Source organism: Ruminococcus sp. 1001136sp1 (assembly GCF_039841815.1).
Lineage (GTDB): Bacteria > Bacillota > Clostridia > Lachnospirales > Lachnospiraceae > Blautia_A > Blautia_A faecis.
This window is the reverse complement of record NZ_JBDPGY010000017.1, coordinates 1-57105: the sequence shown is the minus strand read 5'-3', so window position 1 is coordinate 57105 and position 57105 is coordinate 1. Positions and strand designations below refer to the sequence as shown.

At 41.7% G+C, this 57105-nt stretch carries 59 protein-coding genes, 6 pseudogenes and 1 riboswitch; of the genes and pseudogenes, 46 read left to right on the top strand and 19 right to left on the bottom strand.

Translation table 11 applies throughout. The features are described from left to right. Positions 1-221 precede the first annotated feature (221 nt). The 4 genes and pseudogenes from ABHC48_RS15300 to ABHC48_RS15285 all read left to right on the top strand — a co-directional run. Positions 222-422 (top strand): annotated as a pseudogene (locus ABHC48_RS15300) (ABC transporter substrate-binding protein); the annotation flags it as partial. A 580-nt stretch (positions 423-1002) separates the two neighbouring features. Beyond that, positions 1003-2100 (top strand): YibE/F family protein, encoded by a 1098-nt coding sequence (locus ABHC48_RS15295; RefSeq protein ID WP_148462497.1) that lies wholly within the window; start codon positions 1003-1005, stop codon positions 2098-2100. Then, positions 2100-2879 carry a YibE/F family protein gene (locus ABHC48_RS15290; protein WP_173715631.1) on the top strand — a complete coding sequence of 260 codons (780 nt, stop codon included), beginning with the start codon at positions 2100-2102 and terminating at the stop codon, positions 2877-2879. Before ABHC48_RS15295 ends, ABHC48_RS15290 begins: the two co-directional genes overlap by 1 nt. 352 nt (positions 2880-3231) lie before the next feature. Further along, positions 3232-5040, top strand: coding sequence for a Na/Pi cotransporter family protein (locus ABHC48_RS15285; RefSeq protein ID WP_118580913.1), 1809 nt, complete (start codon positions 3232-3234; stop codon positions 5038-5040). A 319-nt stretch (positions 5041-5359) separates the two neighbouring features. Here the strand turns inward: ABHC48_RS15285 and ABHC48_RS15280 are convergent, their stop codons facing one another. Continuing rightward, complete coding sequence (locus tag ABHC48_RS15280; RefSeq protein WP_118580910.1) at positions 5360-5638, bottom strand: helix-turn-helix transcriptional regulator; 279 nt, start codon at positions 5636-5638, stop codon at positions 5360-5362. Positions 5639-5743: 105 nt separating this feature from the next. Between ABHC48_RS15280 and ABHC48_RS15275 the strand changes: the two genes are divergently transcribed. After that, positions 5744-5959 (top strand): hypothetical protein, encoded by a 216-nt coding sequence (locus ABHC48_RS15275; RefSeq protein WP_118580907.1) that lies wholly within the window; start codon positions 5744-5746, stop codon positions 5957-5959. Positions 5960-6196: 237 nt separating this feature from the next. Here the strand turns inward: ABHC48_RS15275 and gpmI are convergent, their stop codons facing one another. Together gpmI and ABHC48_RS15265 are read right to left on the bottom strand one after the other, a co-directional pair. Continuing rightward, complete coding sequence (gene gpmI / locus ABHC48_RS15270; protein ID WP_195700122.1) at positions 6197-7738, bottom strand: 2,3-bisphosphoglycerate-independent phosphoglycerate mutase; 1542 nt, start codon at positions 7736-7738, stop codon at positions 6197-6199. 264 nt (positions 7739-8002) lie between these two features. After that, positions 8003-9304 (bottom strand): homoserine dehydrogenase, encoded by a 1302-nt coding sequence (locus ABHC48_RS15265; protein ID WP_195700121.1) that lies wholly within the window; start codon positions 9302-9304, stop codon positions 8003-8005. 412 nt (positions 9305-9716) lie between these two features. On the opposite strand from ABHC48_RS15265, the gene ABHC48_RS15260 reads away from it, so the two are divergent. From ABHC48_RS15260 to ABHC48_RS15250, 3 genes are all read left to right on the top strand, one after another. Continuing rightward, complete coding sequence (locus tag ABHC48_RS15260; protein ID WP_195700120.1) at positions 9717-11057, top strand: MATE family efflux transporter; 1341 nt, start codon at positions 9717-9719, stop codon at positions 11055-11057. Positions 11058-11260: 203 nt separating this feature from the next. Further along, complete coding sequence (locus tag ABHC48_RS15255) at positions 11261-13291, top strand: L,D-transpeptidase family protein (protein ID WP_226855287.1); 2031 nt, start codon at positions 11261-11263, stop codon at positions 13289-13291. A 132-nt stretch (positions 13292-13423) separates the two neighbouring features. Then, a complete protein-coding gene (locus ABHC48_RS15250) occupies positions 13424-13720 on the top strand; it encodes a DUF3784 domain-containing protein (protein WP_226855285.1) in 297 nt (98 codons plus the stop codon). Between the two features lie 211 nt (positions 13721-13931). Here the strand turns inward: ABHC48_RS15250 and ABHC48_RS15245 are convergent, their stop codons facing one another. Continuing rightward, positions 13932-14546, bottom strand: a complete 615-nt coding sequence (locus ABHC48_RS15245; protein ID WP_187565783.1) for an HAD family hydrolase — start codon at positions 14544-14546, stop codon at positions 13932-13934. A 309-nt stretch (positions 14547-14855) separates the two neighbouring features. Between ABHC48_RS15245 and sfsA the strand changes: the two genes are divergently transcribed. From sfsA to ABHC48_RS15230, 3 genes are all read left to right on the top strand, one after another. Then, a complete protein-coding gene (gene sfsA / locus ABHC48_RS15240) occupies positions 14856-15548 on the top strand; it encodes a DNA/RNA nuclease SfsA (RefSeq protein WP_195700119.1) in 693 nt (230 codons plus the stop codon). Beyond that, positions 15545-16585, top strand: a complete 1041-nt coding sequence (mutY, locus tag ABHC48_RS15235) for an A/G-specific adenine glycosylase (protein ID WP_195700118.1) — start codon at positions 15545-15547, stop codon at positions 16583-16585. The genes sfsA and mutY overlap by 4 nt, the downstream gene beginning before the upstream one ends. 111 nt (positions 16586-16696) lie before the next feature. After that, positions 16697-17713 carry a glycosyltransferase family 2 protein gene (locus tag ABHC48_RS15230; RefSeq protein WP_195700117.1) on the top strand — a complete coding sequence of 339 codons (1017 nt, stop codon included), beginning with the start codon at positions 16697-16699 and terminating at the stop codon, positions 17711-17713. Between the two features lie 155 nt (positions 17714-17868). Here the strand turns inward: ABHC48_RS15230 and ABHC48_RS15225 are convergent, their stop codons facing one another. Together ABHC48_RS15225 and ABHC48_RS15220 are read right to left on the bottom strand one after the other, a co-directional pair. Further along, entirely contained in the window at positions 17869-18558 is a 690-nt protein-coding gene (locus tag ABHC48_RS15225) for a phosphatase PAP2 family protein (protein ID WP_195700116.1), read from the bottom strand. Positions 18559-18627: 69 nt separating this feature from the next. Next, the gene (locus ABHC48_RS15220; RefSeq protein WP_118583854.1) at positions 18628-19560 is read right to left on the bottom strand and encodes a diacylglycerol kinase family protein; all 933 of its coding nucleotides are present in this window, start codon (positions 19558-19560) and stop codon (positions 18628-18630) included. Between the two features lie 305 nt (positions 19561-19865). On the opposite strand from ABHC48_RS15220, the gene ABHC48_RS15215 reads away from it, so the two are divergent. The 10 genes and pseudogenes from ABHC48_RS15215 to ABHC48_RS15170 form a co-directional block, all read left to right on the top strand. Next, complete coding sequence (locus ABHC48_RS15215; protein WP_195700115.1) at positions 19866-22064, top strand: DNA topoisomerase 3; 2199 nt, start codon at positions 19866-19868, stop codon at positions 22062-22064. 215 nt (positions 22065-22279) lie between these two features. Then, positions 22280-22951, top strand: a complete 672-nt coding sequence (locus ABHC48_RS15210) for a YkgJ family cysteine cluster protein (RefSeq protein ID WP_195700114.1) — start codon at positions 22280-22282, stop codon at positions 22949-22951. 451 nt (positions 22952-23402) lie between these two features. After that, positions 23403-24887 (top strand): AAA family ATPase, encoded by a 1485-nt coding sequence (locus ABHC48_RS15205; RefSeq protein WP_195700113.1) that lies wholly within the window; start codon positions 23403-23405, stop codon positions 24885-24887. Positions 24888-24971: 84 nt separating this feature from the next. Beyond that, on the top strand, positions 24972-25478 hold the full coding sequence (locus ABHC48_RS15200) for an NUDIX domain-containing protein (protein ID WP_148462486.1): 507 nt from the start codon (positions 24972-24974) through the stop codon (positions 25476-25478). Positions 25479-25682: 204 nt separating this feature from the next. Then, positions 25683-25789: riboswitch (TPP riboswitch) on the top strand. Between the two features lie 146 nt (positions 25790-25935). Further along, positions 25936-26229 carry a thiamine-binding protein gene (locus ABHC48_RS15195; protein ID WP_195700112.1) on the top strand — a complete coding sequence of 98 codons (294 nt, stop codon included), beginning with the start codon at positions 25936-25938 and terminating at the stop codon, positions 26227-26229. Continuing rightward, a complete protein-coding gene (locus ABHC48_RS15190; RefSeq protein ID WP_195700111.1) occupies positions 26201-26983 on the top strand; it encodes an ABC transporter permease in 783 nt (260 codons plus the stop codon). The genes ABHC48_RS15195 and ABHC48_RS15190 overlap by 29 nt, the downstream gene beginning before the upstream one ends. Then, positions 26976-27983 carry an ABC transporter substrate-binding protein gene (locus ABHC48_RS15185; protein WP_195700110.1) on the top strand — a complete coding sequence of 336 codons (1008 nt, stop codon included), beginning with the start codon at positions 26976-26978 and terminating at the stop codon, positions 27981-27983. Before ABHC48_RS15190 ends, ABHC48_RS15185 begins: the two co-directional genes overlap by 8 nt. Positions 27984-28097: 114 nt before the next feature. Continuing rightward, on the top strand, positions 28098-28850 hold the full coding sequence (locus ABHC48_RS15180; protein ID WP_118583868.1) for an ABC transporter ATP-binding protein: 753 nt from the start codon (positions 28098-28100) through the stop codon (positions 28848-28850). 179 nt (positions 28851-29029) lie between these two features. Then, the gene (locus ABHC48_RS15175) at positions 29030-30355 is read left to right on the top strand and encodes a Na+/H+ antiporter NhaC family protein (RefSeq protein WP_195700109.1); all 1326 of its coding nucleotides are present in this window, start codon (positions 29030-29032) and stop codon (positions 30353-30355) included. Positions 30356-30367: 12 nt separating this feature from the next. Continuing rightward, positions 30368-30472 (top strand): annotated as a pseudogene (locus ABHC48_RS15170) (alcohol dehydrogenase); the annotation flags it as partial. Here ABHC48_RS15170 and ABHC48_RS15165 read toward each other — a convergent pair. Continuing rightward, on the bottom strand, positions 30450-30584 hold the full coding sequence (locus ABHC48_RS15165) for a DUF6783 domain-containing protein (RefSeq protein WP_319017289.1): 135 nt from the start codon (positions 30582-30584) through the stop codon (positions 30450-30452). The pseudogene ABHC48_RS15170 and the gene ABHC48_RS15165 sit on opposite strands and share 23 nt — an antisense overlap. Between ABHC48_RS15165 and ABHC48_RS15160 the strand changes: the two genes are divergently transcribed. The 14 genes from ABHC48_RS15160 (at position 30549) to ABHC48_RS15095 (ending at position 44860) form a co-directional block, all read left to right on the top strand. After that, on the top strand, positions 30549-30641 hold the full coding sequence (locus ABHC48_RS15160; protein WP_319017140.1) for a DUF6783 domain-containing protein: 93 nt from the start codon (positions 30549-30551) through the stop codon (positions 30639-30641). The genes ABHC48_RS15165 and ABHC48_RS15160 overlap by 36 nt on opposite strands. Before the next feature lie 102 nt (positions 30642-30743). Further along, the gene (locus tag ABHC48_RS15155) at positions 30744-32096 is read left to right on the top strand and encodes an MFS transporter (RefSeq protein WP_195590335.1); all 1353 of its coding nucleotides are present in this window, start codon (positions 30744-30746) and stop codon (positions 32094-32096) included. A gap of 152 nt (positions 32097-32248) precedes the next feature. Then, a complete protein-coding gene (locus ABHC48_RS15150; protein WP_195700108.1) occupies positions 32249-33244 on the top strand; it encodes an alpha/beta hydrolase in 996 nt (331 codons plus the stop codon). A gap of 317 nt (positions 33245-33561) precedes the next feature. Beyond that, complete coding sequence (locus ABHC48_RS15145; RefSeq protein WP_195700107.1) at positions 33562-34065, top strand: gamma carbonic anhydrase family protein; 504 nt, start codon at positions 33562-33564, stop codon at positions 34063-34065. Positions 34066-34069: 4 nt separating this feature from the next. Further along, a complete protein-coding gene (locus ABHC48_RS15140; protein WP_195700106.1) occupies positions 34070-37054 on the top strand; it encodes a DEAD/DEAH box helicase in 2985 nt (994 codons plus the stop codon). Positions 37055-37067: 13 nt separating this feature from the next. Next, the gene (locus tag ABHC48_RS15135) at positions 37068-37469 is read left to right on the top strand and encodes a (deoxy)nucleoside triphosphate pyrophosphohydrolase (RefSeq protein WP_195700105.1); all 402 of its coding nucleotides are present in this window, start codon (positions 37068-37070) and stop codon (positions 37467-37469) included. A gap of 231 nt (positions 37470-37700) precedes the next feature. After that, positions 37701-38243 (top strand): histidine phosphatase family protein, encoded by a 543-nt coding sequence (locus ABHC48_RS15130; RefSeq protein ID WP_195700104.1) that lies wholly within the window; start codon positions 37701-37703, stop codon positions 38241-38243. A gap of 152 nt (positions 38244-38395) precedes the next feature. Continuing rightward, positions 38396-39901, top strand: coding sequence for a hypothetical protein (locus ABHC48_RS15125; RefSeq protein ID WP_148462466.1), 1506 nt, complete (start codon positions 38396-38398; stop codon positions 39899-39901). Positions 39902-39927: 26 nt separating this feature from the next. Further along, complete coding sequence (locus ABHC48_RS15120) at positions 39928-41040, top strand: heparan-alpha-glucosaminide N-acetyltransferase domain-containing protein (RefSeq protein WP_173735511.1); 1113 nt, start codon at positions 39928-39930, stop codon at positions 41038-41040. Between the two features lie 2 nt (positions 41041-41042). After that, positions 41043-42068, top strand: coding sequence for a transglutaminase domain-containing protein (locus ABHC48_RS15115; RefSeq protein WP_195700103.1), 1026 nt, complete (start codon positions 41043-41045; stop codon positions 42066-42068). A gap of 322 nt (positions 42069-42390) precedes the next feature. Further along, positions 42391-43173 (top strand): ZIP family metal transporter, encoded by a 783-nt coding sequence (locus ABHC48_RS15110; RefSeq protein WP_195380191.1) that lies wholly within the window; start codon positions 42391-42393, stop codon positions 43171-43173. 218 nt (positions 43174-43391) lie between these two features. Then, positions 43392-43772 (top strand): class I SAM-dependent methyltransferase, encoded by a 381-nt coding sequence (locus ABHC48_RS15105; protein WP_226840933.1) that lies wholly within the window; start codon positions 43392-43394, stop codon positions 43770-43772. Beyond that, complete coding sequence (locus ABHC48_RS15100; protein ID WP_195700102.1) at positions 43762-44463, top strand: transglutaminase family protein; 702 nt, start codon at positions 43762-43764, stop codon at positions 44461-44463. The genes ABHC48_RS15105 and ABHC48_RS15100 overlap by 11 nt, the downstream gene beginning before the upstream one ends. A 40-nt stretch (positions 44464-44503) precedes the next feature. After that, positions 44504-44860 carry a hypothetical protein gene (locus tag ABHC48_RS15095; RefSeq protein WP_204453886.1) on the top strand — a complete coding sequence of 119 codons (357 nt, stop codon included), beginning with the start codon at positions 44504-44506 and terminating at the stop codon, positions 44858-44860. A 279-nt stretch (positions 44861-45139) separates the two neighbouring features. On the opposite strand, the gene ABHC48_RS15090 is transcribed toward ABHC48_RS15095, so the two are convergent. From ABHC48_RS15090 to ABHC48_RS15065, 6 genes are read right to left on the bottom strand one after another with little or no spacing between them, the layout of a single operon-like run. Next, positions 45140-46504 carry a HAMP domain-containing sensor histidine kinase gene (locus tag ABHC48_RS15090; RefSeq protein WP_195700101.1) on the bottom strand — a complete coding sequence of 455 codons (1365 nt, stop codon included), beginning with the start codon at positions 46502-46504 and terminating at the stop codon, positions 45140-45142. Then, positions 46495-47157 (bottom strand): response regulator transcription factor, encoded by a 663-nt coding sequence (locus ABHC48_RS15085; RefSeq protein WP_173716263.1) that lies wholly within the window; start codon positions 47155-47157, stop codon positions 46495-46497. Before ABHC48_RS15085 ends, ABHC48_RS15090 begins: the two co-directional genes overlap by 10 nt. A gap of 38 nt (positions 47158-47195) precedes the next feature. Beyond that, complete coding sequence (locus ABHC48_RS15080) at positions 47196-47573, bottom strand: NisI/SpaI family lantibiotic immunity lipoprotein (RefSeq protein ID WP_025580194.1); 378 nt, start codon at positions 47571-47573, stop codon at positions 47196-47198. Further along, positions 47566-48309, bottom strand: coding sequence for a lantibiotic immunity ABC transporter MutG family permease subunit (locus ABHC48_RS15075; protein ID WP_025580193.1), 744 nt, complete (start codon positions 48307-48309; stop codon positions 47566-47568). The genes ABHC48_RS15080 and ABHC48_RS15075 overlap by 8 nt, the downstream gene beginning before the upstream one ends. Positions 48310-48311: 2 nt before the next feature. Further along, positions 48312-49058, bottom strand: a complete 747-nt coding sequence (locus ABHC48_RS15070) for a lantibiotic immunity ABC transporter MutE/EpiE family permease subunit (protein ID WP_195700100.1) — start codon at positions 49056-49058, stop codon at positions 48312-48314. Then, entirely contained in the window at positions 49059-49763 is a 705-nt protein-coding gene (locus ABHC48_RS15065) for a lantibiotic protection ABC transporter ATP-binding protein (RefSeq protein WP_025580190.1), read from the bottom strand. Positions 49764-50094: 331 nt separating this feature from the next. Between ABHC48_RS15065 and ABHC48_RS15060 the strand changes: the two genes are divergently transcribed. Beyond that, entirely contained in the window at positions 50095-50331 is a 237-nt protein-coding gene (locus ABHC48_RS15060) for a helix-turn-helix domain-containing protein (protein WP_118064609.1), read from the top strand. 254 nt (positions 50332-50585) lie between these two features. On the opposite strand, the pseudogene ABHC48_RS15055 reads toward ABHC48_RS15060, so the two are convergent. Both ABHC48_RS15055 and ABHC48_RS15050 read right to left on the bottom strand, forming a co-directional pair. Further along, positions 50586-50708, bottom strand: a pseudogene (locus ABHC48_RS15055) (transposon-transfer assisting family protein); the annotation flags it as partial. A gap of 6 nt (positions 50709-50714) precedes the next feature. Beyond that, positions 50715-50855 (bottom strand): hypothetical protein, encoded by a 141-nt coding sequence (locus ABHC48_RS15050; protein WP_021651320.1) that lies wholly within the window; start codon positions 50853-50855, stop codon positions 50715-50717. A 356-nt stretch (positions 50856-51211) separates the two neighbouring features. On the opposite strand from ABHC48_RS15050, the gene ABHC48_RS15045 reads away from it, so the two are divergent. The 5 genes and pseudogenes from ABHC48_RS15045 (at position 51212) to ABHC48_RS15025 (ending at position 53952) form a co-directional block, all read left to right on the top strand. Further along, complete coding sequence (locus ABHC48_RS15045; protein WP_195700099.1) at positions 51212-51976, top strand: carboxymuconolactone decarboxylase family protein; 765 nt, start codon at positions 51212-51214, stop codon at positions 51974-51976. A gap of 16 nt (positions 51977-51992) precedes the next feature. Further along, positions 51993-52172, top strand: a complete 180-nt coding sequence (locus tag ABHC48_RS15040; protein ID WP_334285714.1) for an aldo/keto reductase — start codon at positions 51993-51995, stop codon at positions 52170-52172. A gap of 52 nt (positions 52173-52224) precedes the next feature. Further along, positions 52225-52323: pseudogene (locus tag ABHC48_RS15035) on the top strand (TnpV protein); the annotation flags it as partial. Positions 52324-52664: 341 nt separating this feature from the next. Then, entirely contained in the window at positions 52665-53555 is an 891-nt protein-coding gene (locus tag ABHC48_RS15030) for a Fic family protein (RefSeq protein ID WP_187566383.1), read from the top strand. Between the two features lie 64 nt (positions 53556-53619). Next, entirely contained in the window at positions 53620-53952 is a 333-nt protein-coding gene (locus tag ABHC48_RS15025; protein WP_233456069.1) for a DUF262 domain-containing protein, read from the top strand. 16 nt (positions 53953-53968) lie between these two features. Here the strand turns inward: ABHC48_RS15025 and ABHC48_RS15020 are convergent, their stop codons facing one another. The 3 genes from ABHC48_RS15020 to ABHC48_RS15010 form a co-directional block, all read right to left on the bottom strand. Continuing rightward, positions 53969-54115: a hypothetical protein gene (locus ABHC48_RS15020; RefSeq protein WP_243271427.1), complete on the bottom strand. Its 147-nt coding sequence runs from the start codon at positions 54113-54115 to the stop codon at positions 53969-53971. Further along, complete coding sequence (locus ABHC48_RS15015; RefSeq protein WP_005426514.1) at positions 54102-54275, bottom strand: hypothetical protein; 174 nt, start codon at positions 54273-54275, stop codon at positions 54102-54104. The genes ABHC48_RS15020 and ABHC48_RS15015 overlap by 14 nt, the downstream gene beginning before the upstream one ends. A gap of 143 nt (positions 54276-54418) precedes the next feature. Further along, the gene (locus ABHC48_RS15010; protein WP_226837646.1) at positions 54419-54661 is read right to left on the bottom strand and encodes a helix-turn-helix transcriptional regulator; all 243 of its coding nucleotides are present in this window, start codon (positions 54659-54661) and stop codon (positions 54419-54421) included. A 241-nt stretch (positions 54662-54902) separates the two neighbouring features. Between ABHC48_RS15010 and ABHC48_RS15005 the strand changes: the two genes are divergently transcribed. From ABHC48_RS15005 to ABHC48_RS14995, 3 genes are all read left to right on the top strand, one after another. Beyond that, on the top strand, positions 54903-55049 hold the full coding sequence (locus ABHC48_RS15005) for a hypothetical protein (RefSeq protein WP_334285713.1): 147 nt from the start codon (positions 54903-54905) through the stop codon (positions 55047-55049). Continuing rightward, complete coding sequence (locus ABHC48_RS15000) at positions 55036-55308, top strand: helix-turn-helix domain-containing protein (protein ID WP_173716270.1); 273 nt, start codon at positions 55036-55038, stop codon at positions 55306-55308. Before ABHC48_RS15005 ends, ABHC48_RS15000 begins: the two co-directional genes overlap by 14 nt. Positions 55309-55732: 424 nt before the next feature. Beyond that, positions 55733-55954 (top strand): excisionase, encoded by a 222-nt coding sequence (locus ABHC48_RS14995; protein WP_021650362.1) that lies wholly within the window; start codon positions 55733-55735, stop codon positions 55952-55954. A gap of 61 nt (positions 55955-56015) precedes the next feature. Here ABHC48_RS14995 and ABHC48_RS14990 read toward each other — a convergent pair. Next, positions 56016-56120: pseudogene (locus ABHC48_RS14990) on the bottom strand (DUF6783 domain-containing protein); the annotation flags it as partial. On the opposite strand from ABHC48_RS14990, the pseudogene ABHC48_RS14985 reads away from it, so the two are divergent. Together ABHC48_RS14985 and ABHC48_RS14980 are read left to right on the top strand one after the other, a co-directional pair. Beyond that, positions 56097-56201, top strand: a pseudogene (locus ABHC48_RS14985) (DUF6783 domain-containing protein); the annotation flags it as partial. The pseudogenes ABHC48_RS14990 and ABHC48_RS14985 overlap by 24 nt on opposite strands. A gap of 423 nt (positions 56202-56624) precedes the next feature. After that, positions 56625-57008, top strand: coding sequence for a TnpV protein (locus tag ABHC48_RS14980; RefSeq protein WP_025579824.1), 384 nt, complete (start codon positions 56625-56627; stop codon positions 57006-57008). Positions 57009-57105: the final 97 nt, after the last annotated feature.

Below are 57105 nucleotides of genomic sequence, written 5' to 3'. Positions count from 1 at the left end.
TATTCCTTTCATATGTGCTTTTTTCTATTGTATCTTTTTATTTCGCCTAAGTCAATTATGCTCCAGAAATGCAAATAATTTGCAAATATTATTGACGGCCGGTATTCTATGCGTTATTTTAATAAACGCAAATGGTTTGCGCTTATTTTAAGCGGATGAGATAATATGCTTTTGAAATTTTATTTTCAGGCACATCAGGTTTGTGCAGAAAGGATTTTATTATGAGAAAAAAATTATTAACTAGAACAGCACTTGCAGCTACAATAGCACTTGGCATTGGTTCTTTTAATCTGGCATATGCAGCAGAAACTGAGGATACTTCTTCTGGAAAAAAACTAAATGTTATGGCAAGCTTTTATCCTATGTATGATTTTGCAACAAAGGTTGGAGGGGATAAGATTGAGGTTACCAATATGGTACCTGCCTTCTGATTTGACGCAGGATGCATGGATAAATGAAACAGGTACATATCACTATGACAAACATAAAGGGATGGAAATTACTGTCACTGATATAGAAGACGCAGAGCCGTCAGAAGAGGAATATGTTTATCCTGCTTATTAAACAGAGATAGCTTGATTCAAGAAAACTATTTATAAGGTATATATTTTGCTCCATCAGAATGTTTGAAACAGAGCTTTGGGGCCTTTTATCTATCATTTATTAACTCCGGAAATAGAAAATAATTTTGTGTAAATGCAAACTATTTGTATTATAGATGCTGGCGCGGGACAGAAAAAAATGCCGTTACTGTTCACTACGTTCACAGTAACGCGATTCGCGATGCACAGAAATCATGCTTTGCATGATTTCGCGCCGCAACTCTCGGGGTTTCTGTGAACTTTGTTCACAAAAAACACCTCGCGGAACGTTACCAGTGAACAGTATCAAAATGCCAACAATATTTGCAAATAATCTGCAATTTACATTGACCAACATCGAATAAAAGCGTACAATGCGATATTGGCAGAAATATTAATCTGGAAGGAGAAAATAAATTCAATGAAATTTTGTCTATCTCATAAAAAATATCTTTTAGCAGGCATTTATATTATCTGTGTTATATTTACCTGTTTTAATGCCAGATTCTATCACACTCCTCTGGCAAAAATATGTTCTGTATCAGAAATGGAAACCATGAGCAGAGAAGGAACCAGAGGTGCAGAAGAACACTATTATACTCAGAAAATTACAGCCCGGATATTGAACGGTGCATATAAAGGTAAAGAAATTACACTTTCTAACGAATACACTTCTTCACAGGTTCAGACGCAGAAATACCATAAAGGAGATACGGTACTTCTGAATGGGTCAAAAGACAGACCTGGAAAAACTATACGTTCTGTAAAACGTGACATCTATCTGGTCGTACTGGTGGGTGGTCTGATTATTCTTCTGATCTATATTACGAGAAAACAGGGGGGTTATACGATCGTATCAGTGATACTGAATACATTGATTTTTGCGTACGGATTTCAACTTTTGGGAGATGGAAAGAATATTCTGAGAATATGTAATGTAATTGCACTTCTTTTTTCGTTGACTACATTGATCTGTCTGAATGGAATTCACAGGAAAACATGGGCTGCTGTTCTTTCGACTTTATGTGTTCTTTTCCTGATTATGATGCTGTTTGATTTTTCTATTCACAGGTATGGAGATTTAGATTATTCTAATCTGGAATACCTTGGAAGCATGAGTAATTCAGCCGACATATTCTGGACAGATATTATGCTGACAGGGCTTGGAGCGATTATGGATGTAACAGTCACTATAAGTGCAGCAACTGGTGAAATTGTTCGCAAAAATCCATCAGTTTCTATAAGAAAGCTGATACATTCGGGAAGGGAAATCGGATATGATATTATGGGAACCATGATAAATGTACTGCTATTTGTTCTTGTAAGTGGCATGATTCCAATGTTTATTCTTAAAATGAATAATGAGATCAGATTTATAACGCTTGTCAGATATCACATTCCATATGATATCTGTCGCTTTCTGATAGAAAGTATTGGAATAGTGTTGGCAATACCAGTATCTGTTTTAATTGCTTCGATTATTATGAAAATACCATCACTGAAAAGGAGTGGAAAATAATGATTCTTTTTCTTACATTAGTGCTGCTTTTTTTGATGATTACAATTGGAGGAGAACGTGGAGCTGTTTCAATCATGGCACTGGCAGGTAATATTATTATTCTGTTTTTTTCGGTTATATTGATGTCAGCTGGTTTTCCCGCACTGCTTCTGATACTGGCGGCAGGAGCAGGTGTCTGTTATAATTCTCTGTTTTATCAGAATGGAAATAATGTCAAAACGCGAGCTGCCTTTCTGGCTACACTGTTTGTAATGCTGATTCTGTTTATTCCGATTTTTGCTATTACGTGGAGAACAGGAAGCTATGGCTTAAATGAACTTCAGATTTCAGAAGAGGATTTTATGTACTATTACAACACAGATATCAGTATTAATATGCTTCATGTGGCTGTTTTTGTAAGTGTTTTCAGCACTCTGGGAGCTGTCATTGATACTGCACTGTCTGTGACGTCATCTGTGTATGAAGTCTGGACTCATAAAAACAGTCTGGTAGAGAAAGAACTTACTTCAACAGGGTATCAGGTGGGAAAAGAAATTATAGGCACAACAGTAAACACGTTGCTTTTTGCATATCTTGGAGGGAGTATTTTATTGTTTTCCTATGTGCAGACACAAAAATATAGTCTGGAAATCATTCTCAATTCCAGATTCCTCTTTCAGGATGTTGCGATTATGCTATTTGGTGCTATTGCCTGTCTTGTTGCAGTTCCAGTATCAATTAAATGCATTATCTGGCAGATCAGATATATTAATCCAGATAAAAAGCAATTAAACGCTTAAATTACATGGTAATCAGAAGATGGGAATTTCATATATAGTGATGTCACTGATAAGAGAGATGCCGGTTGTGTGTAAGATTCTTGCATAATGGTATCTACTTATCGTCAGTAAGCTGAATAGAAATAAAAATTACCATATATTTCGTCAGATTATACAGAAAAATGGAAATTTTGAACCGCAAAAAATTACAATTTGAAATTAATCAAATATTGTAATCAGCCTATGATTATGGCATAATGATTAAGGATATGTAAAAATTGAGAAAAATCCACGTTAACAAAAGAAAATACTTTGAAAAGAAAGGTCGCCTCTGCAGAATTGGCAGAGGGAAACGACAACAGAGGATTAGAACATGGCAATTTTTTCAATGGTTTTATCTTTGCTGTGCGGAGTATCATTTTTCCTTTTTGGAATGTCGCTGATGGGAGACGGACTGAAATCCGTTGCTGGTAATAAGCTGGAAGCATTCCTTTACAAAATGACCAATACCCCGCTGAAGGGAGTAGCACTTGGAACAGGTGTTACCAGTGTAATCCAGTCATCATCCGCCACCACCGTTATGGTAATCGGTTTTGTAAACTCCGGTATGATGAAGCTGAAACAGGCAATTGGTATTATCATGGGTGCAAATATCGGAACCAGTATTACAGGATGGATTCTGTGTCTGTCTTATATCCAGGGCTCCGGTGGAATTGCAAGTATTCTTTCTACAGCCACTATTTCAGCAGTAGTTGCTGTAATCGGTATCATGCTTCGTATGGTCTGTAAGAGATCTGTATACCGAAATATTGGAAACATTATGCTGGGCTTTGCTATTCTGATGAATGGTATGCAGATGATGAGTGGAGCAGTTTCTCCTCTTCGTGAAAGTCCTGTATTTATTGATATGCTGACAATGTTTTCCAACCCAATTGCAGGTATTCTGGTAGGTATTGCATTTACCGCAGTGCTTCAGAGTGCATCTGCAACAGTTGGTGTGCTGCAGGCTCTTTCCGTAACCGGAATCCTCACCTTTGCAAGTGCATTTCCAATTGTTCTTGGTATCGGTGTTGGTGCTGCATGTCCGGTACTGATCTCTGCAGTTGGAGCGAATAAGAACGGTAAGAGAACAGCTCTTGTATATTTGCTGAATGACTTATTCGGTCTGATCCTGTGGTCCATTGTATTCTATACCTTGAATGCGTTCATTCATTTTGGATTTTTGGATATGATCATGACTCCGGTATCCATCGCATTTTTGAACACCATTTTCCGTGTGGCTACCGTTGTGGTGCTTTTCCCGTTTATTTCCAAGCTGGAGAAACTGGTTTGCTATCTGGTTAAGGACAGCGCAGAGGAGCTGGAGGACGAGGCAGACTTCGATCTTCTGGAAGAGCGTCTGTTAAATTATCCTGCACTTGCAATCGGACAGTGTCATCGTGCTATGAATGGTATGGCCAAGAAGCTTCGTAAGAATGTAAACAGAGCTATGAACCTTCTGAATGATTATCAGCAGGATAAATATGACAAGGTACAGCGTAAGGAAGACCTGATCGACAAATATGAGAGCCGTCTTGGAGAGTATCTGATCCAGCTCACCAAACGTGAGATGAACACCGCCCAGACGCGCCAGACCTCCCTTTATCTGCACACTATCAATGACTTTGAGAGAATTGGCGATCACGCTTCCTACATCGCACATATGTCCAACGAAATGCATGACAACCACACGAATTTCTCTCAGACAGCATGGGATGAGCTGAATGTAGTCATGGATGCAGTCCGTGAGGAAATCAATGTGACCTGCAATGCATTTATGAACGATGACAGAGAAGCCGCACAGCGTGTTGCACCACTTGGCGTGGTAATCACCAGACTTTGTGATGAACTGAAGATGCGCCATGCAGAGCGCCTCAGCCAGGGCAAATGCGGACTGGAAGAGGGAACTGTGTTCAGCGATATTCTGAACAGCTTTGGACGTATTGCTTCCCACTGTGCAAGTGCCATGACAGCACTTATGAAAAGTGGGGAAGAGACAACCGATATCCACATTCACAACTCCAGGATTTATCCTACAGACAGTCTGGAATATTACACTTATTTTAAGGAATACAGACAGAAGTATGATATTGGCACAGAAGTGGAGCATAAGCTGAGTATGGAGCCGGAAGAGGTTGAATAAATAATTTTTAAGATAAAAACACCGTCAGATGAAAATTCGCAGATAAAATGCGAAAGTCACCTGGCGGTGTTTTTTATGCAGCAGGGTTCTTTATGGAAAAATTAATACCCTGGATTAACTAAAAAACAATATAAGAAAGAACAAAATGCTCTAAAAATAATTCCAGACTCTCTCCACTCAGCCGAAACAAAGAATTAGGCATCCGTGCAAAAAAATAAAAATGTAAGTATTTTTATTCTTTTTCAAAAAAACGTGTTTATCAGAGCTGAGACACGTATAGTTTATGTATGGTTTATACTGTGGGAGTCTGAAGCACCAGTTATTTCGATGGAGTGTGAACAGGATGTGATGCGGCTGCCTCTTTTTGGGCTGTTTTCGCATCCTCAATGATATCAGGGTTATTGGGTACGTATTCTACTATATCATCCAGATCACAGTTAAGAACAGTGCATATTCGGTCTAATGAAAAGATTTCTACATTTTCATTGTCCCGAAGTCTGCGCAATAACCTTTTTTCGATTCCACACTCATTAATGAGATAGTACTGTGAAATATGGCGTTTTTTCAATGTCTCCCAGAATCTGTCGTATTTTATCATCACTCAAATTCCTGTCCATTTTGTTCTTGCCATATCTCTATTATGGGTTTAAAATGAAAAACATAACAGGGTGATTATAGTCACCCTATCTGGGAGGACTAAGATATGCGAAAAGGATTAAAAATAGCAGGTTCCACTGTATTTGCAGCTGCATTGTCTTCGTGTCTGTTTTACTGTATGGTAGCAGGGGCGAAATCTGGCGCTGTGGTATATGTGGTCATGGCTGCACTGTTGTCTGTTATTATTTCGGTAACTCTGTGTGCAGGGTTTCATTATATCCGCCATCTTCAGAAGCTTTTGAAGGAGCTCAGTGAGAAGTAGTTTTTATATAAGAAGTAGTAAACAGTGGAAGTACGATTTAGATCGTGTTGTTGTATAAGGGAAACAATAATTCAGAAAGAGCTGGCGACAATAGGTATCAGGAATAATAGAACAGCTGTGATGGATGGAAAATCTGTCAGAGCTGTTCTTTTTGTGCCATAATAAAAAAGGACATAATAAAAAAGGCGCTGGCATTTAAGCCAGCACCCTTTAAAGCAACAGAGCTGTATAAGCGGATTATTTCTCCACCAGAAGTGATTTACCAGTCATCTCAGCTGGCTGCTCCATGCCCATAAGCTGGATCAGAGTCGGGATGATGTCTGCCAGGCAGCCGTTCTCACGAAGAGTATATTTCGGGTCTGCATTAACCAGAATGAACGGTACCGGATTGGTGGTATGAGCAGTATATGGCTCGCCTGTCTCATAGTCTACAAGCTGCTCTGCGTTACCGTGGTCAGCACAGATGAACATCTGTCCGTCAACCTCCTTCAGAGCCTCTACAGCCTTTCCTACGCACTCATCAACAGCTTCAACAGCTTTGATAGCAGCAGCTTCAACACCTGTATGACCAACCATATCCGGGTTGGCGAAGTTGATGATGATCACATCATATTTCTCGGATTTGATTGCTGCAACAAGCTTCTCGCATACTTCCGGAGCGCTCATCTCTGGCTGCAGGTCATAAGTCGGAACCTTCGGGGACTTCACAAGGATTCTGTCCTCGCCCTTGTTTGGCTCCTCAACGCCACCGTTGAAGAAGAAGGTTACGTGAGCATATTTCTCAGTCTCGGCGATACGTGCCTGAGTCATGTTGTGAGCTGCCAAGTACTCGCCGAATGTGTTGTGAAGCTGAACCTTGTGGAATGCAACCAGCTTATTTCCGATGGTGTCATCGTAATCTGTGAAGCATACATATGTGAGGGCAAGGCGTTTCTCTCTTGCGAAACCTGTAAATTCGTCATCGCAGAATGCTCTTGTGATCTCACGTGCACGGTCAGGACGGAAGTTGAAAAATACAACAGAATCTTTATCAGAAACAACGGCAACTGGTTTGCCATCTTTCTCAATGACTGTTGGAAGAACGAATTCGTCTGTCTTGCCGTCGTCATAGGATGCCTGTACAGCCTCAGCTGCGTCGGTTCCCTTAACACCCTCGCCCTTGGTAAGTGCGTTGTAAGCAAGCTCAACACGATCCCAGCGGTTGTCACGGTCCATTGCGTAATAACGTCCGGAAACAACACCAATCTCACCTACGCCAAGCTCATCCATCTTCGCCTGGAGCTGCTGGATATATCCTTTTCCGGAAGCCGGAGGGGTGTCACGGCCGTCCAGGAAGCAGTGTACATAAACTTTATTAAGTCCCTCTTTCTTAGCCATTTCAAGAAGACCAAAAAGGTGAGTAATGTGGCTGTGAACACCACCATCAGAAAGAAGACCCATGAAGTGGATCGCGGAATCATTTTCTTTGGCATTCTTCATAGCTGCAAGAAGTGCTTCATTTTTGAAGAAGTCTCCGTCCTGAATCTCTTTGGTGATTCTGGTAAGCTCCTGGTATACGATACGGCCTGCACCCATATTCATATGACCAACCTCGGAGTTACCCATCTGACCGTCCGGAAGACCTACAGCCAGTCCGCTTGCATTACCTTTTACAAAAGGATATTCAGCCATCAGCTTGTCCATGACAGGTGTGTTCGCTTCGTATACAGCGTTTGCGTCATGTCTTTCATTCAGGCCATATCCGTCAAGAATCATTAAAACCGTTGGTTTTTTGCTCATAATGTGCTCCTTTATATGATAAAATTTCCCTTTTGTTGTTCCTTATATATAGTATCAAAAATCTGGGATTTTTCAATCACAATTTTTTTTATTTCTGGAAACTATTTTTAGCAGTATTTACTATGGGAGTTCTGATGAGGAAGAATTCTGCCTTGGCAGGCTTTTTATATAACAGCTTATTACATAAAAAAGGCACGAACGAATCGTGCCTTTGACTGTATGCTTAAGATAAACATATGTACAATATAAATTTGATTTTTCTAATTACTTCCTATAAACTCGGATAGTCTTTGAAATACGCTTTACCGAAGACTTATTGGAAAGCTCCTGTACCGCTGTCTTAAAGTCACCCTCACGAACCTTGGAAGTGATCACAACAACCTCTGCAAGATGGTCGTCCTGATTCTGGCTGTCTTTCTGGATGATCTGGGCAATGCTTACGTGAGATTTGGCGAAAACCTCTGTCATTTCAGCAAGTACACCGCAGCGGTCTTCTACATGAAGGCGAAGGAAGTAACGGTTGTAGGTATCTTCCATTTTTTTCACAGGAAGCTGTTTATAGCAGGTACATCCGATACGGCCGCAGCAGCCTGCTTCCATATTGCGCACAATATCAAAAATATCTCCAACTACGGCGCTTGCAGTAGGAAACTCACCTGCACCCCGTCCGAAGAACATGGCATCCTCTACAGCATCTCCATGAACAAAGACTGCATTATAGGAATCATTAACGGTTGCAAGAGGATGATCATTTGGAATCAGCATCGGGCAGACGTAAGCTTCTACACCGGACTCAGTATTGCGGGCAACACCAAGAAGCTTGATGGCACAGCCCATCTCTTTTGCATAGCGGATGTCCTTGGCGGAAATTTTTGTGATTCCCTCGATATAAACATCATCAAATACCACTCTGGAATTAAAAGCAACGCTGGCGAGAATAGCCACCTTGCGTCCTGCATCAAGTCCATCAATATCCGCAGTAGGATCCGCTTCTGCATAGCCAAGCTCTGTGGCAAGTGCCAGTGCATCTTTAAATTCCATATTCTCCTGGGACATTTTTGTGAGGATGAAGTTGGTAGTACCGTTTACAATACCCATAACCTCGCTCATGTGGTTGCCTGCCAGGCACTGCTTCAAAGGACGGATAATAGGGATTCCGCCTGCTACAGCTGCTTCAAAGAGAAAATCCACATGGGAAGCTCTGGCTGTGTCCATAAGTTCTTTTCCGTGGACGGCAATCAGATCTTTGTTTGCTGTTACTACGTGCTTGCCTGCGTGAAGAGCATCCAGAATATAGGTTCTGGCAGGTTCGATTCCGCCGATCAGTTCGATTATAATGTCAATGGAAGGATCTGCTTTAATATCCTCCCAGCTATTGGTAAGGACAGCCGGATCATCTACCTTGCCAGCTGCCTTTTCCAGGTTGCGGACAAGTATTTTGCGTATTTTAACCTTGCAGCCGATCTTGGCTGTCATTTCTTCTTCCTGGTTCTTCAGAACCTTGTAAACACCGGTTCCAACTGTTCCAAGCCCAAGCAGGGCTGCGTTTATAACTTTTTCTCCCATGGGGAACTCCCTTCTTAAAAATAGTAGTGCTGCCGTTTGCTCGTGGTTCCCGTTCATAGTCTGGCAGCAGATATAAACGTAAGCGCGAAAAAGACAGATGTCTTTCACACGTTAACATTTCGTTATGTGGTTCTTATAGTATGGCAGAAAATGGTTTTTGTCAAGCGCTTAAATAATGTAATTGTTCAGTACCTTCACAGTGTGTTACTGTTCTCTCCGTGACCAGTAACACGCTTTGCATAATTTCGCGTTGCAATTTTCGGGCTTTCTGTGAACTTTGTTCACAAAAAAACGTGCGAAACAGTACCTGCGGAATAGTTGCAAAATAATAAAAATAGGGGCTTGAAAGTAGAAAAAATATCGCCTATAATCCTCCTAAAACGATATTTTTTCTTGTGGAGGAAAACAGAATATGCAGACAGATATGACTGTGGGAAAGCCCATGAAAATGCTGTTGAATTTTACTATTCCTGTATTTCTGGGAAATGTTTTTCAACAGCTGTACAGTATGGCAGATGCAGTTATTGTTGGAAAGTTTGTTGGAACCAAGGGGCTGGCAGCGGTAGGCGCCACTGGGACCATTACGTTCCTTATTATTGGATTTCTGATGGGGCTGACTACAGGATTTACGGTTCTTACTTCTCAGAAGTTCGGAGCCGGCAGAATGGATGAGATGCGTAAGACGGTTGGAAATGCAGCGATTCTTTCAGTGGTCATCGCAGTTGTTATGACAGCTGTAAGTATGCTTGGAATGCATAGGTTGCTTGTGTTTATGCATACGCCAGAGGATATCTTTGATGGAGCATACGGCTACATTATGATCATCTGTGCGGGGATTTTTACCCAGGTGCTCTATAATCTGGTGTCAAGTATTCTGAGGGCACTGGGAAATAGTAAGACGCCGCTTTATTTCCTGATCTTGGCGGCCGTGCTTAACATTGTGCTTGATCTTGTATTTATTATCTTTTTCCACTGGGGTGCACCGGGAGCTGCCTGGGCTACCGTCGTCTCTCAGGGCGTGTCCGGGTTGCTTTGCCTGATTTACATCTGGAAGGCAGTGCCGGAGCTTAAGATGAAGAGAGAGGACTGGCATTTTGACAAATATATTGCAGGGAAACAGATCAGCGTGGGAATTCCCATGGGTCTTCAGTTTTCCATCACAGCGATCGGCACCATGATGGTGCAGAGCTCCCTGAATATCCTGGGCTCCTATGCAGTGGCTGCATTTACAGCCGGTTCCAAGATTGAGAGTATTTTTACCCAGGCCTTTGTAGCAATTGGAACTGCCATGTCTACATACAATGCGCAGAATATCGGAGCACGTAAACTGGATCGTGTTCGAAAAGGATTTCGCTCTGCAGATGTGATCGGCTGTACATATGGGGTACTCGTAGGTTTTATTCTCTTTTTCGTAGGAAAATATTTTGCCTATCTGTTTATTTCTGATAACGCAGAGGTGGTAATTCCTATGGTGGAAACGTATCTGCAATGCGTTGGGATATTTATGATTCCCCTGTATGTAGTCAATTCCTACAGAAATGGATTCCAGGGAATGGGATACGGACTTCTGCCTATGCTTTCCGGTGTTGCAGAACTGGTTGGAAGAGGCATCATGGCAATTGTCGCTTCCAATAAAAAGAGCTATACCATGGCATGTATGGCAAGTCCTTTTGCATGGATCATAGCAACTGTCCTTCTTATTGGACTTTACTTCTATGTAATGAAGGATATGAAAAAGAAGTTGTGCCTGTAAAAACGAAAAACAGGGATTACAAAGCAAAAGGAAAAATTTAATAGAATAAGTGTATCAGATGGTTTTATGAAAGGGATTCTTTTGAAGGAAATATACATTTTAAGATACAAAATGGAAAATATATGTTATAATGAAACAAGGTTTCGCTATTAGATGGAGAAGCCTTGTTCAAACAGTGTTTTTATCAGAGGAGAGTTTTATACATGAGTAAGGACAATAAGCATACTCAGGGAAGCCCGGGAGACTTTGAAGATAAAATAGATTCGGCTATGGCAGGTCTTGAAGCAGATCTGGACGAGGAATTCCACGGCGCAGACTTTTATGATGAAGATGACCAGGAGAGCGATTTTGATTCCTGGGAAGGTGAAGACGATTCCGATGCAGAAGAACTGGCTGAGCAGGATTCTGAAGAGGAGTATCCAGAGGAAGAAGAGTACGACCAGGATGAGGCAGAGCTGAGCACGGAAGAAGAGGACTTCTGGGACGAGGAAGAGACAGAATCTGAAGAAGAGGATTCAGAGGAAGAAGATTCAGAGAGCGAAGATTCAGAGGACGCTGAATCTGCAGATGAACCGGAAACATCTGAAAAAGAGCTTCAGGTGGAAATTATTCCGCCCTATTCAAATAAAGGCAGAAAGCACCGAAGAAAAGATTCTGCCGGTGCGGCAGCACCTAACCAGCCTGAGAAGCAGACTTCTAAGAAATCTGCCAGACCGTCTCCGAAGCCGGCAGCCAGATCTGCCCGTCCGACGAAGATTTCCTATGTTCCTATTACTGATGAGGAACTGGACGAGAAGATCATCCCTGTTCCCAGGAAGAAGCATAAGGGACTTAAAGTTACGGGAATTGTGGCAGCTATTCTTGCGGTGACAGCAGGATGCGCTTATGGAGCAGTGAGTTACTATTATGCAGACAGATTCTTTGAGGGAACCTATATTAACGGAATCAACTGTTCCAATAAGACTGCCTACGAAACAGAGCAGCTGATTGCAAGCAATGTAGAGGATTATTCCATTGAGATTACCGCGAGGAACCAGGAGCCGCAGGCCATCAGCGGAAACCAGATCAATTACCGCTATGTGTCTGATGGAGAAGTTCTGGATCTTTTGAAGCAGCAGAAGCCATATGAATGGGTAAAAGGGTTCATGGAGACCAGAAGCTATACCACCCAGGAGAATGTGACTTTTGATAAGAGTTTGCTTCAGAGTGAAGTAAAGGAATTAAAGTGTGCACAGGCAGAAAACCAGGTTGAGCCGGAGAATGCATATGTGGCGCTTGAGGGAAGCGAGTTTACCATTGTTCCTGAGACTGAGGGCAGCAAGCTGAAGGTGAAGGAAGCCTATAAAGCGCTGGATACCGCCATTTCCGGAAGCCAGACCTCCATTGATCTGGGAAATACGCCGGATGTATATGCAGTGGCAGCAGTGACCAGCGATGATCCTACCCTTCAGGCCACCAGGGATGCTTATAATAATTATACCAAGGCCAGCATTACCTATACATTTGGAGAGCAGACAGTCACTCTTGACGGAAGCACCCTTAAGGAATGGCTGCAGTTTGATGACAAGGGACAGCTGGTGCAGGATGATGCTTCCTTTACCCAGCATATCAAGGATTTTGTGGCACAGCTGGCAAGTGAGCATGATACAGTTGGAACAACACGTTCCTTTAATACGACCAGTGGCCGTACCGTTTCTGTTTATGGCTCTGCATATGGCTGGAAGATCGATCAGGACGCAGAAGCAGCACAGCTGACAGAAGAGATCCGTACAGGCACTCAGACTACACGGGAACCGGTATATTCCATGAGAGCCAATTCTTATGGATACAATGACATTGGAAGTACCTATATCGAGGTAGATTTGAGTAGTCAGCACATGTACTATTACCAGAATGGCAGCATCATCTTTGACTCTGACATTGTTTCCGGAGATATCCGTTATGATGACAGAGCCACACCTCCGGGAATTTTCACCCTGTATTATAAGAAGAGCCCGGATGTGCTTCGTGGAGAGAAGAAGCCGGACGGCACTTACGAGTACGAAACCCAGGTTACCTACTGGATGCCGTTTAACGGCGGAATTGGTTTCCATGACGCTACCTGGCAGGCATATTTCGGTGGTGACCGCTATACCTACGCCGGATCCCATGGATGTATCAATATGCCGCTGGATGCAGCAGCTACTCTGTACAGCATTATTGATACCAATGTGCCGATCGTGTGCTTCTACTAAAAGATCATTTATCTGACTGGAAAATTGCGGGAATGATTTTTCAAACATGCTCTAGCTGAATGAAAAGGCAGCTGCATGTCTTTGAGGCTGCGGATAGCAGAACAACACAAAAGAAGTGGAGAATAAGTTAATATGAATATGGATTCATTTGATATGATACTGACTATAGCAGCTCTTGTAATGGGAGTTATGCTTCTTACCGGTCATGGAGATATTCTTATGAAAGGCGGAAATGCCGCTGAGCGTAAGAAGCTTTACGATGACAAAAAGGTTCAGCTGGTTTCCGGCGTGACTCTGCTCATTTTCGGAATCCTCACCGGTCTGGATATGGTGGTCAAGAGCTATGTGTACGATATCATTTATCTGGCAGCAGTAATTGTTATCTTCATTATCATGGTGGTAGTGATTCGCAAGAAATGTAAGAAATGAGATGAAAAAGAAGCACTTGTATATCTGGAAATTGATATACAGGTGCTTCTTTTGTAATCCGGATATTGAGCTGCACTGGAGCCTGTTTGAAAAATCATTCCCGCAATCTGCTTTTGAATAACTGTGTGTCACATTCTCGTTACTTCAGTGATGAGTCAGGCACACTATTTTTTGAAAAGTAAGGACTGCTAATAAAAATTTGTATAAATAATTAGAATAATTTCAACAAATCCGCCGGCTTCTCAATCACATAATCCGGTGTATCTACCTGTCCGAATCCATAGGAAGCAAATACAAATGGTACCCCTGCCTCCTGACATGCCTGGTAATCTCCGAAGGTGTCTCCTACATAAACAGGTGCTTTCAGCTGATACTTCTTAGCAATAGAACGGATATTAGCTGCCTTGGCTTCCCCGCTGTCTCCAGGACACAGATGACCTGTGAAATATTTTCCCAGCCCTGTTTTCTCAAAAACAAGTTCAATGTATCCAGCCTGGCAGTTGCTTACTACAAAAAGCGGGTAGCGTTTGTTAAGCTCCTTCAAAGTTTCTTCCAGTCCGTCGTAAACAGGTGCGCCCATCGCACGCAGCAGATCATGCTCAGCCTGGCAGCAGATATCGATAACCCGAAGCTGTTCCGCTTTGGTCTGTTCTGGAAGGATTGCCTTCGCAATATCCGGGAGAAGTCTGCCAAACAGCCCTTTCAGCTGCTCAGCCGTCACCCGGACATCAAGATTCTCTTTTTCTAAAGCCTTATTCCACGCCATAGCTACAACGTCGGTGGAGTTCCATATAGTTCCGTCAATATCAAAAATAATACTGTCCATTTGAGCTTTTTAGTCCTTTCTGGTGTGCTTAAAATTCTTAAATTGCTTCTTTTCTCATTCTGTTTTGAAATCTGACGGTTTCTATTCTATATAGGAAAATCAAAAAAATCAATCTCCTAATATGGGATTTTTCAATTTTAACTGGCTTTTTGCAGATTTTATGTTATGATAGGAAAGGTGACTGCTGCTTTTGAACTATTGGTCAGTTTTACATTGCAGTGAAATAGTTACATTATTTCTTAAGACTGTCATTGAAGAAAGCCTTTTTCAGACACGTTTTGGGAGTCAGACAGCAGCACGAGGTGAATTATGAAATACGAAAATATTACAGAAGGCCGTTTCCTGGATCGTCCGAACCGATTTATCGCACATGTGGAGATTGCGGGACAGACAGAGACGGTTCATGTAAAGAACACAGGCAGATGCAGGGAGCTTTTGATTCCTGGTGTTCAGGTTTTTCTGGAAAAGAGCAGTAATCCGGCAAGGAAAACAGCATACGATCTGGTCTGTGTAAATAAAGGCGGACGCCTGATCAATATGGATTCCCAGATTCCCAATAAAGCCGCCCTGGAATGGGTAAGGGCAGGACATCTTTTTCCGGAGAAAGTGCAGGTAACTCCTGAGAAAACTTATGGAAATTCCAGATTCGATCTGTATGCCTGTTCAGATAAGAGAAAGGCTTTTATTGAGGTCAAGGGTGTAACCCTGGAAGCAGACAATATTGCCCGTTTTCCAGATGCTCCTACTGCGAGGGGCGTGAAGCATCTGGAAGAGCTGATCCATTGCATGAGGGAAGGATATGAGGCTTATCTGCTTCTGGTGATCCAGATGAAGGGAATTACAAGATTTGAACCAAACTGGGATACGCACCGGGAATTTGGGGAAACCTTACAGAAAGCGAAAAAGGCAGGGGTGCATATTCTGGCCTATGACTGTCTGGTAGAGCCGGACGGGATGGAAATACAGAATCCAGTGCCTGTGTGTTTGGAGGAAACTAGATGACAGATGAGTTTATACAGCCTCTTCTTGCCTGGTATGATGAGAATAAAAGGATTTTGCCCTGGAGGGATAAGCACAACGCCTATTACACCTGGGTATCCGAGATCATGCTCCAGCAGACCCGCGTGGAAGCTGTAAAGCCCTATTTTGAAAGATTTATCAGGGAACTGCCGGATATCCGGGATCTGGCAGCCTGTCCGGAGGAAAAGCTGTTAAAGCTGTGGGAAGGTCTTGGATACTATAGCCGTGTGCGGAACATGCAGCTGGCAGCCAGGGAAATGGTAGAAAAATATAATGGCAGACTTCCCGAAGACTTTTCCCTTCTTATCTCGTTAAAGGGGATAGGAAGTTACACTGCAGGAGCTATCGCTTCTATAGCGTATGGCATTCCGGTGCCAGCCGTAGATGGAAATGTTTTCCGTGTAGTCACCAGAATGACGGAAGATTCGGAAGACATTACCAGACCTGCATTTCGCAAAAAGACAGAAAGCGCATTGCAAGAAATTATCCCGAAAGACCGTCCAGGTGATTTTAACCAGGCAATGATGGAGCTTGGAGCAGTAGTGTGCGTCCCCAACGGACAGCCCAAATGCGACCTTTGTCCGGTGAGAGGCTTTTGCCAGGCGGGACTTCACGGCACTATGGAAAAGTTTCCGGTGAAAGCACCAAAGAAGCCAAGAGTGGTGGAAGAGCGAACCGTTCTGGTTATTCAGGATGGAAGCTGCACTGCGATCCGCAAGCGGCCGCCGAAAGGCCTCCTTGCCGGATTATACGAGCTTCCAAATACAGAAGGATACCTGAACCGTGAGGAAGCCCTGGAATACGTGAAAGAGCTTGGCGCAGAGCCCTTATATATAGAAGAACTGCCAGATGCCAGGCACATTTTTTCCCACATTGAGTGGCGGATGAAAGCGTACCGGATCCGCGTGTCCTCCCTGGAGCAGACACATGTCCCGGGAATTCTTTTTGCAGATAAAAAAGAATCAGAGAGAAACTACGCCATACCTTCTGCGTTTGGCGCTTATGAAAAATATATGTAACGGTTCTGCTGGCGTTTTTGAGAACATAACTCAAAGAAAAAAAGAAAAATACATCGCAAGGTGCGTAATTTTAAAATACAGAATCGTTACACTACATGAGGAGGAAAATAAATGAAATTACTGAGTATAGCAATTCCATGTTATAATTCTGAAGCTTATATGGAGAACTGCATCAAATCCCTTTTACCAGGCGGAGATGAAGTAGAGATCCTTGTAATTGACGATGGATCCAAGGACAGAACAGCCGAGATCGCAGATGAATACCAGGAGAAATATCCAGGCATTGTCCGCGCCATCCATCAGCCAAACCTTGGCCACGGCGGCGCTGTAAACACCGGCATCCACAATGCCCAGGGTCTCTATTTTAAGGTTGTAGACAGCGATGACTGGGTAAATGAAGAATCCTACAAAGAGATCCTGAAAACTCTGGAAGAGCTGGTAAAAGGCTCCAAAACAGTTGACCTTCTCATCAGTAACTTTGTATACGAGAAACAGGGTGCGACCCGCAAGAAGGTTATGCAGTACCGTCACTGCCTGCCAGTGAACCAGATTTTCACCTGGAATGAAGTAGGCCACATGCCAAAGGGAAAATATCTTCTCATGCACTCCATGATCTACCGTACCCAGCTTCTCCTTGAGTGCAACCTGACCCTGCCGGAGCATACCTTCTATGTAGATAATATTTTCGCCTTTAATCCGCTGCCGTATGTACAGAACATGTACTACCTGGACACCAATTTCTACCGTTACTTTATCGGCCGTGATGACCAGTCCGTAAACGAGACAGTTATGATTCGCAGAATCGACCAGCAGCTCCGTGTAAACAAACTGATGGTAAATTCCTACACAAGCTGCGGCAACATGAATAAACGCACCAGAGCTTACATGATCAGTTATCTGGACATTATTACTACCATTTCCTCCATTATGCTGATCCGCTCCGGCACAAAGGAAGCTCTCGACAAGAAGAAGGAGCTTCTGGAATATATCCGCTCCACGAACCGTGCCCTCTACGGAAAACTTCGCCACAGCCTCATGGGTAACTTCATGAACCTTCCAGGCCGCGGCGGACGTAAGGTGTCTGTAGCTGCATACAAGCTTTGCCAGAAGTTCTACGGATTTAACTGATTAATGATCAGGGCGCTCTGGAGACTGTTTGAAAAATCATTCCTGCAATCTGTACGCCCCACTTTGCAGCATATTTTATCTATATTCGGTTGTCGCCGCTCGTATTTTTGTTAAAAAAAAACGCGCCTTCCCATTTCTGGAAGTGCGCGTTTTTTTTAATAATGTTTCCTGCGATTATTCCGTCCAATTCTCTCTACTGCCATGTCACTTGCTTCTTCTCCTGCCTTCTGCGGATAGAAAAACAGATATCCAAACAGCGCCAGCGTAGCACCACAGCACACATCAATTACGGAATGCTGCTTCAGGAACATAGTAGACATGATAATAAGTAATGTAAGAACCAATGATCCATACCTTACCCCTTTGTGGTCTCTCAGCGCCTCACAATTGGTAAGTGACATATGAACTGCCAGAGAATTAAATACATGAATACTTGGCAGAACATTGGTCGGTGTATCCGTCCGATACAGCCATCTTACCATATCTGTAAACACGTTTTCCCTTGGAAACTCCGATGGTCTTAAGTGCAGTACATTTGGATATGCATAAGACACGATCAGGAAAACAGTCATACCCATCATCATATTGAAAATCAACTGATAATATTCTTTTTTATTCTTGTTCCTGAAGATAAAGTATAAAACTGTGAGAATCTGATACGGAAACCATAATAGATAGGGGACAATAAAATACTCACAAAATGGTATGTAATCATCAAAAACAGTGTCGATCACATGAAATCCCCATACCGGCCTGCACTCCAGATACTCAAAAAAAAGCATATAAACAATGGCATACGCAAGTATGATCAGACCATGCCTGTATTTTTTTATAAATTGTACCAAGTCTTTTTCACTCCTTTTCCAATCTGGGTTACCGGTCTTGTAATTCCGGATCCCCCAAATCGTGAGAGATTATACCACAGGTAAAATGATTTTTAAAGAGCTTTTTTCAATGGAAACTGTTAAATCTTCGCGAATTCCGCCAGATTCCCCGTCAATATGAATGGGAAGAGCGGACGCACTATGTACATGGATATCGCTGCAGGTGAGAATATGTATTCCCCTGATGCCCACATGCTTTCCGAAAAAAGCAGTAGGCAGGCAAAATAAAAGCTTTATCTTACGGATACCTTCCACAAGGATCACGTCCAGAAGCTGGTCGTCAGGCTGAGCATCCGGGCAGAACTTAAAACCGCCGCCTTCATATTTCTGATTCATAACCGCTGTAAAATATACGTGGTCATAGGAAAAAGTATTCTCTCCATCTAGGGTCACTGTCATTTTTCCTGGATTAATAAAAATCAGCTGCTTCAATGCAATGAAAAGATAAATCAGCTTTCCCAGCCCAAGACGATTGAATATCTTCTTTAAGGGCGTTGCCAGAACCTCCTGGCATACGCCGGCGTCATATCCGATTCCCGTGCTGATACCGAATCGGGACTTTTTATTATTGCGGAGCAGGTAAGGAACATCCATTTTGCTGATATGCTCTGCCTTTAGGATATATTCCAGTGATTCCATTGGATCAAAAGGGAGTCTCATGCTTCTGCAGAAATCATTGCCAGAGCCGGTTGGAATGTATCCGAAGACTACCCGGTCAAAATCGGTAATGCCGGTGAGCACCTCGTGAATGGTGCCGTCACCTCCCACTGCAATGATATATACAGGCTCAGATTCAGTGCCAAGAGCACAGGCATCAGAAGCAATCTCTGCAGCATGTCCGGAATATCTTGTAAGGCAGTACTGGAAATCAATTCCCCGAAGCATAAGCTGCTGATGAATTTCATTCCAGATGGAACGTCCCCTGCCAGAGCGGGAATTGGGATTAACAATAAAATAATACATAACTTCTCCTAGGTTTTTAGAACATGTTTGCAAAATCTCCCATAAATTGTGAAGCACATATCAGGGAAAGTATTTGGGGGCATGCTCTGTGGCAAAGAACCTGAAGCCTTGCGATGTAGATTCTCTGTCTTTTATGGTTACATAATAGCATTGGTGGGATCGTTTTACAAATTAATTTTAACAAAATATTCTTAAAAATTTCTGAAGTGTGTTATAATGTAACTATTCCTTAACAATTATGGAGAGGATTTCACTGTTTGCTTAAGCAGACATCATCAAATACGAAAATAATCAGGAGTGTATACATGAAATCACTTGTAATTGCGGAAAAACCGTCCGTCGCCAGAGACATTGCCCGTGTTCTTGGCGCAAACCAGAAAAATGGTGGTATTCTCGAAGGCAAAAACTATGTAGTAACCTGGGCACTTGGACATCTTGTAACCCTGGCTGACCCGGAAGAATATGACAGAAAGTATGAAAAATGGGAAATGGCGACCTTGCCCATGCTCCCCAAGGAGATGAAGCTGGTAGTCATCCGCCAGACAGGCAGGCAATTTTCCGTAGTAAAGACTCAGCTTTTCCGAAAAGATATTGGAGAAATCATTATAGCCACAGATGCAGGACGGGAGGGGGAACTTGTTGCCCGCTGGATTCTGGAAAAAGCAGGCTGCCATAAGCCAATTAAGAGACTGTGGATTTCCTCAGTCACAGATAAAGCAATTAAAGAAGGCTTTGCCAATCTGAAAGACGGGCATGACTATGATAATCTTTACCGTGCAGCTGTTGCAAGGGCAGAAGCAGACTGGCTGGTGGGAATGAATGGTACCAGAGCTCTCACCTGCAAATACAACGCCCAGCTTTCCTGTGGCAGGGTGCAGACCCCCACCCTTGCCATGATCGCAAAGCGCGAAGAAGAAATCCGCAAATTTGTGCCAAAAGAATATTATGGTATTTCTCTGGAGACCCAGGATGTGAAATGGACCTGGAGAGATGAGAAAACAAAGAGCTTCCGTACTTTTTCCAGGGAAAGGGCAGAGCAGATCAAAGGCAGGCTGGAGAACGCTGCTCTTGAAATAACCAATGTAGAGAAAAAAGCAAAAAAGACTATAGCCCCGGGCCTGTACGACCTGACAACTTTGCAGAGGGAAGCCAACCTGAAATATGGTTTTTCTGCAAAAGAGACCCTGAATATTATGCAGCGCCTTTACGAAAACCACAAAGTACTCACATATCCCAGAACCGATTCCCGATACATTGGAAAGGACATTGTTCCTACTATTAAGGAAAGACTGAAGGCCTGCGGAATCGGTCCGTACAGAAAGCTTGCAGGCGCATTTATGAATAAGCCAGTGCAGGTGAATGGAAGCTTTGTGGATGATAAGAAGGTCAGTGACCACCATGCGATCATTCCGACAGAACAGTTTGTTCAGCTGGACCACATGACAAATGAAGAACGGAAGATTTATGATATGGTTGTCCGTCGTTTCCTTGCAGTTCTTTATCCTGCAAGCCAGTATGAGCAGGTGACCATGGAGGCGAAAGCGGCAGGAGAAACTTTTGCAGCCAGCGGCAAAGTGATAAAGAGCATGGGCTGGAAGGAAGTTTACGAAGGCGGAGCAGATGATGATTTGGAAGATGAGGCGGATGATGAGAAAAAACTGAAAGACCAGCGTCTTCCGGAGATGAAAACCGGAACCAGACTAAAGATTTTGAAAACTTCCTTAAATACAGGAAAAACAAAACCGCCAGCAAGATTCACAGAGGCAACTCTTCTTGCAGCTATGGAAAATCCGGTGAAATTTATGGAGACAAGAGATAAAGAAGCGGTGAAAACCCTGGGAGAGACTGGGGGGCTTGGAACCGTTGCCACAAGAGCAGACATTATTGAGAAACTTTTCCATTCCTTTATGATGGAGAAAAAAGGCAATGAGATCCATATTACCTCAAAGGCAAAACAGCTTCTGGAGCTGGTGCCGGAAGACCTGAAAAAGCCTGAGCTCACGGCTGACTGGGAGATGAAGCTTTCCCAGATTGCAAAAGGCAGGATACGTCAGGGGGATTTTCTTCACCAAATCCGTGACTATACCTGTGAAATTGTAGATGAGATCAAGACCGGGGAGGGCACGTTCCGCCACGACAATCTTACCAACAAAGTATGTCCGCAGTGCGGCAAAAAACTTCTGGCTGTCAATGGCAAAAACAGCAAAATGCTGGTATGCCAGGACCGTGAGTGCGGCTACCGTGAAACGATTTCCCGCACTACCAATGCCCGTTGTCCGAAATGCCATAAACGTATGGAAATGTATGTGAAAGGTAAGGAAGAGACGTTTGTCTGCCAGTGTGGTTATAAGGAGAAGCTTTCCGCGTTCCAGGCAAGACGCCAGAAAGAGGGCGCAGGAGTAGGCAAGCGTGATGTGCAGAACTATCTGCGCAGGCAGCAGAAGGAGGCAAATGAGCCGGTGAATAATGCTTTTGCACAGGCATTGTCTGGAATTAAGCTGTAAATACAGAGGATAGATAATACGGAGATGCTGTTGATGGCAGCATGTTATATTACTGTTCACTGGCAATGTTCCGCGAGACGTTTTTTGTGAATATCGTTTACAGAAAAAACGGGAATCTCAGCGGGAAATCATGGGAATGCATGATTTCTGTGCATCGCGAAGTGAACCGTAACCTTGTTTGTCCACAAAAAAATAAAAGAAAGAGGAATTTGCATATGCGCCGAGAAGTATCTTTGGAAGAGATTTCCGACGGAAGACTTTATGAATTAAACGATATGGTAAAGGCAGACTGCCAGGATTGTGCAGGATGTCATGACTGCTGTGAGGGAATGGGGGATTCAGTTGTGCTGGATCCTATGGATGTGTACCGTCTGTGTACGAATCTGGGAAAAACACCACAGGAACTGGTAAGCACAGGGCTGATCCAGTTCGATGCCATGGATGGGAATATTCTGCCTCATCTTTGCATGAGTGGAAAAAGCCAATGCTGTGTTTTCCTGAATGAACAGGGACGGTGCAGCATTCATAACTTCCGTCCTGGGTTCTGCAGACTTTTCCCATTGGGACGTTTCTATGAAAATGGTGGATTTAAGTATTTTCTGCAAACCCATGAATGTAAGAAGACAAGCAGGAGCAAGATCAAGGTAAAGAAATGGATCGACACTCCGGATCTTCGCCAGTATGAAAAGTTTGTAGCTGACTGGCATTATTTTTTGCTGGATGTGCAGGAGGTTCTTTATAATGCCACAGATGCCCAGCTGATCAAAAATCTGAATTTATATGTGGTGAATCGTTTTTATATGAAAACATATGAAGTGGGCAGAGATTTCTATGAGCAGTTTGAAGAAAGACTGACAGAAGGAAAGCAGCTGTTAAGTCTGGCATAAATGAATTGAAAAACTCCCGGAACACTTGAGCCTGTTTGAAAAATCTTACAGAAAGCTTTTTCAGACACGCTCTAGAGCGCCCGGGAGTCTTTTATTTTTAGATTGCAGTATTCCATTAGAAGCTTTGGGAGGGACTATGGTGTCTGCGCACTAAAAATCAGAAATATATATCAAATGTTAAGTGAAAATCAAATTGTTGAAAAGTAGTCCGTATAATAGAATACACGAATTTCTCCATTTTGGCAAGAGATTTTTTGTAAAAAACTAAGAAATGCCAAGATATATAAAAAATAAGATAGTTACTGGTCACAAAGTGAACAATAATACAAGACAATGCTGCATTATGAAACAGGATAACTCATTCTGGACATTAGAGAAAAATGTTGTTATAGTAGGTAAGAGAAATTAGAGAAATATATCCCTTTAAATACACAGGAAAGAGGAAAAAGCTATGCCAGTATTTGATTTCAGCGGTGCTTCTGCAAGCAAAGCGGAGGCAAAGTGTACTTACACAACATTTCACAGCAGCCATACGAAGCCTTCACCGGAGCAGCCGATCATGGTGCTTGACAATAAAGAGAGACAGTGGAAACATCATTCCTGCGGTGTGTTTACCAATCCGGTAAACCGTACTGCTTTTGATTTTAAGGAAGAAGACGGTAACCATACAGCAGATGTGCTGAAAATTGATTCCAGATTTACCAGTCTTTTGAAATGGCTGGGAGACAGTAGGATCAATGTACGTTTGTCTGGTACTAACAGGGAGGACGGATATGCGGTATACCGCATTCGTGAAACTGCTTTTGGCGGCGGCACAAAGCTTTCCGCAGAGGATGGCTTTCTGCAGTTTATGATCGAGAGACTTCTGGAGAGTAATGCACCTGCCGAGGCAGAAGAGGATGAGGAACAGGAGGTAAACGGTGATGAGATGAAGCTTACCAGTATTCAGAGCATTACCGATTTTATGACCTGCGCAGGCAAAACACTGCCGGATAATATCAGACTCTGGACCAGAAGAAATCTGGCAGTGGCAAGATCCAGTGAAGTTTCTCAGGAAGAGCGCCATCATGCACAGAGGGCTCTTTCTATTATGTTGAATATCCAGTGGAAGAACAATTATTTTGAAGCAATCGATCCTGTTGAGGCAAGGAGAATCCTGGATGAAGAGCTTTATGGAATGGAGCGTGTGAAACAACGTATTATCGAGACGATTATCCAGATCAACCGTACACATACCCTTCCGGCCTACGGACTTCTTCTGATCGGACCTGCCGGTACTGGCAAATCCCAGATAGCCTATGCAGTTGCAAGAATCCTGAAACTTCCGTGGACTACGCTGGACATGAGCTCAATTAACGACTCTAAGCAGCTTACCGGAAGCCCCCGTATTTACGCAAATGCAAAGCCCGGAATTATTATGGAGGCATTTTCCATGGCTGGTGCCTCTAATCTGGTATTTATTATTAACGAGCTTGATAAGGCAAATTCCGGCAAAGGAAATGGAAATCCGGCAGACGTACTTCTTACCCTTCTGGACAATCTTGGATTTACAGATAACTATATGGAGTGTATGATCCCAACTGGCGGTGTTTATCCAATTGCTACTGCAAATGACCGTGACCAGATCAGTGCACCGCTGATGTCCAGATTCGCAGTAATTGATATTCCGGATTATACAGCTGAGGAGAAGAAAGTAATCTTTTCCAGATTCTCTCTTCCGAAAGTTCTTAAGAGAATGCATATGGAAGAGAGTGAGTGCATTATCACAGAGGGGGCGCTGGAGGCAATCATCCAGCGTTATTCCAATACTTCAGGTATTCGTGATCTGGAGCAGGCAGCAGAGCACATTGCGGCAAATGCACTGTATCAGATCGAGGTCAACCATGTAGAGAAGGTAGAGTATACCAGAGAGATGGTGGAGGAACTGCTGAAATAGTAAAATATTGCATATGATAACAATATTTGCAAAATAAGAATGAAACAAGAATATACACGAGAAAAATATAACAGGAGTAATAAAATGGAATTCTGGGACATCTATGATATTAACAAGAGACCTACCGGCCGTACCATGAAACGAAACGACTGGTGTTTAAAGGACGGAGAATACCATCTCACCGTACTTGGAGTAGTGGCAAGACCAGATGGTACGTTTCTCATTACCAAACGTGTGATGACAAAAGCCTGGGCACCAGGCTGGTGGGAAGTTTCCGGCGGTGCAGCACAGGCAGGGGAATCTTCTTATGATGCTGTACTCCGCGAAGTGAAAGAGGAGACAGGCCTTGATGTAAGCGGTGCGCAGGGCGGCTATCTTTTTACTTACAAAAGAGAGAATCCAGGGGAGGGAGACAACTATTTCGTAGATGTTTACCGCTTTGTGATGGATGTGAAAGAAGAAGATCTACACCTTCAGGAAGAAGAGACAGACGGCCACATGTTTGCCACTCTGAATCAGATCAAGGAATTTGCAGCCCAGGGAAAATTCCTGCACTATGACAGTATTCAGGCTGCCTTTGAGAATCTGTAGATTTATTATATATTCTGCAGGAAATAACTGTGATATGCAGGGAGATTTTTTTTACGAATTCTGATGAAATGGGAATATTAATTAGAGCGTGCTGGTCAGACTGCGAGCAGTACAATTCTGTTAAGGGTATGTAAAATATAATTGAGATAAAAATAGTTTCTTGTAATTTGAAGAAAGGTGTATTATAATAAGCAACGAAATCTGAATAACGACCAGGGGAGTTTCAATTGAGAAGCTGAGAGTAAGGTAGTCCTTAGACCCTTTTAACCTGTTGGATCATGCCAGTGTAGGAAGTGTTTAACGATGTAATTAGGAGCATTTGTCTGGATGGCAGGTGCTCTTTTTTTCATACTGACTGACAGAGCCTGTTCAGTTCCGTCACAGTTTCAAGAATGGTTCTTATTCGATTTTTAACGCAAAGTCCTGTTTATGGGACAGAAAATAGGAGGAAAAGAAAATGAACGCAAGTGTAGCAATTCAGGTACTGCCAAATGTACAGGATGAAGAGGAAGTTATCCGCATTGTAGACGAGGTGATCGCCTACATCAGATCTACTGGTCTGAACTATTATGTAGGACCATTTGAGACCACCATTGAAGGTGATTATGACCAGCTGATGGATATTGTAAAAGAGTGTCAGCATGTAGCTGAGCGCGCAGGCTGCAAGGCTATGAGCGTATATGTTAAAATTGCATATAAACCAGAAGGGGATGTACTTACCATTGAAAAGAAAGTTACCAAACATCACTAGTAAGATACCTCCAATTGCAGCCATAGCCGTGATTCTGCTTGGCTGGGAAGTGGTAAGCATTTCGGGAATTGTTCCCTCCTACATGCTTCCATCTCCGGTAGCAGTGCTGACAGCCCTGTTTGGCGATCTGCCAACCATACTTTTCCATGCGAAATTCACTTTGCTGGAATCCTTTTACGGACTTCTCATTGGAATCGCGCTGGCATTTGTGTTTGCAACTATGATGGATCGGTTCCGTGTAATGGATCAGGCATTTTATCCGATCATGATCATTACGCAGACCATACCGACCATTGCCATTGCGCCAATTCTGGTGCTTTGGATGGGATTTGGAATGGCACCGAAGATCACTCTGGTTGTGATCACCACTTTTTTCCCAATTACAATCGGACTGCTGGATGGATATAAAAGTGTGGATCCGGATGCCATTCGTCTGATGAAGGCCATGGGAGCCAGCCGGGCACAGATTTTCCGCCATGTGAAATTTCCAGGTGCTTTGCCCCAGTTTTTTTCCGGGCTGAAAATATCTGCTTCCTATGCAGTTGTAGGAGCAGTTGTTTCTGAGTGGCTGGGTGGATTTAACGGACTTGGTGTTTATATGACCCGTGTAAAAAAAGCATATTCTTTTGATAAAATGTTTGCAGTCATTATCTTCATTGTGATCATCAGCCTTTTACTTCTTCTGGCAGTAAATATTGTCAGCCGGATCACAATGCCATGGCTGCAGGTAGAAAAGGAGAAAAATCATGAATAAGAATCTGAAAAAAGTAATCGCACCAGTTGCAGCGGCAGCTATGGTGCTTGCAGTTCCTACAGGTGTATACGCAGAAGATGGTGCACAGGAGAAAATCACATTCTGCCTGGACTGGACACCGAATACCAACCACACCGGACTTTATGTAGCACAGGCAAAAGGCTACTACGAAGAAGCTGGTCTTGATGTGGAAATCGTTCAGCCACCGGAAAATGGTGCAGCCCTTATGTGCGCAGCAGGTCAGGCTCAGTTTGCGATCGAGGCCCAGGATACCATGGCTGCTTCCCTTGCACTTGACGAGCCTCTTGGAATCACAGCAGTTGCAGGAATCATTCAGCACAACACCTCCGGAATCCTTTCCCGAAAAGGTGACGGAATTGATAAACCAGCCGGACTTACCGGAAAAACCTATTCCACATGGGATTCCCCAATCGAGCTTGCTATGCTGGAAAATGTTGTAAACGGCGACGGCGGAGATTTCAGTCAGGTTACCCTGATCCCTAATGATATTACAGATGAGCCTGCAGCACTTGCTGCCAATCAGACGGATGCCATCTGGGTATTCCAGGGCTGGGGCGGAATCAATGCTGACGTAGAAGGTGTAGACTGCGACTATTTTGCATTCTCTGATATCAATCCTGTATTTGACTACTACACACCGGTTATCATTGCAAATAACGACTATCTTGCTGAGAATCCGGATCAGGCGAAAGCATTTATGGAAGCAACTGCAAAGGGATATGAGTTTGCAGCAGAGAATCCGGATGAGGCAGCACAGATCCTCATTGACGGCGATAATACAGGCTCTCTGAAGGATGCTGAAGATCTTGTAAAGAAGAGTCAGGAATTCCTTTCCACAAAATACATTGACGATGCAGAAAGCTGGGGCGTAATTGATGCAGACAGATGGAATGCATTCTACAAATGGCTGTATGAGAACCAGCTTTGCGACAAGGATCTTACTGGAGTCGGCTTCTCTAATGATTATCTTCCCCAGTAAGGAATGAAAGAGAAAGAAATTAACACATAGAGCTATTCTGTCAGGAAAATTTACCCCGATTTTTGCGGAAAATGGAACTGGTTATAGAAGTAGCACTGTGTATAAGGAACGAATATGTCATCAGAACAAAATAAAGTGATTTTAAGAGCAGAACATATTTCAAAAACATACGGTGAAAAAAAGGTTTTGGAGGACATTTCCATTTATCTGGAGCAGGGGGAACTGGTTTCCCTTCTGGGAGTCAGCGGTTCCGGAAAGACCACATTGTTCAATGTGCTTTCCGGTATTATCCCACCTGATGAAGGAAAGGTCTATCTGAAAGATCAGGATGTGACTTCCACACCTGGAAGCATCAGCTACATGCTGCAGAAGGATCTTCTCCTTCCCCACAAGAAAGTGATCGACAATGTAGCACTTCCCCTTGTACTGAAAGGCGTGAAGAAAGCAGAAGCCAGGGAAAAGGCCAATCCGCTTTTTGCAGAATTTGGTCTGGAAGGCACCCAGTATCAGTATCCAAGCCAGCTGTCCGGTGGTATGCGTCAGCGTGCGGCTTTGCTTCGAACCTATTTAAGTTCCAGCGGAGTTGCCCTTCTGGATGAGCCTTTCAGTGCACTGGATACATTGACAAAGGCCAGCGTGCATAAATGGTATCTGGAAGTTATGCAGCATATTGATCTGTCTACCTTGTTTATCACCCATGATATTGATGAGGCCATTCTTTTGTCCGACCGGATTTACATTCTGAACGGAACTCCGGGAACCATCAAAGATGAGATCGTGATCCAGGAGAGAAAACCCAGGGCAGCGGATTTTGCATTGTCAGAAGAATTTTTGGAATATAAGAGACGGATTATCAGTAAGCTATAGTTTTTTTGGTTGATGAAAATAAAACTTCCCGGCAGGTTTCATACTACCTGAGTTTGAGCGCTCAGAAGCAGAAGCCTGCCGGGATCTTTTTATATAAAATATCCAGTTGACTTGCTATTGTGAAGCGGACACAAAAATGATACTATTAGTACTATAACTAAGAAGGAGAAAAGTGTAGGATGAGGAAAAATGAAAAAAGAAATGGAAAAGCACTGCTTCCTATAGTAGTGTTTTTTCTTTTGTATCTGGGGCTTGGCATATTATTTGAGTATGGCCTGGATATCGAGATGGGATTTTATAAAATCCCCGTTGTTGTAATATTTCTGGTTGCATTACTTGTTGCCTGTATACAGAACCGCGAGCTTAAATTGAATGATAAGCTGGAAGTTATGGGGAGGGGAATCAGTGATCCTAACATTATTACAATGATCATAATTTTTATGCTGTCAGGTATTTTTGTAGGTATAGTCGGAAGAACATCCGCAAACAGTGTTGCATATTTTATTTTGTCACTGGTTCCGCCTCAGTTTGCAGTTGTTGTGCTTTTTGTGGTCAGCTGTTTTGTTTCTCTTGCAATGGGTACCTCTGTAGGAACAATTACACTGATCGTTCCAATTGGAGTTGCAGTAGCAAGGGTATCCGGATTTGCACTGCCGGTTTGTATTGGTTCTGTCATGAGCGGCGCCATGTTTGGAGATAATCTGTCATTTATATCAGACACAACCATTGCCGCATGTAATGGACAAGGCTGTGAAATGAAAGATAAATTTAAGGAAAATTTCTTTATTGCACTGCCGGCTGCCATTGCCAGCATTGTTATTCTGCTGGTTTTGTCTGTGAAAAATTATAATGGTGGATTTATCGAAGAAAAATACGATTTAATACAGACCGTTCCCTATATTCTGGTTCTTATAGGTGGTATCATCGGATTTAATGTATTTTTCGTACTGATTACAGGTATTCTAAGTGGCTCAGTTATTATGATTGCAACAGGAATGATAGCACCAACAGACCTGATCGGAAATATGGGAACTGGTGCTGCAGGGATGTTTGAAACCAGTATGGTTGCGATTCTGGTAGCTGCAATCTGTGCCCTGATCAAGGAGTACGGTGGATTTTCCGCTTTATTATACTGGATAAAGAAAGTGTTTAAAGGAAAAAAAGGCGGACTCTTGGGAATGGGATTGTTGGTTGGGTTAATGGATATTGCAACTGCCAATAATACAGTTGCGATCGTTATGGCGAACCCGATTGCAAAGGAAATGTCAAAGGATTACGGTATCAGCGCCAGAAAAGCGGCTTCTATTTTGGATACATTTTCCTGTATTTTTCAGGGGATTTTGCCGTACGGAGCGCAAATGCTGGTTGCTGTTTCTGCTGCAGCCAGTTTAGGAGAAGTGGTCAGTGCATTTGATATACTTCCAATGCTGCTGTATCCTTATATGCTGCTGCTTAGTTCACTTGCTTTTATATTTACCATGAAAGTTCCGGATGGCAGACAGTGAATGGAGAAGCCTAAGCCTGTGCTCACACATACCTATCTGCTCTGCAGAATTGAGGAAGCGTATGAGCTCTTTGAAAATAAGAGAGATGGCGTAATTAAAGTGGCTGTGGAATGCTGAATAAAATCCGCAATCTGCACGCCCACTTTGCGGTATATTCTACCCGAATTCGGTTGCTGCCCGCTATGGCGTCCTCATCCGGATAAAATCTTCCACAAATTGTGACGCACATCTTGCAGAAAGCCTTTTTCAAACACTTGCAAGTAAATTATTACCTATAAAACAGTAATAAATTCTGTGAAAATTGTGCAATAGTAATGATTCGTATATTGTGAAGCGGGCACAAAAATGATACTATCATTATTATAAAAAAGCAGGAGGTAAGTGCGTGATGAAGAAACTTACAACAGCAAAAATCTGGCAGTTTGCAGCAGGTCAGTTTGGATGGGCAATGTTGTCCGGAATCATTTCAAACTGGCTTGTGTATTTTTATCAGCCAGATGAAACCGCCATCAGCCAGGGGCAGACTGTATTTATTCCCCAGGGACTGGTGGTGCTTGGCATTTTCACCATTATCGGAGGAATCACAGCCTTCGGAAGAATTTTTGATGCTTTCACAGATCCTATGATCGCGTCCTGGTCAGACCGGTGTACGTCCAAAAATGGACGGCGAATTCCGTTCCTGAAATGGGCGTCCCTGCCTCTGGCACTTTCCACAGTGTTAGTGTTCTGGTCCCCGATCAATGAGAAAAGCTGGCTCAATGCAGCGTTTTTGCTGGTGATGGTTCTGGCCTATTACCTTTCCATTACAGCTTATTGCACACCGTATAATGCCTTGATTCCGGAGCTGGGACATACTCAGCAGGAGCGGCTTAACATTTCTACGGTGATTTCCTTTACATTCATTGCAGGAACTGCAGTTGCATACCTGGCACCAACTATCTGGGGTGCATTTATCCCGGCATTTGGACGTGTTGGCGCCATCCGTGTCACCTTCACGCTGATGGCAGTGGTGGCATTTATCTGCATGCTGATACCGGTATTTTGCATTCGGGAAAAGGATTACGTGGACACAGTTCCAGCAAAAGAGTCTGCTTTTCGCTCCCTGACTGCTACGTTTAAGAATGGAGAATTTTGTAAATTTGTGGGCTCCGATATTTTTTACTGGATCGCCCTTACCATGTTTCAGACAGGTCTGCCTTTCTTTGTGACCAGCCTTCTGAAGCTGCCGGAGACGATGACAACCCTGTATTTTGTGGGGATGACAGCATTGTCTTTGGTATTTTACATTCCGGTAAATAAGCTTACCCCGAAGCTGGGTAAGAAAAAGATGATCCTATTTGCATTTGCTGTATTCAGTCTGGCTTATTTCTATACAGGATTTATGGGAAAAATGAGCTTTATTCCGGAAACCGTACAGGGGCTGATCCTGACGGTGGTGGCAGCGCTGCCGATGGCAATTTTTGGAATTTTGCCCCAGGCGGTTGTGGCAGATATCGCCCAGAGTGATTCCATCACATCCGGAAGCAACAGGGAAGGAATGTTTTATGCGGCAAGAACCTTTGCATTCAAACTGGGCCAGAGTCTTTCCATGCTGATCTTTACTGCTGTTTCTACGATTGGAGCAGGAGAGGGAACTGGTTATAGAATCGCAGCCTTTGGCGCAGCGGTGTTTTGTATGGTGGGCGGAATTATTCTGGTGTTTTATAATGAGAAGAAGATTAATGGGATTATTGGGGGATAGTAATAAAGTATTAAGACTCTCGTAAATTGTAACACATGTCGCAGTACACCTTTTTCAAAGATACTTTTGAATGAGTTGTGTTATCAGGAATGTGTGAATCGTGATGATTGTTTTTTATGATTTTATAAGCTGCTTGTAAGGGGAGTTTTGAAATGAAAATAATACAGGAAAACGAATATTTAGATACTATGAAAAATGAGGTGGAACCTTATTTAAAGGCTCATTGCCGAGATGGGTACATTCCAGGAGCAGAAGACATTTATCATGAGAAAAATGGAATTATAGGAAAAATCCATGTGAAACGTTATCTGGCAGATGATCCAAAAGGGGTGGTTGTAATCAGCCACGGCTTCACAGAAGGTGCGCCAAAATATGAGGAGATGATTTACTATTTTTTACAGGCTGGCTATCACGTATACATGCCAGAACATATGGGACACGGCCAAAGCTACCGCCTGACAGCAGATCCCTCATTAGTATATATTGATATCTGGAAGCGGTATGTAAGGGATTTTTTGAAAGTATGCCACGAAATTAAAAGGGTACATCCAGACCTGCCCCTGAACCTTTTTGCCCACTCCATGGGCGGTGCAATCAGCGCAATCGCCGCAGCCTGGGAACCCGCTCTTTTTCATAAAGTGATATTAAGCTCTCCTATGATCAAACCGCTCACTGGAGGCGTGCCATGGCCGTTGACTGTACTGATTGCCCATGCAGAATGCGTTTTGGGAAAGGAAGAGTCCTATGTCTTAGGACAGAAGCCATACGACGGAACCGACACCTTCCAAACCAGCGCTGGCACCTCTGAACCTAAATTTATAAGGTACAACAACCTGCGAAAAGAAAAACAATTTCTCCAGACCTGTGCACCATCCTATGGCTGGCTGAAAGCCTCCATAAAAATGAGCTGGTATTTAAGATACCACGGCTGGAAGATGCTCCAGTCCCCACTCCTTATTTTTCAGGCCGAAAAAGACGATTTCGTATCCGTCCGCGCACTTCAGAAATTCGCAGCGAAAATCAGAAAGCGCGGTGCTGTCCCCTGCGAGTATGTTTACATGCCCGGGACGAAGCATGAGATATATTGTGGCGGGGATGAGACGATGGAAGTTTATTGGGATATAATAGAAAAGTTTTTAGGACAATAAGTTTGGTGTTGCCTATAAATGAAGATTATTAGCGTAGGAAACTCTACTTTGCTGGAGCCCATTGCAGATGCGTTTTCCATATCTGTTACTGAACTGATTTCCGGTAATACCGTGAACAACGCTAACGTGTCCGCAAACATAAAAAAAGAAACGAGCATATTTTGGAATTAAAATAAAATTAATTTTAGAACAAAAAAATTGATATACGCCCAAGTAACTGAATGAAATAATATACAATCTCTTTTTTTGGTATGGTACTATAATGAAAACAGTCTGACATTGGTTCAATATAATATCATGAGATCGGAGAATGATAAATGAACTATAAAAATGTAAAAATAGATAAAACTGCAAAAATTGCGAAGCAGTCCGTAATCATCGGTGATGTAACAATCGGACGTGACAGCTGTGTGCTATACTACAGCGTAATCCGCGGAGACGACGCATCAATTGTAATTGGCGAGGAAACCAACATCCAGGAAAACTGCACAATCCATGTTAGCCGCGACCTGCCAGTGCACATTGGAAATAATGTCACAATAGGCCACAATGCCGTAATCCACAGCTGCACAATCGGCGATCGTACTTTAATCGGAATGGGTGCTGTAATTCTCGACGGAACCAAAATTGGCAGCGACTGCATCATCGGCGCCGGAAGCCTCGTCACCAAAAACACCATTATTCCAGACGGCTCCTTAGTAATGGGAAGTCCTGCTAAGATTAAGAGAAATCTTACGTGGGAAGAGAAGATTGGGATTGTGGAGAATAGTAAGGAATATGTGAGTGTGGCGGAAGAAATGTGGAAGCAGGGAGTGTTATAAACAAATGAGCAAAATTGATGAAATGCGATCCGGTTTTGAAACTGCATATATAGACGGGGCTGTTGCATCTGGTAGTACATATCGTCCTAGATTTGTATCAAACAATTACAAAAAAGGGAAAAAGGTTCTTTCATCCATAGAAGATGAGCTTTTGGCATGCGACCGTTTTCAGATTAGTGTAGCTTTTATTACTATGAGCGGTATCACTCCATTGCTTCAGACACTAAAAGAACTTGAAAAAAGAAATATTCCAGGTGAAATTCTGACTACTAATTATCTGAATTTCAGCGAACCAAGAGCTTTGGAGAAACTTAATTCATTATCTAACATTACTTTGAAAATGTTCGATGTAGAAAGAGCAGCCGAAGGCTTCCATACAAAGGGATATATTTTTAAAAAAGACGAAATATATCGCATTATAATTGGAAGCTCCAATATCACCAGCGCTGCACTTACCAGTAATCGTGAATGGAACACCAAGCTGATTTCAACAGAACAAGGCGAAATGGCGAAAGAAATTGTTGCTGAGTTCAGAGAATTATGGAACTCATCCTATGCCCTATTTTACGATGAATTTTATGAAAATTACAAAGAACGTTATAAGATAATAAAGCATCAAAGAGAAATTGCCAAAGAACAAGAAATTACTTCAATTGAAAGCTATAAATTGAAACCCAATAGTATGCAGGTGAAATTTATTACTAATCTGCGAAAAATTGTTGAATTAGGAGAGAAAAGAGCACTCTTGATTTCTGCAACAGGAACGGGAAAAACTTTTGCTTCGGCTTTTGCGATGCGAGAATTAGGTTACAAACGAGTACTGTTCCTGGTACATAGAGGTCAATTAGCAAGACAGACGAAAAAATCTTATGAAAAGGTCTTTGGAAAATCTGTTTCCATGGGACTTGTAGGAGCTGGTTATTATGAATATGATGCGGATTACATTTTTGCTACAGTTCAAACGTTGAATCGTAATGAGCATTTATTTCAATATGAAAAGGATGCATTTGACTGTATTATTCTGGATGAGGCTCATCATGTTCCAGCCAATACTTATCAAAAAGTGATGAAACATTTTACTCCAAAACTTTGGCTTGGTATGACAGCAACTCCGGATAAAAGAGATGACAATATGGAAGACAGAAACGTTTATGAGCTTTTCAATTATCAGATCGCATACGAGATTCGGCTTCAACAGGCAATGGAAGAAAATCTGCTTTGTCCGTTCCATTATTTTGGAATAACAGATTTATCAATTATTGGTGATGCTGAAAATGCCAGTAGAGATTTTTCTATGCTGACAAGTGATGAGAGAGTAAAACATATTATCAGCCAAGCTGATTACTATGGTTGCAGTGGAGAAAAAGTCAAAGGACTAATCTTTTGTAGCAGTATAAAAGAAACAGAGGAACTGTCTGAGAAATTTAATCAAATAATGAATCCTTCTACTGGACGTAAGTTTAGAACAATAGCGCTTAATGGGAATGCTTCTGAATCGGAAAGACAAGCTGCTTTTGAAAGATTGGCAATGAACGAGGATGAAGCAACAGATGACAACCAGCCATTAGACTATATTTTTTCTGTTGAAATATTAAATGAAGGTGTGGATATTGTTGAAGTTAATCAAGTTATTATGCTTAGACCAACACAGTCCCCAATTGTTTTTATTCAACAACTTGGACGAGGTTTGCGAAAAGCCAAGGGAAAGGAATATGTAGTTATTCTGGATTTTATTGGAAATTATAATAACAATTTTATGATTCCAATTGCGCTATCAGGGGATAGAACTTACAATAAAGACAATATTCGTAGATACATTATGGAAGGCGGAAGGATAATTCCAGGAGCTTCTACCGTACATTTTGATGAGATTAGCCGGAAAAGAATTTTTGCATCTGTAGATAATGCAAACTTCAGTGATATTAAGCTTATCAAAGAAAATTACACGAATCTGAAGAATAAGCTTGGAAGGATTCCAAACCTTCGTGATTTTGATGATTACGGAGAGATGGATGTTATTCGGATTTTTGACAATAACAGTCTTGGTTCCTATTACAAATTCCTGGTGAAATATGAAAAAGAATATAAAGTTCGGTTGTCCTTGGATGAGGAAAAGGTAATTGAATTTGTATCTAAGAAATTAGCAAATGGAAAACGTATACAGGAACTTCAACTGTTAAAACGGATGCTCACGTATTCTCATGGGTTTCCTAAATTAGGCCTCTTTGCAGAGCTTTCCAAAGATATGAAATCATATGGAAAAGAACTTAGCCAGGATCAAAAAGAAAATATTGTAAATGTGATGACAAATGAATTTCCTGCTGGAACAGGTAAGAAGACCTATTCTCAGTGTGTGTTTATTGAAGAAGCTGGAAATGATTATAAACCAACGAAATCGTTTGTGGAAATGTTATCAAATGATGATTTTTATAATATCCTTAAAGAATTGGTTGATTTTGGAATAAACCGCTACGAAAGAGATTACAGGAATAGTTATGCTAAGACTGATTTGGTTTTATATCAAAAATATACTTATGAAGATGTTTGCCGCTTGCTGAATTGGGCACAAAATGAAGTGCCTTTAAATATTGGTGGTTACAAGTTTGACAAAAAGACAAAAACATTTCCTGTATTTATCAATTACGATAAAGAAGAAAATATTAGCGATACAACCAAATATGAGGATCATTTTATTCCTGGTTTTCGAGATCACTTAATCGCAATTTCAAAGTCTGGAAGAAATTTGCAATCAGAGGACGTGCAGAATTTCTTAAAAGCGAAAGAGCGGGGAATCCAAGTGGAACTTTTTGTACGAAAAAACAAAGATGACAAAATTTCTAAAGAATTCTATTATCTTGGCCCTATGACTGCAAGTGGAAAAACGAAAGAATTTAAAATGGCAAATACAGAAAAAACAGCAGTGGAGATAGAGTGGATTCTTGATGTACCTGTAAGAGAAGATATTTATGAGTATATTGTGAATTCATGATGAGGAGAAGATTATGAAAACAGTTAGAGTAGTTGCAGCCGTAATAAAAGCTGTTAATGAAAAAAGCGAACCCATTATTTTTGCAACCCAACGTGGCTACGGTCCCTTAAAAGGCGGCTGGGAATTTCCCGGTGGAAAAATAGAACCTGGCGAGACACCGCAGGAAGCGTTAAAACGTGAAATTATGGAGGAACTTGATACAGAAATTGCAGTGGGAGAGTTAATTGATACCATCGAGTATGACTATCCAGATTTTCACCTTTCCATGGACTGCTTTTGGTGCGAGATTGTGAAAGGGGATCTTGTGTTAAAAGAACATGAAGCCGCAAAATGGCTGACGAAGGAAAAAATGGGAGATGTAGAATGGCTGCCAGCGGATGTGACGGTGATTAAGGCGATTAGCGTAAGAATGTAAGAACAAGGTGGAATATGTGGAATGATATAGCAAATATATCGGCTATTGCTACTTTGCTTTTATTTGTATTTTATTTTCTTGGACGATTGTGACGCACATCTTGCAGAAAGCCTTTTTAAACATGCTCTAGGAATTTTGCACCTTATATTGGATTTACGGAAGCAGAGGTAAAGACGCTTACCGAGAAATATAACCAGGATTATGAGAAGAAAATAACGGGAGGGACCCACCATGGGACATTTCTATTTCATCCGACACGGGCAGACCGTGTGGAATGTTGAGAACAAAATATGCGGGGCTACAGACAGTCCGCTTACAGAATATGGACGCGAGCAGGCAAAGGAGACGGGACAGAAGATTCTTGCGGAGGGGATTAAGGCAGATGAAATCCTCTGCTCACCGCTTAGCAGGGCGGCAGATACGGCTCAGTTGATTTCGGAAATGACAGGGATTCCATACAGGGTGGAACCAAGGCTGATTGAGCAGAATTTTGGAAAATGGGAATCCACTCCCCGGGATGGGAAGGATTTCAAGAAAGCAAAGGAGTTTTTTGCATGCAGTCATAAAGGTGGAGAATCCACACTCAGGCTGGCGCAGAGAATCTATAATCTTCTTGATGAAATAAAAGCAGAGTCCGATAAAAAGACCTACATCCTGGTTGCTCACAACGGAATCGCCAGAGTGGTACAGTCCTATTTTACGGATATGACAAATGAGGAATATGCTGCATTTGGAGTAAAAAACTGTGCTGTGGTTCGATATGATTTTAAATGACAAAAGAATATTCGGAATATGAATGGTTATTTTGAAACGGTAAGTAATCTTGAGGTAATTAAGCCGGAAAAGAAACGAATAACTCTGCGCCATTATCCTGATTAAAGAGGCAAACGAAGGAGAACAGGGAAAAGAGACTGGAGAAAAACTAAATGATAGTTAATAAGTGTTCGGAAATTTTATTAGCAAAATCAAAAAAACTATACGGGAACTACCGGGATAACTGTACAGTTGTCCAGAGAATGCTGGAAAAATATAAAAAGTTATATCCTAATATTTCTGATTATTCTATAATGCATTTTATCGATATTGCAGAATTTTGTGATATGATAATGGATAAGCAGAAACTGAAAAATCTGAATGAAGATGAGTGCTACTGTCTTTTGTCCGCAGCGCTATTTGCACATATTGGATTTGGCTTAAATCAGGAAATTATGAATAGATATGTGGACAAGCTTGGAATTCAGAAGCAGACAGAAGAGCTTACGTTCTTTCAGGTTATGAGTAAATATCATGTTTTGTTCAGTGCATGCCTGTTGGAAGAATACGGCGATATATTTGAATTTCCATCAGATCTGCATAAATATGCCATAATCCGTATGCTTCACTTTATCGGTGAAAATGGTACAGCACCTGTTCAGTTAGAAGAAGCTTTGGTGTTGAACAATCAAAATGTTATCAGGCTGAAGGAACTGGCAGCTGTGTTAGCTGTTGGAAACCAGCTGGCAGAACTAAAAAATGCAAATATTGATTTGAGCTATGACAAGTTCGACAAATATAATTCCGAAGAAATCGTTGGATTTGTTGAAAGAAACGTGGTAAGAAGTATTAAGGTAAAAGATGGCAAGCTGGTGATAGAAGCAGGCGGTTCGGATTCGGCTTATACACTGATTGAGCGGAAGGTAAATTTAATTATTGATAATTTCGGGAAAATTGTCAGTAGTCTGTCTGACCGGTCAGACTACAGTTTGAATCTTTTTTCCATTGTTTCCATAGAGCTTCACCGCCTTCCGTCTGCGGAAACAGCTGAAAAAATCTATCTGAACAAAGAAATCGAAGAATCATGGACAGATAAGGACAGGGAACTGTTTCAGAAGCTTTCTCCTGAGGAAAGAGTGTTTTATGCCGATTATTTATCCACAGAATTCGAGACAACCAAATTCCTTATAGAGTTCGCGAAAACCAACAAAGCCGTACTGGAAGGATTAGAGTACAGAGTGAAATCACCGAAATCCTTGTACAATAAGCTTTATCAGAGAGTAGAGAAATCCTTCTTTGATTCGCTGGCGGATGTAGTCCGTTATACGATCATACTGGATCCAGAAGATTATGTAGAACAGATCCGTTCTGTTATAACGGCTTTGTCTGAGAAAAACTGGAAAATTTATGCATTAAAAAATTATTGGACTAATGACGGTTTTCCATACAATGGCGTGAATACCAAATTTAAAAATCCGCGCAACTACCGAATTGAAATCCAGTTTCATACAAAGGAAAGCTTTGATGTGAAAATGAGCAAGGAAGACCACGACTTGTATGAGCAGAGAAGAGTCCTTGAGCCTGGATGTGATGAGTATAACAGGATATTGCAGCTGCAGCTGAACTTATATTCTAATATGGAGTATCCAAAAAACATTGCACTTTTAGATAATATTTGAACAAATTAAGGAAAAGGGGAAGAAATATGTTTTCTTTAAAAGAAAAAGAAGTAAATACTGGACGCCAGAGAGAGCTTGACCTGGTAAAAGGCTTTCTGATGATCATGATTGTATTTATACATTCCTTTCAGACAATTGCAGGTGCAGCAGCGGCAGAGTCAAGTGTACATAAAATTATGTTTGCCCTGTTTATGCCTACCGGAGCCTGCTTATATCTGTTTACCATGGGTTTTGGAAGTGTTTTTACACGTCATTCCCAGCCAAAGGACATGGTCAGAAACGGTATAAAACTGTTGATTTACCAAGGCATAAGCAATTTGTGCTATGCGGCAGTCATGACGGTCAGTTACGCCATAAGAAATTCCATTACAGGGGAAGTGGCAGGCAGCAGGGAAGTATTTGAAGCAAGTCGGTATTCCATGCTTACATTTGTGAATATCTTTTTCATATCCGGTATGTGCTACCTTGTACTTGCTTTGTACAGGAAATTTAATGTAAAACTTGGCGGTTACATAATAAGTGCATTGATAGTGGGAATCGTAACACCTTTTACCAAACTGCTGGTTTCTGATAATCAGGCACTTAACTGGCTTCTGGATATGACCTTTGGGGGAAAAGGTGAGACAAGCTTCTGCTTTTTTCCATATCTGAGTTATGTATTTTTAGGATATGTTTTTGCAAAAGTAATCAGAAGAGTACCAGAGGATGAAAAAGGAGCTTTTTACAAAAAGAGCGGTCTGGTATGCGGAATCGTAGCGGCAGCCTGGTTTGTAATCTGCATCGTAATGCATCCGGGTGTTGACGGATTCTTTAATTATATGATCGAACAGTATCGAACTCCCGGACTTGTGAAAGTAGTGGGAACCTTCTGCAGCATTATCCTTGTATTTGCAGTGGCATTTTTTCTCATGCCGATTATAGAAAAATGGAAATTTGTTTACAATAAGCTGTGCTATTATTCCAGGCAGATATCCAAAATGTATGCAGTGCATATTGGAGTATATTGGACGATTGCTGGTTTTGCAGCTTTTTACGAATTTAGTGTAAGAGATTGTCTGATTTTGTCAGTCGTTGTGCTGATCGTAACAGATCTACTTGTGCAGGGATATCTGAAACTGACAGATAAGCTAAAAGGATAAAAATGGAACAATACTATTATAATCATATGAACAAACCCCAGCAGGCTGCTTATCACAGCATTTTTGTCGGGGTGAAAAATCTATCGGATGAAATTCAGGTTCCGGCACTTTCCGGAGAGGAGCTTTACAATATTTTTTTCCAGATGAGGCTGGACCATCCGGAAATATTCTGGGTAACCAATTTTAAATATCGTTACTACAAAGATTCGCCGAACCTGATTTTCATACCGGAATATCTTTTTGAGAAAAACAAGATCCGGGAGCATCAGAAGGCTCTGACAGCCAGGGTAGAGAAGCTTGTCCGCCCGGCACAGAAGATGTCTGAGTGGGAAAAAGAGAAATATGTGCACGATTTTATCTGCGAAAATGTCCGTTATGACAAACTGAAAAAAGCATATTCCCATGAGATCATAGGTCCTCTTGGACAGAGCGTCGGGGTATGCGAGGGCATTGCGAAAGCGGTGAAGGTTCTTCTGGATGCGCTGGGAGTATGGTGTGTGATCGCAATTTGCGGTAACAATCCGGAAAAAGGAATCAAATACCGGCACACCTGGAATATTGTAAAGATAAATGGCATATATTATCATTTAGATGCCACTTTTGATAACAGTCTGGGAAAAGATCACGAAAACACGGAAATCCGCTATGACTATTTCAACCTGGATGATCAGCAGATCTTTCGCGATCATGAGCCCTTGATCGCACCTGCGCCTCATTGCAATGATCATGATCATTTTTACTACAAAGAGAAGAAATTATCATTTACCAAACAGGAGGATGTATACAAGCGGTCTTTGCAGGCTGCTAAGAAAGGAAAGGTGCTTGTTTTTCACTGGCGGGGTGGATACCTGACAAAAGAAGTATTAAATGAGCTTCTTGACCTAATCCGCAAAGCAGGCATGGAAAAAGAGAAAAACGCAATGGTCAGCATAAACTGGCCTCAGGCAGTTCTTCGCGTCCAGTATGCTGACATACAGGTACAGGAGAGTGTTATGCTGGAGGAAGCGAATGAAGGGGAGAAGGATTGATGAAATGACCCAAGGAATTTTGTGCTGAAACTGTCCAGGTTACTGTTCAGAAAAAATTAAAACATTGTTGAAAGAATTCTATTGTTATATGATTTCGTAAGTGATATACTTAAACACAAGAAGAACCGTGTAAAATTATAGTTTACTTTTTGCGCGGTTTCTTATATATGCAGTGGTTAGTTTAAACTAACAAAAAGACGGTTTGAAAGATTATAGCGAAAATATAATCAACAAGCTATAGAACTGTTACTATACCGCTGAAGAGAATTATTTTTGCTATATATATGAAAAATTTTTCGATTATACAAGGAAGGAAAATGTAATGCTAATGAATATTTTTGAAGGTATACTGATTCCGTTTGTTGGAACAACACTAGGTGCAGCATGTGTGTTTTTTATGAGAAAAACACTTAGCAAGTCAGTGCAACGTGCACTTGCAGGGTTTGCAGCAGGTATAATGGTTGCTGCTTCAATCTGGAGTCTTCTGATTCCGGCAATTAAACAATCTGAGAATATGGGAAGATTATCATTTGTTCCGGCAGTTGTTGGGTTCTGGATTGGTATTTTGTTTTTACTAGCGCTCGATCATTTGATTCCACATCTTCATGTTGGAAGTGATCAGGCAGAGGGACCGAAAAGCAAACTTGGCCGTACTACGATGATGGTGTTGGCAGTTACGTTACATAATATCCCTGAAGGTATGGCAGTTGGTGTTATGTATGCAGGATTTCTTGCTGAAAATGCACAGATTACAGCAACAAGTGCACTCGTTTTATCACTTGGAATTGCCATTCAGAATTTTCCGGAAGGAGCGATTATATCCATGCCGCTTAGGGCAGAGGGCGAAAGCAAGGGAAAGGCATTTCTCGGAGGTGTACTTTCAGGAGTGGTTGAACCGATTGGAGCAGTACTGACGATTCTTGCTGCACAGCTGGTAATCCCGGCATTACCATATTTACTGAGCTTTGCAGCAGGAGCCATGTTATATGTTGTGGTTGAAGAACTAATTCCGGAAATGTCGCAGGGACAGCACTCGAATATTGGTACGCTTTTCTTTGCACTTGGATTTAGTTTGATGATGATCCTAGATGTGGCATTAGGGTAAGAGGCGAGAAATGATTCTTAACGATTATGCTGGCAGTTACATTTGAAAGCAGTTTTGGAGATAAATTTATGTATCAACATGCTATGAAGGCACCAGATGAAATGAGGGAATTGCATAAGCAGTTTTATGCTTATATGAAAAGAATGAAGAAATGCGGATGCAAGGCGAAAAGGTACAGTGATTGGAGAAAAAAGCATGAAAAATGAAGAATATAAAAAATGTCAATTAAAGAATTTACAAAAGCAGCAGGAAGATATGAAAGTAGCCATGCTGGTATTTACGAAATGTGCAAGAAAGATTATCCGGATCCACAGGCATTTTTTGACAGTGTGAAGAGATGTCTTCGCCCAAATGGAAGGTTGGTTCTTAGAGATGTGAACAGTGACAACAAAGTATTGGTATGGCTAATGAATACATTGGAAATGCCGTTGGCAAATATATGCGGACATGGAGATGTCCAGGTGCCAACAAGAGATGTGGTCATAAAATGTTGCAAAAAAGCAGGATTAAAAGTAGAAAAATTTGAAATTCGTAAAGGTATGCGAATGCATTGTGTTGTGAGAAAACCTATGGGAAAGGCGATAGGAAATGAAAGATAAGTATCTTAGGGAAACACGAATGGTTGATTTTTCTAATCCGGCAATTCAAAAACTTATTCAAAATATGAAATGGAAGGAAATGGGTGAATTTGAAAGGATTAAGGCAATCTACAACTATGTAAGAGATGATGTTTTATTTGGATATAATATTGATGACGGAATTTCAGCTTCAAAAGTACTTGCAGATGGTTATGGACAATGTAATACAAAAGGAACTTTATTTATGGCACTTTTACGTGCCTGCAATATTCCATGCAGAGTACATGGTTTTACGATTGATAAAGGACTGCAGAAAGGAGCTATGACCGGGTTTGTTTACCGTAATGCTCCAAAAAATATTTTCCATAGCTGGGTAGAAATTAATTTTGAAAATCAGTGGTACGAACTGGAAGCTTTCATTTTGGATAAAACCTATATAAAGAAGTTACAGGAACGAAATCCGGAATGTAGAGGTGCATTTTGTGGTTATGGAGTAGCAGTCAAGGATTTCAGAAATCTCATTATTGAGTTTGATAGGAACAATACTTATATTCAGAGCGAGGGAATCAATCAGGATTTTGGTGTTTATGATTGTCCAGATGAACTGTTGAAGGAACATCATCAAGAAATTTCAGCCTTTAAAGCATTTGCTTATAGACATATTGGAAGACACCTCATGAATCGTAATATCAGGAAGATCAGAGAACGATAGTTTTGAACTTTTAGAATTAAAATTAAATTTGGAGGGTAATATGGCAGACAAAATACAAAATGCTTATGAAACATCAAAAAATATATATGACGATGTTCTTACGCAAAGAAATATTTTCAGTAAACTGTATATTAAGTTATTTTGGAGTGGCACTGATGATAATGATATAGCACGAAAAGTTTTAGCATATGTTCCTGATGACTTTTCAGGAAATCTTCTTGATGTTCCAGTTGGAACTGCTGTATTTACGGAAAACAAATGGAGTTCCTTGAAAAATGCACATATTACTTGCCTTGATTACAGCATAGATATGCTTGACCAAGCCAGAAAAAGACTTGGTAGTCATGCACATATCAAATGTATTCAGCGGAAAAGATACTGGCAGCGCCTCCCGTAATCATCAGGGGTAACTTTCATCTTCTCACCCCCTTTCCGTGGGGAGTGAGCAGGATGATCCTGTCCGTTGTCAGGGGCCTATGCTGGCCCTGGTCTGCTGACCGCCTCCTTTTCCATCTGATTTTTTGCCGGAAATGACAATCCGCGAAAATCGACAAAAATCGCCCGGCAGGTCGTAAACCTACCGGGCGACGATTTGAAGCGTTTTGTTGTTTTGAAGATTCCATAAAGATTTGAAAAATGGACGGACATAAAAGACGTCCATTACACTATCGGAAAATCAGCAAGGAAGTTTCATAGTAACCTTTGCGCCGCCGGTTTCTTTTGAATTTTCTAAAATAAGCTGACCATTATGTTGTTCCATAATCGAATTTGTAATATATAGACCCATACCAAAGTGTAACTTTGAATTGCGGCTTTGATCGCCCATATAGAACCGTTCCTGTGCGTGGCATAATGCCTCTTTAGAAAACCCCGTTCCCTCGTCTGTGACTGAAATTTCCACGAAACCGTTGTTACTCTGAACATCCACATAAAGCGTTCCGCCTTGCGGGGAGTAGTCCAGCCCATTACTGATAACATTCATAATAGCACGTTCTATCAGCACCCTATCAAATTTCAGCATTTGAGGGAGTGAAACAGTATTCATTTGCAGCCGGATTTCTTTTGTCCGGCATAGTGATTCCATATAACCGAACAAGTGCTGCATGAACGCTGGCAAGTCTATACTTTCAATATGGAGCTGATAACCAACCGCCGCCCGTGATATATCAATCAGGGTTTGAATATATGACTGCATCTGGCCGGAGCTTTCAACGACGTAACCAGCGTATAATCGTTGCTCATCATCAAGATTTGTTTCTGTGAGTAAATCAGCATTTCCTTGAATAACCGTCAGAGGCGTTTTCAAATCATGGGCAAGCGCGGCGATTTGCTCTTTCTGTGTCTGTTTGGTTTTCCATTGCCGTTCTAACGAAATTTTCAGATTATCTTTCATATCTGAAAAAGATGCAAGGACATCTTCAAACTCTTTGATTTTGGCGTGTCCTACTTCAAAATCAAGGTTTTGCTTTGAAACCTCCGCAGTTGCTTCAAAAAGCGGGGTCAGTTGTGTACGCAGGTTCTTAGCAAATCTGGCGGTCAGTATGATAATGACCAGCAGCGAATTTACAGCCATCAGGATAAACGCAAGCGTGTCAGGAGATGGAAAATATTCCGGTAGCCATGACACTGTAAATTGAGAACCAATATAATACCTTAAAACGCAAAATTCGTTTTCCCGGACAACAAGTGCAAACTGCCTCCCCGTAGCATATTCAATATATTCTCCCTTTGCGTACAGCAGGGCAATTTCTTTTTCATCATCGTCCATATTGCTGTAAAGCTCATTAAAGTTCTTGTCCAGAATTAAGTAGCCGCATCCCTGTGGAATCACAACCTTTGTAATATCCGGGGCAATCGTCAGCGTTGGAATGATCTCTTTTACCTGCAATTCACTTAGATTTGCTCTTGTAGCTAATCCAGCATTTACAGCAAGTCCTTCCAAACCAGAAGGGACAATAATTGCCGCTACCAGCATGACAATGAGGGAGATAGCAAACTGGCGAAACAATATTTTCAATGTAGGTTTCTTTTTCACTCCCATTTATATCCTATCCCCCATACGGTGCTGATCGGACTTATTTTGAAATGCTCCAATTTCGCACGAATATTTTTTATATGCGTTGAGATCGTAGAGTTATCGCCTATTCCATCAAACCCGAAAACGGCTTCATAGATTTGTTCTTTTGTAAAAACCTGTCCCCGGTTTTTCGCAAGGTATTCACAGATTGAATACTCGCTTTTGGTAAGGGGAACCGGCTGTTCTGAAACATACAGTACCTTTGCGGAAAGGTCAAATCTTATATCAGGCTCAAATGAAAGTATGCTGTGATGCTCCCTTTTTTCTCTGCGTAAATGTGCCGCGACACGGGCGCGAAGCTCCTGAATACGAAAAGGTTTCGTAATATAATCATCCGCACCGATGCCCAATCCAAACAATATATCTTCCTCTAATGTCTTTGCGGTCAGAAAGAGAATCGGGCAGTCTACCATATTCCTGATCTGTTTGCAAAACTCAAACCCGTCTGTGCCAGGCATCATCACATCCAAAAGAATGAGGTCATAGAAATGCAGCTTTTTGATGTCTACATCATCCGCATTTTGACAGACTGTTATCAAATATCCATCTTTCCCCAAACTGTTCTTAATCAATTCCAAGATAGAAACTTCATCGTCAACTACAAGTAAGTGGGTCAAAAAATCACCTCCCGCCCCATTATACCACATTGTCGAGGTTACTCATCATTATTTTTAATGTCAGCTTTCCGATATTCATTGTTGATATTTACAGCTACGGCATTGCTTATATCCACATCCACAATACTGTAAACGTAGCCGAAACTGAAATCTTCCCCCGCCACATTTTTGAAGCGTTTCGATACCTGCCCGATTTCTTCTTGCAGTTCTGACATTTCAAGACATTCATCCGTTATGGTATATGTCAGGCCGTTATATGAAATTTCATCATAGTTTGCGGCGTTCAGCTCATAATACGGCAGAGATTCATTTAACGCCTTATTTTTATCGGCGGTATCGCGGAGCGCACCGCAGGCCGATAAGCATATAAGACTTACAAGCACAATTACCACGGCAAACAGGCACTTTTTATTCACTGTTTTTACCTCCCTCCCAACCATGAAACCAAACCAAACTGGCAATCAGCAGACAAACAGTGCAGCATACAGAAATAATCATACCGCTGAAAAAATCGGTTTTTACCTGTGCATACAGTTGGGGGCTATCCCATGCAAGCACAGTGTAATCCATAGCACGAACGCCCCAGGCCCAGGGAATATATTTCCATGTAGCGTCACCAAGCCCTGTTATCATAAGGGCAGCTATTAAACTCCCTGCAATTCCCAATCCCATAGATGCACCTTTTCCGAAGCTCATTCCCACAAACAAATGAATCAGGTAAATGGGAAGCATGGTAATCAACAATAGAATCCCTGCTTTCAGGTAAAGGCTTGCCGGAGCATCCCTATATAGTGCAGCGAATGTTCCTAACGCTAAAAATGTTGCGCCAAAAGCACAGATCATCAGAAAACCAAGTTTACCAATATACGTTGCCATGCGAGATGGGATTGTTCCCAACAAAAGCTGATAATGCCCGGCCTGATTTTCGATCTGAACAACCAGGCCCACAATAATGCCGATCAGAAACGGGAACGCAACGGCCAGCACTTCCAGATAGGCACTGATTTTGGTTGCCAGTTCCCATCTGGATATATGATAGTAACCCGCAAAAATCGCCGCACATATAATCGGAATCATGCTGTGCATATAGAGCAAAATGCTATGTTTACACTTCTGATATTCTGCTTTCCAGCAGCGAACCACAGATACCATAGTTACCCCACCTCCTTTTTCTCAAACCATCTTGCAGTTAAAAATGACAGCGCCGCAAACCAGGCCAGCGAAATGACCAATACAAGTATAATCATCCAAAATGCCATTGCCGTACTCTGATCTGCAACCGGCTCACCATTAGGCAAAATACTTAACACGGAAATCATAAGATGTGGCACCCAGCTATACGGGCAGATCATCCACAAAGAGGTTGTAGCCGTGAAAATCCCTAAAACGCTTCCAAGTCCGGCATTAAGAATAACCGTGACAAAGATACCAACTTTTTTTGATAACCATAAGCACAGCGGAACTTCCCATAGGCTTGCAATGACAATACAAGCTGTTCCGGCCGCAGCCTGCCAAATTCCGATTGTCAGGGGAATTTCGTTGATAACTAATATTGCAAAACCGCCCAACAGATTTAGCGCCAGGAAAATGAAATTCCCCACACAGGAGTAAATACCGGCCACTCCAATTTTTGCTTTCCAGACTTTGTTCTGCGAAACAGGCAATGAAGCAACGGCACGATATTTTAGTTTGCCATTATCCCGCTGTTCAATCAAGGCACAGGTGAGCGTAAGGAATCCAGGATAAAGCAGGATATACCACCAATTATAAGAATTGAGCTGGAACCAAAGAGGGGCAAAAAAGTTCATAAGCGCAGTTACAAACGGGGCCAGAACGATCAGCGTTTTTGTGAAAGTTCTCTTATGCTTTAGGTTCTCTGCCTGAATATATGCCATCTCCATTTAATATCCCTCCTTACCATTTCTGCGAATAACATCCATAAAGAGTTGTTCCAAATCTTCACCGGCGCGAAGCTCTCCCTCATATCCAAGGACGCCGCCAGCAATGATACCCACATGATCTGCAATCTGCTGGACTTCTGACAGAATATGGCTGGACAAAATAACTGTAATCCCTTTGCAGGGAAAAGAGCGAATTAACTCTCGAAGTTCCTCAATCCCTAAAGGGTCAAGGCCGTTAGTCGGTTCATCCAGAATCAAAAGCTGGGGACTGTTCAGCAATGCAATAGCAATACCAAGCCGCTGCTTCATACCAAGAGAAAACTGCCCGGCCCGTTTCTTGCCGGTATTCGTGAGCTGGACAATTTGCAATACCTCGTTAATTCGTGCATCGTCCAGGCCGAGCAATGTAGTTCTGACTTTGAGATTTTCGTATGCAGTCAGATTTTCGTAAAGCGGGGGCATCTCAATCAAAGCACCGATATGCTCCAGATCATTCCGCTTCCACGGGTGGCCGTCAAACTCGATGCTTCCCGATGTGGGGCGTAAAATGCCGGTGAGCATTTTTAAGATCGTGGATTTGCCAGCCCCATTCGGCCCCAGCAGACCATAAACCGAGTTGCGCCGGATGTTCAGTGACACATTGTTTACCGCCATTTGCCCCTTGAAATTTTTGCAGAGGTCAGTCGTTTTCAAAATCATATCCATATAATCAAGTCCTTTCTTTGATTTTACGGATAGCATACCGGGCAATTTTGAAGATTTCATAAAGATTCCCGAAAACAGAATATGAACAATACACCGTAACCGTGGAGCATATCGCAACAAAGCACCAACCTACGCATTTAGGGCCTTAAAAAGCCCTATATTTCAAGGTTTTTCCCGCATAGTCGGCGGGGTATGTGAGTGTTTTATCCTATCCCCGCCATAGTGCCGCTCTAAATGCGTAGAATTTACCAGCAGAAAATCGCCGGTTTCTCTGGCTCCATACTCTCAGATATGGTATCATGGAAAAAATCAATCTGACGGGGGTATCAGGATGGACGGACAAGAAAAGCTGCTGGACTATGAAACAATCAAAGCCGCCGTTGCCGGTGAGAAGTGGGCCACAGAAAAGGTGCTGGCCCACTATGCGGACTACATCGACGAGCTTTCCACGGTGGAGATCAGGCAGCCGGGCGGCAAAGTGAAAAAAGTCATTGACGAGGATATGCGGCAGCACATTTCCTTAAAGCTGCTGGAAGCGTTGCCGAGCTTCCCGCTGGAACAAGAATAACGATCAAGAGGGCTGCACCCTCTTACGCCGCTTTGCGGCTATCACCTGCACACCCCCGAAACAGATACACCCGCTGCGCGTCTGTACCTGTTTCGGGGGCTAATAATGACTGTAACCTACGCCTTTCGGGGCTGATAACCGCCAGTTTCAAGGCTTCTCCCGCACGTTTGCAGAGGTGGGCGAATACTTTATCCTATCCCCGTCAATACTGGGTCCTAAATGCGTAGGAACAGGCAAAAAGAAAAGACGCCGGACGCAAGCGTCCACATATCCCCGTCCATACCCGGCATGGCTGCGGTGATCTTGCCTATCGTCCTGCGTCGGTCTGCGTTGTGGTACATACAGATCAAATTTTCTTCTTCCACGGTAAAGTGCATCATTCCTCATACCTCCAATTCATTTTTCTTGGTTCTGGCCGCCGCCTTTTTCGGGCTGGTGGCCTGTTTGCTGTCGGCAAGCTGCTTGCGGATAGATGGCCGGGGCTTGCGAATACTCACATCACGGCGCTCATCTTTGTTAATCATGGCATATACCCCGTAGCGGACATATGAAAACAATGTTGAATCGAATGGTTTCTAAATTCCAAACTTGCAGGAACCGTATTTTGCGGAGGTGCAGATGCTGTTGGCGCAATACAGGGCAATCCGGCATTAAAAGAGGCTTATGGGATGGGAAAAAAGTTTAAGGGGATGTATATGCAGAAGTGCGGCTTGAGGGACGGATCACTGGTCCCGGTAACTGCATTGCTTGCGCAAGGATTAACGGATTCTTCTTTCCGTTACCATTTGGAAAGGCAGACTGTTAAATCATGGAACAAAACAGGAAATCAGTGAATAGGTAAACTCTTTATAAACAACAGTATTATGGAGGTATACAGAAAATGGGAAAAATAATACAGACAGCAGGAAAAAATACACTTGGTAAATTCGCACCGGAATTTGCACATTTTAACGATGATGTACTTTTCGGCGAAAACTGGAATAACCAGGATATCGACGTAAAAACAAGAAGCATTATCACAGTGGTTGCTCTGATGGCTTCCGGAATTACGGATTCTTCTTTAAAATATCATCTTCAAAATGCAAAAAATCATGGTGTGACACAAAAAGAGATTGCGGCAGTGATCACACATGCCGCATTCTATGCAGGTTGGCCAAAAGCATGGGCTGTTTTCAATCTTGCAAAGGAAGTGTGGGAAACAGGCGAAGGAGATTTGCCATACGAAGAGGAAGGGATGCGTGCGCATGCAAAAGAGATGGTATTTCCAATCGGTGTATCAAATGATGGCTTTGCACAGTATTTTTCCGGCAGAAGTTTTCTTGCACCGATTTCTACTTCTCAGGTTGGAATTTTCAATGTGACATTCGAACCTGGATGCAGAAATAACTGGCATATCCATCATGCAAAAAGTGGAGGTGGACAGATTCTGGTATGCGTTGCCGGAAGAGGATATTATCAAGAAGAAGGCAAAGAAGCTGTAGAAATGAAGCCAGGCGACTGCATCAATATTCCGGCAGAAGTGAAACACTGGCATGGCGCCGCACCAGATGAATGGTTTAGCCATCTTGCAATAGAGGTTCCGGGCGAAAATGGTTCTAATGAATGGCTTGAACCAGTAAGTGATGAAGAATATGGGAAATTATAATAGGAAGGTGAATGAAATGTTTGATAGAAATATTGAATTGAATAATGGAGTAAAAATTCCACAGCTTGGTCTTGGAACCTGGTTTATTGATGATGATAAGGTTGCTGACGCTGTAAAAGCAGTGGTAGAGATTGGATATAGACATATTGATACTGCACAGGCATATGGTAATGAGCGTGGCGTGGGCAAAGGTTAATCAGTGCGAAGACAGATATGTAGAGGGAAATCGAGCATCATGGAAAGCTCTTGAGGATGTAACGGACGAATTGAAAGAATAGAATCAGATGGCGTGGATACAAGCTATGAACAACATTTACAATCGGGCGGAAGAGATTGTGATTCATTAGTTGGTTCTGTAATAAAAAGTAAAATAAGCAAGACTGGATGTTATTTATACATTATGTGAATTGGAACCAGCTCGGAAACGGGCTGGTTTCTTTATCGGCAAAATTGCCGCTAAAACTTATAACAAGGTTTTGCTTAAAAATGAGCAAAAAAGGAAAAGTATGCCTTGTAAAACAGATTTTTGATTTACAAGGATAGTTTGGTATTTAATTAAAGATAAATGATGCCGAAAACGGCAAAAACATAAGATGTAAGCAAAGATGAATGTTTGATAATTTGCCGATAATGTGATATACTATATAAAAGTGTAAATTTTGATTTGAATTATAACGGAGGAGAACAGATGCGATACCTTTCAGTTACTGAAATAGCAAAAAAGTGGAATGTTTCAGAGCGCAGCGTCAGAAATTATTGTGCACAGGGACGTGTACCAGGTGCATTTCTTACCGGTAAGACTTGGAATATTCCTGAAAATGCAGAAAAACCGGAGCGCTCAAACAAAAAGAAAGAGCAGCCAGTTACTTTGCTGGATATTCTGCAAGAGCAGAAAGCAAGTAAGTATTCTGGCGGCATTTACCATAAGACACAGATTGATTTAACATACAACTCCAATCATATTGAGGGCAGCCGTCTGACCCATGATCAGACCAGATACATCTTTGAAACCAACACCATAGGCGTAGAAAACGAAGTGCTGAATGTGGATGATGTGATTGAAACAGCAAATCACTTCCGTTGCATTGATATGATTATTGATAATGCAAAAGCGGCTTTAACAGAAAAGTTTATTAAAGAACTACATTTGATTCTGAAAAATGGAACCAGTGATTCCAGAAAAGATTGGTTTGTTATTGGTGATTACAAGAAATTGCCGAACGAAGTTGGCGGAATGGAAACAGCATTTCCAGAAGAAGTTGCCGATAAAATGAAAGCTCTGTTGACTGAGTACAACGGAAAAGAAGAAAAGACTTTTGAGGATATTTTGGATTTTCATGTGAAGTTTGAACAGATCCATCCATTCCAGGACGGCAACGGTCGTGTAGGACGTCTGATTATGTTTAAAGAATGTTTGAAATACAATATTGTGCCGTTTATTATCGAAGATAATCTGAAAATGTTCTATTATCGTGGACTGAAAGAATGGAACAATGAAAAAGGTTATCTGACAGATACCTGTCTGACCGCACAGGATAAATATAAAGCATATTTGGATTATTTTAGAATTGTTTATTAAAAGCGATTTCTATAAGTCCTTTTCAAAGTGTCATCTCACACTTTGGTTTGAGGAAAATCATTAGATGAGAGGTACAGCAATGACTGGTGAAAAATTTACATTAATGCAGTATTCGGTTCACGCAATTCTTGGACTGATTGATGCAGAAGATTTTGTTATTCCTGAAATTCAGCGTCCATTTGTATGGAAGCGCAGTCAGGTTAGAGATTTAATAGATTCTTTATATAATGGCTATCCTACTGGCTACATTATTACTTGGAAGAATCCAGATGTAAAAACTAAAGCTAGGTGTCATGACACTGGCAGTGTTTGCTTCTTTTGGGGTGTAGCCTGCAAAGCAGGCTATGCAAAAGCTATAAAACATAAATGGAACTGTGAGAAGTGGTTGAGAATATAATCCTGATAGCGTATAATCAGAGCAAGAAATCGTAAATTTGTTCTTTCAGATCAGATTGAAAACGGTCAGCATGTTGCTGGCCGTTTTCTTCTTCGATATAATCTGCAATGTCGGTGACATCGTAAATTGCTTCCCAGGTTAAAATAATTTTATATTCTTGCATTTCTTCGTGCATCCCTTAATTCTGTGATTTTGCGAAAAGCATCTTCCAGTGGCAATTCACGACCAGCTTCCATATCATCAATTCCCCGGTCTAACATGCGGAGAAGATGATTGTTTTCCTGGTTTTTATCGGTTGTAGGGACTTTTTTTGTTAATTCCATGAAATCACTCCAATCATACGGTTTATAAATAGTGTATGTTGTTCAGAAGTATCTATCCATAGTTTAGCATAGAATGGGCAGCAATACAATTGAATTATTTTGCAGGAGCGTCCGTCAGACCAAGAAGATTTTCGCAGGAAACATTAAATACTTCGGCCAGTGCGACAACTTCGTAGTCGGGAACGAAACGGTTCAGGAGGAACATTTAAAGCGCGTACCAGTTTTCTGATTTTATGAAAACTGGGAACTCGGCCCCCATTTTCAATTTCCTTTAAATATCGGCTGGACATTTCTGCTTTTTCAGCTAATTCCTCATAAGTCAATTTTTGCTCGTGTCGGGCGTTCTTAAAAAACAATTCCAGTTCTTTATCTGTTTGTTTTAGCATATAATACACCTCCATGTTTAGTGTATAGTTCCCTTTCTTGAAAGAAAATGAACTAATATTTCACTAAAAAAGAGGGTGATATTTCACTTTTTAAAAGACATATAAAATTCTAAATTTCCGTAAAACAGATCCGGAGTATTGGAAAGATTAAGAATTATATTGTCTGGTATCATATCCGTCATTACGTGACGGATTGATTGCTGAAGCACTGCAGACACTTACTGAAAAGAAAAGGAATGTTGTGTTATTATCATATTTTATGGATATGAGTGATGCAGACGTTGCCAGAGAAATGAATCTTGTACGCAGCACAATTAATGAGCATCGTAGACGATCACTGGAACTGATGAGAAAAAATATGGAGGAATCTGCAAATGAAAAAAAGTAAAAAACAGAAATGCGCATTTGATTTGCTGCCATTCCATGTTATTGAGGCAGCATCAACTGGTGATACTGAGGAAATCCAGGCAGTGTTGAAGCATTATGAAGGGTACATAACAGTTTTAGCTACCAGAAAAATGTTTGACGAATTTGGACAGGTGCATTACTGTGTAGATGAAACTCTGCGTCAACGCCTGGAAGCAAAACTGATTACTAAGACCTTGGGATTTGATACGAAATCATATGTAAGGAAAAGTAATCAGTAAAGGGAGTATTTAATATAGATTCCTTTTCCCCTTCAGGAATTTTTGTACCTTGAAAATTGTATATTGTTTTACATACAGGACGTGAAGATATGTAGAGCCACTAGGTAAATCCGCCATGATATATATGCTCTGCTAATGGAGTAAATACGAAGAAATGCTGAAATATAACATTGAAGTAAAGGTATGGAGCGAGAAGAATTTGACAAAATGTGCAGCAGCTGCACAGGGCGACGAAGCATATCTGTAATAATGATACTTCCAGAAAAGATCTGGTCATATTTAATGACGGTGCAAAAACGATGTGGGCAGAGTACTGAACTGCCACCTGTATTGTAATTTTATCTGCCGATGACAGTATATAAAATTGTAAATTGTCATGGGCAGATAAAAATGTTTTGTCCAAAGAGAAAAGGAGGAGAGAAGAGTGGCGATTAAAATTGAAAAAGGTAAGATTCCAATTTGGGAAAAATATATGCTTACGGTGGATGAAGCAGTGCAATATTTTGGAATAGGTGAAAAGAAAATAAGGATGCTTATTTCGGAACATCTAAATTCAGAATGTTGCTTTACAGTCCAGGTGGGGTGTAAGTCGTTGATTAACCGTAAGAAATTTGAGGCCTTTCTGGATCAGACTACGTCTTTGTAAAAAATATACGAACAATTTAGTGCTTTAAAGTGGAAATATTAGCCCTGGTATGATATAATTCCTATATCGTGCTAGAGCCTGTTTGAAAAATCATTCCCGCAATCTGCACGCCCCACTTTGCGGGAGATTTCACCCGAATTCGGTTGCCGTAGCCCGCTACGGCGCCCTCATCCGAGCGAAATCTCCCACAAATTGTGACGCACATCTTGCAGAAAGCCTTTTTCAAACACGCTCTAGGAAGAGATGAATAGGATTGCAAAACCGGCATAGTATGATAAAATAATAGAAAAAAATTAAAAATAATCTGATTATAAGGTTCTTAGGAAGCCTGTTTTCCAGGCTGGTTATTACTAAGAAGTTACTAAATTTGGATAAGAAAATATACGAATTTATGCTGTGATATACAGGAAAATGACAGGATTGAGGATTATCGGAAAATATCTGTAAACAGCGTAAATACAGCATTTCAAGGAGTTTTAAGCAATGATAAGAGTGTTATTTGTCTGCCACGGCAGGATTTACTGTTCGTGAGAAAAAGTCTTAAATCGTCTTAAATACTTCTATAAATAGCATTTCTTGTGTTCAATTCTCGATTTTACCAATGATTTACCAATATTTCTGGAGAGTCAGACTTGCAGAAACAACAAACCAGAATGAGGAGATTAAAAATATGAGCGGATTAAAGAAACACATTTATGAAGAGAAAAACGGACTGCATTACACTCTGAATGGAGATTATTATTTACCAGATTTGAAATTGCCGGAGGAACACCGCCCTATCGGAAAGTACGGACGGATGCACCGGGAATATTTAAGAGAAGTCCACCCAGCCAGATTGAATACATTGACCCTGACAGGGGAATTATGGACATATCTTGCAGATCTGAACGAACAGGCACAGAAGCGATTAGATACAATCATAGAGCAGATGAAAGCTGCTGAGGGGGTCACAGAAGAATTAAAGAGTATCTGTCAGATGGAATGGGTGCAGCGTTGCAATAACATTCACAATCGGGCAGAAGAAATTGTTTTGCATGAGATGATTTATTCATAACGGTATGGTAGAATGATTATGATAAATCGTTAAGGAAAGAATCGAAGGTGGTGCAAACGAAAAAGCAGTATGGAGACTTTTCATTAACTGCCCTTTC

Bases quoted from the DNA above. Each gene is read 5' to 3' on its own strand.
- ABHC48_RS15290 (WP_173715631.1), top strand. From the start codon at position 2,100: ATGATTCTTTTTCTTACATTAGTGCTGCTTTTTTTGATGATTACAATT.
- ABHC48_RS15230 (WP_195700117.1), top strand. From the start codon at position 16,697: ATGAAATTACTGAGTATAGCAATTCCATGTTATAATTCTGAAGCTTAT.
- ABHC48_RS15265 (WP_195700121.1), bottom strand. From the start codon at position 9,304: ATGGGAGAAAAAGTTATAAACGCAGCCCTGCTTGGGCTTGGAACAGTT.
- mutY (WP_195700118.1), top strand. From the start codon at position 15,545: ATGACAGATGAGTTTATACAGCCTCTTCTTGCCTGGTATGATGAGAAT.
- ABHC48_RS15155 (WP_195590335.1), top strand. From the start codon at position 30,744: ATGAAGAAACTTACAACAGCAAAAATCTGGCAGTTTGCAGCAGGTCAG.
- ABHC48_RS15015 (WP_005426514.1), bottom strand. From the start codon at position 54,275: ATGGAATTAACAAAAAAAGTCCCTACAACCGATAAAAACCAGGAAAAC.
- ABHC48_RS15000 (WP_173716270.1), top strand. From the start codon at position 55,036: ATGAAAAAAAGTAAAAAACAGAAATGCGCATTTGATTTGCTGCCATTC.
- ABHC48_RS15260 (WP_195700120.1), top strand. From the start codon at position 9,717: ATGCAGACAGATATGACTGTGGGAAAGCCCATGAAAATGCTGTTGAAT.
- ABHC48_RS15020 (WP_243271427.1), bottom strand. From the start codon at position 54,115: ATGCAAGAATATAAAATTATTTTAACCTGGGAAGCAATTTACGATGTC.
- ABHC48_RS15045 (WP_195700099.1), top strand. From the start codon at position 51,212: ATGGGAAAAATAATACAGACAGCAGGAAAAAATACACTTGGTAAATTC.
- ABHC48_RS15205 (WP_195700113.1), top strand. From the start codon at position 23,403: ATGCCAGTATTTGATTTCAGCGGTGCTTCTGCAAGCAAAGCGGAGGCA.
- ABHC48_RS15110 (WP_195380191.1), top strand. From the start codon at position 42,391: ATGCTAATGAATATTTTTGAAGGTATACTGATTCCGTTTGTTGGAACA.
- ABHC48_RS15100 (WP_195700102.1), top strand. From the start codon at position 43,762: ATGAAAGATAAGTATCTTAGGGAAACACGAATGGTTGATTTTTCTAAT.
- ABHC48_RS15245 (WP_187565783.1), bottom strand. From the start codon at position 14,546: ATGGACAGTATTATTTTTGATATTGACGGAACTATATGGAACTCCACC.
- ABHC48_RS15075 (WP_025580193.1), bottom strand. From the start codon at position 48,309: ATGGTATCTGTGGTTCGCTGCTGGAAAGCAGAATATCAGAAGTGTAAA.
- ABHC48_RS15165 (WP_319017289.1), bottom strand. From the start codon at position 30,584: ATGTGCGTCACAATTTGTGGAAGATTTTATCCGGATGAGGACGCCATA.
- ABHC48_RS15030 (WP_187566383.1), top strand. From the start codon at position 52,665: ATGCGATACCTTTCAGTTACTGAAATAGCAAAAAAGTGGAATGTTTCA.
- ABHC48_RS15185 (WP_195700110.1), top strand. From the start codon at position 26,976: ATGAATAAGAATCTGAAAAAAGTAATCGCACCAGTTGCAGCGGCAGCT.
- ABHC48_RS15280 (WP_118580910.1), bottom strand. From the start codon at position 5,638: ATGATAAAATACGACAGATTCTGGGAGACATTGAAAAAACGCCATATT.
- ABHC48_RS15120 (WP_173735511.1), top strand. From the start codon at position 39,928: ATGTTTTCTTTAAAAGAAAAAGAAGTAAATACTGGACGCCAGAGAGAG.
- ABHC48_RS15200 (WP_148462486.1), top strand. From the start codon at position 24,972: ATGGAATTCTGGGACATCTATGATATTAACAAGAGACCTACCGGCCGT.
- ABHC48_RS15145 (WP_195700107.1), top strand. From the start codon at position 33,562: ATGAACTATAAAAATGTAAAAATAGATAAAACTGCAAAAATTGCGAAG.
- ABHC48_RS15210 (WP_195700114.1), top strand. From the start codon at position 22,280: ATGCGCCGAGAAGTATCTTTGGAAGAGATTTCCGACGGAAGACTTTAT.
- ABHC48_RS15050 (WP_021651320.1), bottom strand. From the start codon at position 50,855: ATGATTAACAAAGATGAGCGCCGTGATGTGAGTATTCGCAAGCCCCGG.
- ABHC48_RS15010 (WP_226837646.1), bottom strand. From the start codon at position 54,661: ATGCTAAAACAAACAGATAAAGAACTGGAATTGTTTTTTAAGAACGCC.
- ABHC48_RS15060 (WP_118064609.1), top strand. From the start codon at position 50,095: ATGGACGGACAAGAAAAGCTGCTGGACTATGAAACAATCAAAGCCGCC.
- ABHC48_RS15195 (WP_195700112.1), top strand. From the start codon at position 25,936: ATGAACGCAAGTGTAGCAATTCAGGTACTGCCAAATGTACAGGATGAA.
- ABHC48_RS15140 (WP_195700106.1), top strand. From the start codon at position 34,070: ATGAGCAAAATTGATGAAATGCGATCCGGTTTTGAAACTGCATATATA.
- ABHC48_RS15115 (WP_195700103.1), top strand. From the start codon at position 41,043: ATGGAACAATACTATTATAATCATATGAACAAACCCCAGCAGGCTGCT.
- ABHC48_RS15295 (WP_148462497.1), top strand. From the start codon at position 1,003: ATGAAATTTTGTCTATCTCATAAAAAATATCTTTTAGCAGGCATTTAT.
- ABHC48_RS15130 (WP_195700104.1), top strand. From the start codon at position 37,701: ATGGGACATTTCTATTTCATCCGACACGGGCAGACCGTGTGGAATGTT.
- ABHC48_RS15215 (WP_195700115.1), top strand. From the start codon at position 19,866: ATGAAATCACTTGTAATTGCGGAAAAACCGTCCGTCGCCAGAGACATT.
- ABHC48_RS15090 (WP_195700101.1), bottom strand. From the start codon at position 46,504: ATGGGAGTGAAAAAGAAACCTACATTGAAAATATTGTTTCGCCAGTTT.
- ABHC48_RS15255 (WP_226855287.1), top strand. From the start codon at position 11,261: ATGAGTAAGGACAATAAGCATACTCAGGGAAGCCCGGGAGACTTTGAA.
- ABHC48_RS15095 (WP_204453886.1), top strand. From the start codon at position 44,504: ATGGCAGACAAAATACAAAATGCTTATGAAACATCAAAAAATATATAT.
- sfsA (WP_195700119.1), top strand. From the start codon at position 14,856: ATGAAATACGAAAATATTACAGAAGGCCGTTTCCTGGATCGTCCGAAC.
- ABHC48_RS15285 (WP_118580913.1), top strand. From the start codon at position 3,232: ATGGCAATTTTTTCAATGGTTTTATCTTTGCTGTGCGGAGTATCATTT.
- ABHC48_RS15275 (WP_118580907.1), top strand. From the start codon at position 5,744: ATGCGAAAAGGATTAAAAATAGCAGGTTCCACTGTATTTGCAGCTGCA.
- ABHC48_RS15070 (WP_195700100.1), bottom strand. From the start codon at position 49,058: ATGGAGATGGCATATATTCAGGCAGAGAACCTAAAGCATAAGAGAACT.
- ABHC48_RS15025 (WP_233456069.1), top strand. From the start codon at position 53,620: ATGAGAGGTACAGCAATGACTGGTGAAAAATTTACATTAATGCAGTAT.
- gpmI (WP_195700122.1), bottom strand. From the start codon at position 7,738: ATGAGCAAAAAACCAACGGTTTTAATGATTCTTGACGGATATGGCCTG.
- ABHC48_RS15040 (WP_334285714.1), top strand. From the start codon at position 51,993: ATGTTTGATAGAAATATTGAATTGAATAATGGAGTAAAAATTCCACAG.
- ABHC48_RS15175 (WP_195700109.1), top strand. From the start codon at position 29,030: ATGAGGAAAAATGAAAAAAGAAATGGAAAAGCACTGCTTCCTATAGTA.
- ABHC48_RS15105 (WP_226840933.1), top strand. From the start codon at position 43,392: ATGTCAATTAAAGAATTTACAAAAGCAGCAGGAAGATATGAAAGTAGC.
- ABHC48_RS15065 (WP_025580190.1), bottom strand. From the start codon at position 49,763: ATGGATATGATTTTGAAAACGACTGACCTCTGCAAAAATTTCAAGGGG.
- ABHC48_RS15180 (WP_118583868.1), top strand. From the start codon at position 28,098: ATGTCATCAGAACAAAATAAAGTGATTTTAAGAGCAGAACATATTTCA.
- ABHC48_RS15150 (WP_195700108.1), top strand. From the start codon at position 32,249: ATGAAAATAATACAGGAAAACGAATATTTAGATACTATGAAAAATGAG.
- ABHC48_RS15220 (WP_118583854.1), bottom strand. From the start codon at position 19,560: ATGTATTATTTTATTGTTAATCCCAATTCCCGCTCTGGCAGGGGACGT.
- ABHC48_RS15135 (WP_195700105.1), top strand. From the start codon at position 37,068: ATGAAAACAGTTAGAGTAGTTGCAGCCGTAATAAAAGCTGTTAATGAA.
- ABHC48_RS15125 (WP_148462466.1), top strand. From the start codon at position 38,396: ATGATAGTTAATAAGTGTTCGGAAATTTTATTAGCAAAATCAAAAAAA.
- ABHC48_RS15250 (WP_226855285.1), top strand. From the start codon at position 13,424: ATGAATATGGATTCATTTGATATGATACTGACTATAGCAGCTCTTGTA.
- ABHC48_RS14980 (WP_025579824.1), top strand. From the start codon at position 56,625: ATGAGCGGATTAAAGAAACACATTTATGAAGAGAAAAACGGACTGCAT.